Below are 57,378 nucleotides of genomic sequence, written 5' to 3' on the forward strand. Positions count from 1 at the left end.
TGTAGAGCAAGACAAGCCTGATCTTGAGCCCGAAGCGGCACCGCCTTCTCAAGACCAATAATTGACCGTGTCCCACAGCGCTATCCTTGGTATCATTTGCCCATCATGGAGTAACTGACCAAGTCAATGTCTGAACTACAACATCCAACAGCCACGTCCTCTTTAACGACGTGGCTGTCTTATCTCGAAAGTATCCATACCAGTGCCATCGATCTTGGCCTTGAACGCGTCGCCGCTGTGGCTGACCGCGCGAAACTGACTAAGCCTGCGCCGACAGTGATTACCGTCGCGGGAACCAATGGTAAGGGCACAACCTGTGCGCTGCTGGAATCAATTTTGCAGCATGCGGGTTATCGCACGGGTGTCTATAGCTCCCCGCATCTCATTCACTATAATGAGCGAGTACGCATTAATGGCAAATGGCTAGACGATGCTGCGCACAGTAAAGCGTTCGCGACGATTGAAAAAGTGCGTGGTGAGACCAGCCTGAGCTTTTTCGAGTTCGGCACTTTGGCTGCATTGCAGCTGTTCAAGCAGCACGCACTGGACGTCGTGATTTTAGAAGTTGGCCTTGGTGGACGCCTTGATGCCACCAATGTGGTTGAGCATGACGTATCGGTGATCACCAGCCTTGCGCTCGATCACTGTGATTGGTTAGGTGATGATATTAACCAAATCGGCTACGAAAAAGCAGGTATCTTCCGAGCGGATAAACCTGCTGTTTGCGGTCAGCCTTCCCCACCGGCGAGTGTGGCTGCACACGCTGACAGTATTGGCGCCGAGCTACACCAGCTGGGTTATCAATATCACTATACGCTCACTGATGATACCTGGTGTTGGGCGGCAGGGGCGTTTGAACTGACTGCGTTGCCTATCCCTGCAATACCATTACAAAATGCCGCCACTGCATTGATGGCTTTGGGCGTTGCCGATTTGGAGATTGCAGACACGCACATCTCTGACGGGTTAGCCTCGGTGTCGGTACCGGGGCGAATGCAGGTTGTCGCCAAGGCGCCTTACACTGTGTTTGACGTTGCTCATAATCCGCACGCGGCCGCTTATTTGGCAGAGAAGTTGGCTGAGTGCAAAGCTGAACGCGGCGGGCACGTGCATGCGGTGGTGGCCATGTTATCCGATAAAGACATGGCGGGTACCTTAGCCTGCTTGGATGGTATCGTGGATCACTGGTATCCCGCATCGTTATCTGTGCCCCGAGGCGCCCCCGCCGACAGCTTGCCTGTATCGGCATCACAACAGTTTGCGTCACCCAGCGAGGCCTATCGGCATGCGTTAAAACACGCTGAACCTGCGCGAGACTGTGTGGTCGTATTTGGGTCGTTTCATACCGTTGGACAGGTAATGAGCGAGCTTAACTAAAACGGAGTCATTGTGGCCAGTAAGTTACAAAAAAGAATCGTTGGTACCTTGGTGTTGGTGTCTATCGGTGTGATAGTGCTGCCAGATGTGCTTGATGGCAAAAAAGAGCATTATCAAGAGAGCTATGAGAGTATTCCGCTACGGGATGATTTTGATAGTGAGGTGAGCCAAACACCGATTCAAGCACCACAAGTGGTTGAGGTGGAGGCGCCAGACACCAAGGTTAAAGAGCGTCAAACAAACGCAACGGACAGCGAGCCTGCGTCTAAACCGGTGTCTAGTGAAACAGCGTCTTCGTCAGTCAGTGACCAAAAAGGGGCGTGGATGATCCGGCTCGGTACCTTTCGTAACCAAGACAACGCACGACGTTTGGTCAAACAATTACGCGAAAAAGGTTACCAAGCACATATCTTACCCAAAGACATTCAGCCAGATGACTTAGCCAAGGTGGTCGTAGGGCCTCACGTCTCCAAATCGGCGCTAGAATCGCAACTGACTGATTTGCAATCTTTGACAGGATTGAAGGGTCAATTGCGTAAATTTGACCCACTCACCCAATAAGAAAACGTTTGCGTGAGCATTTTTTCTGTTAGAATGCGCACGTCTCGAGCAAGTGAATACGATGAATTGGATTGATTACCTCATTATTGGCGTCATTGGTTTTTCGGCGCTAGTTAGTGTGATTCGAGGCTTTGTTAAAGAAGCATTGTCATTAGTGATATGGTTTGGTGCGTTTTTTATCGCCAGTCAGTTTTATACGCAACTGGCGGTTTACCTGACCAATATCGAAGATGCCGTTATTCGTAATGGTAGCGCAATAGCCTTGTTGTTCATTGCCACCTTAATTGTGGGGGCGGTGGTCAATTATGTGATTGCTCAGTTGGTAGAGAAAACCGGGTTGTCTGGTACCGATAGGGTGCTGGGTATGGTGTTTGGGAGTGTGCGTGGTGTACTCATTATTGCCGCGATGCTCTTCTTTCTGGATGCCTTTACGTCGGTGGCTCACACCCAAGCATGGGGGCGGTCGCAACTTATTCCTAACTTTGCGGTAGTGATTGAATGGTTTTTCCACTATCTCGAGAACAGTTCCAGTTTCTTACCTGAGATCGCCGGATCTTAGGATGATATTCGCGTAACAAGGAATCGCTGACATGTGTGGTATTGTTGGAATCGTTGGTAACACCCCGGTCAATCAGTCCATTTATGATGCACTGACGGTGCTACAACACCGGGGACAGGATGCAGCCGGGATTGTCACTATTGACGACAATCGTTTCCGGCTTAGAAAAGCCAATGGCCTCGTAAAGGATGTGTTTCAACTTAAGCATATGCAGCGCTTACAAGGCCAAGTTGGCATTGGGCATGTGCGTTATCCAACCGCGGGGAGTTCGAGTGCGTCAGAAGCGCAGCCTTTTTATGTGAATTCTCCTTACGGTATTACCCTGGCGCACAATGGCAACCTCACCAACGCGCAAGACTTGCGTCAGTCGCTATTCGAGAAAGATCGTCGCCACCTTAATACCACCTCTGATTCTGAAATCCTTCTTAACGTCCTTGCCCACCAGTTATCAACCGCGACATCGCACCCATTAACGGTTGACGATATGTTTGCCGCGGTAGCGTCGGTGCATCGACAAGTGTCGGGGGCTTATGCGGTCGTGGCCATGGTCATTGGTCACGGTGTGATAGCGTTTCGTGATCCTAAGGGCATTCGGCCACTCTGTTTAGGTAAACGCGATACGGAGGCCGGCACTGAATACATGGTGGCGTCGGAGACAGTGGCGTTGGATGCGGTCGGGTTTGATTTTGTCCGTGATGTGGCACCCGGTGAAGCTATCTATATCACGCTGGATGGACAACTGCATACCAGTCAATGTGCGGATGCGCCGAGTTTAAACCCCTGCATCTTTGAATTTGTCTACTTCTCTCGCCCTGACTCCTTTATAGATAAGGTTTCCGTATACGGTGCACGCATCCGTATGGGACAAAAACTGGGGGCTAAAATCCAACGAGAGTGGGATGATGTTGATATTGATGTAGTGATCCCCATTCCAGAGACCTCCTGTGACATCGCCTTGGAGATTGCCCAAGTGCTCGGTAAGCCTTACCGCCAAGGCTTTGTCAAAAACCGTTATGTCGGGCGGACCTTTATTATGCCCGGGCAACAAATGCGTCGGAAATCGGTGCGCCGTAAACTCAATGCTATTCGTTCTGAATTTAAAGACAAACGCGTTCTGCTAGTCGATGATTCGATAGTTCGCGGCACCACCTCGGAGCAAATTATCGAAATGGCGCGCGAGGCCGGGGCAAAAGAAGTGTATATGGCATCAGCCGCCCCCGAAGTGCGTTTTCCTAACGTCTATGGCATCGACATGCCCAGCGTTAACGAGCTGATCGCCCATGGTCGTGAAGTCGATGAAATTGGTCAATTGATTGGTGCGGATGGCTTGGTCTACCAAGATCTTTCTGACTTGGTGGCAGCGGTTGGCGAAGCGAACCCGGCTATTGAGCGCTTTGAGACGTCCGTATTCAGCGGTGAATACGTCACTCAGGATGTCGATCAAGCTTACCTCGAGTATATACAAAGCTTGCGGAACGACGATGCGAAAACGGTACGCGAGCAGCAGCAAGAGCTGGCTAACTTAGAGATTCATAACGAGGATTAATTGAAAACGCCGCGATATCTATCGCGGCGTTTTTCAGTGTTAGCTCGTTGAGTGTATGTCGATTAATGGGTAAAGACTGGGCCCATGCCGACATTCCAAAGGATGACAGAGGCAGCAAGGATCGCGACCAGCAGTACTAACCCGCAAGTGACGACAGAGCTCGCATAGATAAACCCTCGCTCTTCAGGGATCTCCATCAATATCGGTACCCCCGTGTAGAGGAGGTAGACAGAGTAGGCAATGCCAATCAAGCCGACGATCATCACAAACCACACCACCGGGTAGAGCGTGGCCAGTCCTACCATAAAAATGGGCGTCGCGGTATAGGCGGCCAGTTCAAGACACTGAGTGTAAGTTGGGGCAGAGCCAAACGTGCGACTCATCCACAATGTGAGATAGGCCAACGCGGCCACACCACCCAATAATGCGAGATACATGGCACTGGCGATGAACAGTGCGCTTTGTGGGGTCATAAAGATGGGATCCCCTGCGCCGATCTGCCAGCCAATATGGACGCTCGCGTAATAGGCACAAACAGGCGGGATTAACGCAAGTAACAACGCGTGACCAATGCTGTTTGAGGCGGCCTCGTGGCGCTCGCCAATCGCTTTCCATTCCTTTTTGGGATGGGTATATAACCCCAATAAATGACTTAATATCATAGTAACCCCGCTCGTTATTCCCTCAGTGAAGTCAGGTGCAACGGTCGGCGCACGACGCCTCAAGTAAAACGTCTTCTCTGCTGGCGTGCGGAGACAGATGCCGTATACACTCTCCTTTAATAAGGAATAGTTGTTGGTGTCTCAATTGGCAAGTTTTCCTCCCGACAAAAAATCGCCTTGCTGCGCTTTTCTGACTGGCTCGATATTTAGACAATACCGATATACATTCTTGTGATAGACATCATGTATTAATTGTTATAAGTCTTACTTTTAATACAGAGTAGCGTACTCTTATAGTGTCATTGATTTTCAAGCCTTTTTTATGCTGCCGATAAATGGCTTTGACGATTCACCTGCTTGAATGCTAAGAAAATTATTATTTTAAACAGCTGTTTATAGAGCGCTACTGAATTAAATCTCATTAGCGGTCACAGGTGTGTCTGAATTCAACTACGATTAGTGCAGTGAGAATGAAAACAGCCGCTGCTTTGCAGTCCTGGAGGAGAGCGTCGTGTTGCATAATAAAGAGATCTTAATCGTTGAAGATGATCCCGTCTTCAGTCGGATGATTGCGTCTTTTCTCGAAAGAGAGGGAGCGGCAGTACGTGAGGTTGAAAATGGTTTAGAAGGGTTGCAAGCGCTAAGACAGTCGATTCCTGACCTATTGATCAGTGACCTGTCGATGCCAGTGATGACAGGCTTAGAATTCGTTGAGGAGGTGAGCCTTGAATATCCAATGCTACCTATGATCGTGATCTCTGGCACTGGGGGGATGGCTGACGTCGCCCAAGCGCTTCGCTTTGGGGTGAAAGACTTTCTGATCAAACCGATTGAAGATATTAATGTGGTTAAAAAAGCTATCGAGGCGGTGGTTGATGATGCGAACGACGACGTTCACGCCAGCGATGATTTTAGTCAGCAATGGTTTAAAGTGAACGAAGATACGGATCGCGGGGCATCAGAGACAGAGCTCAAGTGGCACCTTGATGCCTTACGCCATAACCCAGGCAGCGCACGTGAGTTATTAATGGGGCTGATGCCAGAGCCCGATTCGCAACAAGGTGCTTGGCGTCTTTCTTACCATTCACTGCAATCGGCAGATGCCAACCCCATTGTATTGGATTATGCGTGGTTGATGGGCGGGAAAATGGCCTTTTATGTGGTCGACTCTGCCTCCGCAGAGGAAGACGGCACCGCGACCACCTTGATGATCCGTGCGTTTTTTAATGATTTTGTCCGCTCAGGTGATGTCAATGAAAGGGGATTTCTCACCTTGGTAAAACGGATCGAGGATGCGATTCGAGCCTCAGCCTACACATCGCCGGTTCGTGCGATGTTCGGTGTATTAAACACCACCGATAATCAGCTTGATATTTTACCGGCGGGGATAAAAGCCACGGTCGATAGCTGTGGAGCGACAAGCCTTGTTCACAGTGATCATTGGTTGGGGCGCGATGCGTTCTCGAGCCAATTTCAAAGCGTCGATCTTCAATCAGGTGATGCGCGTGTGTCGCTGAATGAAGTTGGCTTGAACAGTTTTAGCGTCGATATTCAAAAAATCGCCTAACGATTCAGCGGTACCATGTCGAATCGTTAACCCTAAGCAAAGGTGAGTGGCTTTGATTAGCGCTCGCCTTTGTTGCTGTGTGGGCCTAACATCCGTATACTCTCGTCGCTCTGGACAGGCTGCCACTGTCGATAGACATCAGGGACAGAACGACATGAAACATTGGTATTTACTTTATTGTAAGCGCGCGGAACAGCAACGCGCAGAGCAAAATTTGAAGCGCCAAGGCGTTGATTGTTACTACCCGACTGTGACGGTGGAAAAGTTGCGTCGAGGCAAGTGTCAGCAAGTTGAAGAGCCACTCTTCCCCAACTATGTGTTTGCCTGCTTTGATCCCGACCTTGTGCAGTATACAAGTGTTCGCTCCACGCGTGGTGTGGTTGATTTCGTTCGCCAAGGTGCGTACCCGGTCAAGGTCGACTTGGCGTTGATCCAACAGCTGATGATGATGGAAGACTGTGACGAACAACGTGACGCACTCTACCAAGGCTTCAAGCCCGGACAGTCGGTGATGATTGAGCAGGGGCAGTTTGCTGGAACGGAAGCGATCTTCAAAGAAAAGGACGGCGAGAAACGCTGCATTTTGCTGATAAATATACTTAGCAAGCAAACTGAACTTTGTATCAATAACTCCGATATCAGCGCCTCCAGTTAACACGCTCTCCCGGTTTGGCTGCTACACTCATCAAGGTATAGCTTTGAATGAGGGAGGCAGTCGTTGGAGTCGGTGCTTATCGTTGAAGACAGCCGGTCGTTTCGCATGCTGGCTGAACAACAGGTGAGAAAAGCGGGTTTTGCCACTGTGACCTGTACCTGCCTAGCAGAAACGAGGGATGTGCTAGATCACCACACAACCTTTCTCTGTGCGATCCTCGACTATAATTTGCCGGATGCTCACCACGGCGAAGTCATCGATCTCTGTTTAGCCGTCGGGCTTAAAGTGGTTGTCCTCACCGCCTCGCAAACAGAGAAAACGCGTGATGAGATACTATCAAAGCCCGTTATCGATTATATCCCCAAAAACAGCAGTCATTGTATTGATGCGGTTTGCCGACTCGTTAAGCGATTGGCTGACAATCAAGGGCACCGTGTGCTGGTGGTTGATGACTCTGCCTCGATACGTAAACGCATCTCTGCGTTGTTAGCGCGTCAGTATCTAACCGTATTGGAAGCTGAAAATGGTGAGCAGGCACTTGACGTGCTGGAAAAAACGCCAGATATATCGCTGATTATCACTGATTATGAAATGCCGAAAATGGATGGCCTTCAGCTTGTGTATGCGCTTCGTAAGAAAGATACCGAGTGCTCACAGGCGATCATAGGGTTGTCTGGACATAATGATAGTGCGCTAACGGCACGTTTTCTCAAAGCAGGGGCGAACGATTATCTGCCCAAACCGTTTAATCAGGAAGAGTTCTTCTGCCGCGTGCATAGCTGTTTGAATGCGATTGATACCGAATGGCGGTTATTTCTCTTGGCGAATACAGATTTTCTCACGCAGCTTTGGAATCGACGCTATTTTTTTGAGCGGGGTGACCAGCTTGCAAATGAAGCGCGTAAGCATTTGGCGATTATTGATATTGATTACTTTAAACGTATCAATGATGACTTTGGTCATCATATCGGTGACGATGTGTTGGTTGAGGTCGCGCAAATGCTGGCAGACGCCTTTCCGGAAGACACGGTCGCCCGATTGGGAGGAGAAGAGTTTTGTGTATTATCGCTTCGTGATTTGACGGTATTTCAGCAATCGCTAGACTCTTATCGCCAATCAGTCGCCGAACGCCCCGTACGGGTGTCAGATCAGACGCTGAAAGTAACGGTGAGCATTGGCGTGGACTCTCAAGCGGCCTCGCTCTCACGCCTTTTACATATGGCAGATCAAGCCTTGTATCAGGCAAAAGCATCTGGCCGGAATCAAATGGTGGTGCATCAAGGGTAAATGTCTATTTTGTCTAAAAAGTGACACGAAATAACGCATAAAGTGTGCGTTCGGTTGTTGGTGTTGCGTCAAATATCTGCGAGATGTGTGTCATTGTTGAGAAATTTGCGCAATTTCTGTCTACACGCACTCAATTGCCCTTACCCTGTACCGCTTCTTGCCCCGTTGCGTGCATTGTCGCGCAAAATTAACGTGAAGACGTGGTGCGTTGCAGATGGAATATAAAGTGTTGGTTGTGGAAGATAGTCGACCTTTCAGGCGGTTACTTGAAGCCGAGATACGAAAGGCCGGATACATCCCATGTATAGCAAACTCAATCGAACAAGCAGAGACGATCCTCAACCAAGAGACCGACTTTCTTTGTGCTATCCTCGACTACTGCCTGCCTGATGGGCAGGACGGTGAAATCATTGACGTATGTTTGTCGTTGGACATAAAAGTGATTGTACTCACTGCGATGATGGATGCTCGGACTCGGGAGCGTGTGCTAGCCAAAACCGTGATTGATTACATCCCCAAAGATAGTCCCTCGTGCGTGTCATCGATAGCGCCGTTACTCAACCGCCTGGAAAAGAACCATCAGCACCATGTGCTAGTTGTGGATGATTCGCTGACAGCCCGTCGTTACGTGCGCAGCTTATTAGAGCGGCAATACCTCAATGTCCTTGAGGCCCAAAATGGCCAAGAGGCATTGGCTATGGTGCGGCGCGATAAGCGAATTTCTTTGGTGATTACCGATTACACCATGCCAGAAATGGATGGAGTGAGTGTGGTTAAGGCATTACGCAAACTGAAAACAGACGGCCAGTTGGCGATTATAGGCTTATCGGGTGAGGAAGATCCCAGCTTAACGGCGCGGTTTTTAAAAGCGGGTGCGAATGACTTTTTGGCCAAACCGTTTAACCAAGAGGAATTTTATTGTCGCTTGCACAGCACACTGAATGCGCTCGATACCGAGCGTCGCCTATTCAATATGGCCAATACGGATTATTTAACCCAAGTGTGGAATCGACGTTACTTTTTCGAGCACCCTCACACACGCTCACACAAGGGGCCGCGGAGTTTGGCACTGGTCGACGTCGATCATTTTAAAAAGATCAATGATCAATTTGGTCATCATATCGGCGATATTACGCTGATTGAGCTGGCAAAGATGATGAAACGCTATTTTCCGGAGGACATGGTCGCTCGCTTCGGTGGGGAGGAATTCTGTATCCTCTACGGCAATGACGAACAGAGCTTTGTGCGCCGGCTTGAGGCGATGCGAGAAGAATTGGAAAAGACCGTTTGGTCACCCTATGATAAGGCGTTTTCAATCACCATCAGTATAGGGATGGTCCATGCCGATGCCCGTATTGATGAACTTGTTCAGCGCGCAGATAGGTGTTTGTACCAAGCCAAGGCAGGGGGACGAAATCAGCTCATCCAAGATGGACAAACGGATTTAGTATCCTGAAAAAAAAGAGGGCCAGTTTGACCCTCTCTCATGCTAGTGACCATCGTGGTATTGCTCACAGGCCATGAGCGTATTTTCAATCAAGGTCGCGACAGTCATGGGGCCCACGCCACCTGGGACAGGGGTAATATGGCTAGCCTTTTCATAGGCGAGCTCATATTCGATGTCGCCGATAAGCTTGCCGTTTTCCATGCGGTTAATGCCCACATCAATCACAATGGCGCCGGGCTTGATCCAATCGCCAGGAATAAATTTAGGCTTACCGACCGCCACAACCAGCACATCGGCTTGTCGAACATGGGCTTCTAAATCCTGGGTAAACCGGTGGCACGTTGTGGTTGTACAGCCCGCCAATAGCAGTTCTAACGTCATCGGGCGGCCAACAATATTGGAGGCACCCACGATCACCGCATGTTTACCACGAAGAGGGACATTGTAGCGGTCTAGGAGGGTAATAATCCCTTTTGGTGTGCAAGAACGCAGGGTTGGCATGCGTTGACACAAGCGACCGACATTGTAGGGATGAAACCCATCGACATCTTTGTCTGGGCGGATGCGCTCCAATACGGACGTGGCATCAATCCCTGCAGGTAAGGGCAGTTGGACGAGAATGCCATCAATGCTGTCATCCGCATTTAAGGTGTCAATGAGTGAGAGTAACTCTTGTTGAGAGCACGAAGCCGGGAGGTCGTAAGACCTTGACACAAAACCGACTTCATCGCAGACACGACGTTTACTGCCAACATAAACCTGGGAGGCAGGATCGTCTCCGACCAGAATTACCGCCAATCCGGGGGCTCTACGTCCCGCTTGAGTGCGAGCGGAAACGCGGGCGGCAACCTCTCGACGCACGGTTTGCGCGATCAGCTTTCCATCAATGAGTTGTGCGGCCATAACTATCCTTCGGCTAAAGCAATGTTGGCAATAGTGTGACAAAAAACGCACCTAAAAGCTATTACGCAAACGTTTGCTAATGCAGTTTAATGAGGGGGAATGCAAAAAAAAGCACTCAGCCGATCATGCTCGCATGATGCTTGACGAGACTGAAACACGAAAAGCATCAATTTCGCGTTCTCGGCTCACCGCGTCGCATGAATACATAGCCAGTAAATGATGTGGTTTTGAGCAACCACGTCAATATTTTAGGGAAAAGCGTTGACGACGCCTAACGTCGCTTTATAATCCACGCTGCGTAAAGACAGTGCGCCCTTAGCTCAGTTGGATAGAGCAACGGCCTTCTAAGCCGTGGGTCACAGGTTCGAATCCTGTAGGGCGCGCCATTCTGCTTTCTTTCCTGTTTGTCTCACCGAACTGCTCTGAAAATAACCAAACACACATAAAACCGTAAAAAGTGTGATCCTACGCGGTTGAATTGTGAGATATCACCCCAATTTTGATATTGAAACGCCATCGGTCGCCCCTTGTCTCGACTCAGTTGACGGGTGCCGCTATAATAGCGCGTCTTAATTTTCAGTCTCGGATGAGATAGCTCGATACGCCATTTGCGTGTATCCGGATTCGCAGGGGCTATGACGGATTCATAGCTCAGATGATGCCACCAGTAAAACTGGTAAACATCACTCAGTACCCCTGAGTAAATTTGAGGTTAAATTTATAATGCAAGTTACCGTTGAAACCACCGAAGGCCTTAAGCGCCAAATGACCATCACAGTGCCTGCTGCCAACATTGATGACGCAGTCACTAAAGAGCTACGCAATATCGCTAAGAATCGTCGTTTTGATGGTTTCCGTAAAGGTAAAGTTCCATTGAAGATGGTGTCACGCATGTACGGTGACACAGTACGCCAAGACGTGCTGGGCGAAGTGATGCAGCGTCACTTCATCGAAGCCATGATTCAAGAAAAAGTGAACCCAGCAGGGGCGCCAAGCTTTACACCCGTTGAAAACGAAGCGGGTAAAGATTTGGTCTTTAAAGCTGACTTTGAAGTGTACCCAGAAGTGGAGCTGCAAGGTCTAGACGCGATTAGCGTTGAGAAGCCAAAAGCAGACGTTCAAGAAAGTGATGTGGATGAAATGCTTGATACCCTGCGCAAGCAACAAGCAAGCTGGGTAGAAGCAGAGGGTGAAGCGAAAGACAACAGCCGTGTCACCTTAGACTTTGTGGGTACCATCGACGGTGAAGAGTTTGAAGGCGGTAAAGCTGAAGGCTTCCAACTAGAAATGGGCCAAGGTCGTATGATCCCAGGCTTTGAAGACGGCCTAGTGGGTAAAAAAGCGGGTGAAGAATTCACTATCGATGTGAACTTCCCAGACGACTACCACGCTGAGAACCTAAAAGGTAAAGCGGCGCAGTTTGCGATTAAACTGCACAAGGTGGAAGAGCAAGAGCTGCCTGAGCTGACTGAAGAGTTTGTACAGCGCTTTGGTATTGCCGATGGCAGCGTAGAAGGCCTGAAAGCGGAAGTGCGTAAAAACATGGATCGCGAGCTCAAGCAAGCGATCAAGAACAAGGTGAAAGAGCAGGTACTTGACGGCTTGGTTGAGCAAAACCAAATCGACGTACCGTCTGCGCTGATTGAGCAAGAAATTGGCACCTTGCGCCAGCAAGCGGCACAACGCTTTGGCGGCAACATGGATAGCGCTTCTCAGCTACCACGTGAGCTGTTCGAAGAGCAAGCTAAACGCCGTGTAAGCGTCGGTCTTCTGCTTGGGGAAGTGATCAAGTCAGAAGAGCTTGAAGCGGATGATGAGCGTGTTAAAGCACTGATCGAAGAAATGGCATCGGCGTATGAAGATCCATCAGAAGTTGTCGCTTACTACGAGAAAGACGAGAAGCTGATGGAAAACATGCGCAACGTCGCGCTAGAAGAGCAAGCGATTGATGCGCTACTGGCAAAAGCCACTGTCACCGAAGCTGAAGTCGGCTTTAGTGACTTGATGAACGCTTCTCAGCAAGCTTAATCAAGGTTAAAAAACGTTTGTGTCGCATTGACACTGCGTAAATGGATTTGCTTACAATGGCCCTAATGACTTGTCATTTGGGCCATTTTTTCCATCTACTGAGTCGCTATATTGGCCGCTTAACCGTCAAGAGTGCGAGACGTTTTAGCCATAAAAAACCTCGCTGGATCATTAAGCTGCGTGCATCGATTTAAGATTTTAGTGACCTGTTACAGCGTTTTGTGCTAAACCTTGGTTAAGGCAAGAGTTATAACGAATTCGATTAGGGATATTACGCTATGAGCCAACAACACAATAATGCCATGCCGCCAATTATGGACGCCCTTGTTCCTATGGTGGTGGAACAAACCTCGCGCGGCGAGCGCTCTTACGATATATACTCTCGCCTGCTAAAAGAACGCATCATCTTCCTCACTGGGCAAGTGGAAGATCAAATGGCAAATTTGATTGTGGCGCAGATGCTGTTCTTAGAGTCAGAAAACCCAGAAAAAGACATTTATTTGTACATCAACTCGCCAGGTGGCGTGGTCACGGCAGGTATGGCGATTTATGACACCATGCAGTTTATCAAGCCTGATGTCAGCACCCTGTGTACGGGCCAAGCGTGCTCAATGGGATCGTTCCTGTTGGCGGGTGGTGCCAAAGGCAAACGTTATTGCCTACCGAATTCACGGGTGATGATTCACCAGCCGCTGGGGGGCTTCCAAGGCCAGGCGTCTGATATTGAAATTCATGCCCAAGAAATGATCAAAACCAAGCACCGCCTCAACACCTTGTTAGCTGAGCATACAGGCCAGCCGATGGAAGTGATTGAACGTGACACCGACCGTGATAACTTCATGGCGGCACAGGAAGCGGTGGACTATGGCTTGGTTGACGCCGTATTAAGTCAACGAGACTAAACCCAACATGCCTTAGGGCGTTGAAATCAAGCAAGCTGCGTGAACAAGCGCAAAGCTTGTCAGTGGTTGGGTCGGAAAAAGTGGCCGATTTGTTGTAAACTCAACATAAGGCAACGACGGGCAAAGGCCCCAAAGAGGTTAGCGAATGACAGACAAGCGAAAAGACGGTGGAAGCGGAAAGCTGCTTTACTGCTCATTCTGTGGTAAGAGCCAACACGAAGTTCGTAAGTTAATTGCCGGGCCATCGGTCTACATTTGTGATGAGTGTGTTGACCTGTGTAATGACATTATCCGTGAAGAAATTAAAGAAGTGATGCCAAAGCGCGAGGGAGATAGCTTACCCGCGCCGAGTGAAATTCGTGCACACCTTGACGATTATGTCATTGGCCAAGAGCAAGCGAAAAAAGTGCTCTCGGTTGCAGTCTACAACCACTACAAACGCTTGCGAAACGGTGACAAAAGCGCAGATGGCGTGGAGCTGGGCAAGAGTAACATCTTGCTGATCGGCCCTACCGGTAGTGGTAAAACATTACTGGCCGAAACGCTTGCGCGCTTTTTGGATGTGCCATTTACCATGGCAGACGCCACCACATTGACCGAGGCCGGTTATGTCGGTGAAGACGTGGAAAACATTATCCAGAAGCTGTTGCAAAAGTGCGATTATGATGTCGCCAAAGCGGAGCGTGGTATCGTCTATATCGATGAGATTGACAAGGTCTCTCGTAAATCCGACAACCCATCTATTACCCGAGACGTTTCTGGGGAAGGGGTGCAACAAGCACTGCTTAAATTGGTAGAAGGGACAGTCGCGTCGATTCCTCCTCAGGGAGGACGTAAGCATCCACAGCAGGAATTTTTGCAAGTGGACACGTCGAAAATCCTGTTTATCTGTGGCGGTGCGTTTGCGGGGCTCGATAAAGTGGTTGAGCAGCGTGTCGATACAGGCTCTGGCATTGGCTTTGGTGCGCAGGTCAAAGGCGCCACGGACCGTTCAGCCGATGAGTTCTTTGGCAAAGTTGAGCCCGAGGACATGGTGAAGTATGGCCTGATCCCTGAATTTATCGGCCGCCTCCCCGTCACCGCGGTGTTGAGAGAGCTTGACGAAGATGCCTTGGTGCAAATTCTGCGCGAGCCGAAAAACGCGTTGACCAAGCAGTATGGCGCGTTGCTTGAACTCGACGGGGTGGAGCTGGAGTTTCGAGACGACGCACTGCGTGCTATCGCCAAAAAAGCGATGGAGCGTAAAACGGGTGCACGTGGCCTACGCTCGATTGTCGAAGCTGTCTTGTTGGATACCATGTACGACTTACCGTCAATGAAAGACGTGAGCAAAGTGGTGATTGACGATTCAGTGATCCGAGGCGAATCTGCACCTCTACTGATGTATGAACACACGGATAACCAAGCGGCGGGTGGCGAGTAATATCGTTACACAAGGTTATCAGTGATATAGAAAAAGGGAGTGACAACTCCCTTTTTTATTTTCTGACGGTTGAGCCGTTGAAACCTGTCCAACAGACCCCATATACTCATAATCAGATTGAACGGAAGAGAGAAGCATATGAACTTGGAGCGTTCCGAGCGCATTGACATTCCGGTGCTGCCACTTCGGGATGTGGTGGTTTATCCTCACATGGTGATCCCGCTTTTTGTGGGAAGGGAAAAGTCGATACGCTGCCTTGAAGCGGCGATGGACAACGACAAACAGATTCTGCTGGTTGCGCAAAAAGATGCCGCCACTGATGATCCAAGTATCTCAGATTTATACACCGTTGGTACGGTGGCAACCATTCTCCAGCTTCTTAAACTTCCAGATGGCACGGTGAAAGTGCTGGTTGAAGGGATGCAGCGTGCGCGCATCGATCAGTTTAGTGAAGATGATTTCTTCACTGCGCAGGCCGAGTATTTGACCACGCCAAGCTTGGATGAGCGTGAGCAGGAAGTGTTGGTTCGCACGGCGATCAGCCAGTTTGAAGGCTTTATCAAGCTCAACAAAAAGATCCCGCCAGAAGTACTGACATCCTTAAATGGTATTGAAGAGGCGGCGCGTCTTGCTGATACCATTGCTGCCCACATGCCGCTTAAGCTTGAAGACAAGCAAAACGTGTTGGAAATCGTTGATATTTCCGAGCGTCTCGAATACCTGATGACCATGATGGAGTCTGAGATTGACTTGCTTCAGGTTGAGAAGCGCATTCGTGGACGCGTTAAAAAGCAAATGGAAAAGAGCCAGCGCGAGTACTACCTCAATGAGCAAATGAAAGCCATTCAGAAAGAGCTGGGTGAGCTGGATGATGCGCCGGACGAGTTTGAAGCGCTGAAGCAGAAAATCGAAGAATCAAAAATGCCGCAGGAGGCGCGGGAAAAAACCGAGCAAGAACTGCAAAAGCTGAAAATGATGTCTCCGATGTCGGCGGAAGCCACCGTGGTACGCAGCTATATCGATTGGATGATTAGTGTGCCATGGGCAAAACGCTCAAAAGTGAAAAAGAATTTAGCCCGCGCGGAAGAAGTGCTCAATGCCGACCACTATGGCCTTGAGCGCGTCAAAGACCGTATTTTGGAATACCTCGCGGTACAAAATCGGATGAAGAAGCTGAAAGGCCCGATTCTTTGCTTAGTGGGACCGCCAGGGGTGGGTAAAACCTCGCTAGGGCAGTCTATTGCTCGCGCCACTGGGCGTAAATATACCCGTATGGCGTTGGGTGGCGTACGTGATGAAGCGGAAATCCGTGGCCATCGTCGCACCTATATCGGCTCATTGCCCGGCAAGCTTATCCAGAAGATGTCGAAAGTGGGCGTCCGTAACCCGCTGTTCCTGCTCGATGAAATTGATAAGGTGTCGTCTGACATGCGTGGCGATCCCTCATCGGCGCTGCTTGAGGTGCTTGATCCTGAGCAAAACAATGCGTTTAACGATCATTATCTAGAGGTTGACTACGATCTCTCGGATGTGATGTTCGTGGCCACATCTAACTCGATGAATATCCCCGGCCCACTGCTGGATCGGATGGAAGTGATCCGCCTGTCTGGTTACACCGAGGACGAGAAGCTCAACATTGCTAAGCAGCATTTGATTGACAAGCAAGTGGCTCGTAATGGCTTGAAACCGCATGAGATCACGATTGAAGACTCGGCCATTGTCGGCATTATTCGTTACTACACACGCGAAGCGGGCGTGCGTAACCTTGAGCGCGAGATTTCTAAACTTTGTCGCAAGACGGTCAAAGAAATTCTGCTTAATAGCGAGCTCAAGCAAGTGACGGTGACGGATGAGAACTTGCAAGATTACTTAGGCGTCCGCCGCTTTGATTATGGTAAAGCGGATGAGCAAAACCGGGTGGGCCAAGTGACTGGGCTTGCTTGGACCGAAGTGGGTGGTGACTTGCTCACTATTGAGACGGAAGCGATGCCAGGTAAAGGCAAACTGACGCACACAGGCTCGCTGGGCGATGTGATGCAAGAATCAGTGCAAGCGGCGATGACCGTGGTGCGCAGCCGTGCTGAGAAGCTGGGTATCAACAGCGACTTTTACGAGAAGCGTGATATTCATGTCCACGTCCCAGAAGGCGCAACGCCCAAAGATGGCCCAAGTGCGGGCATCGCGATGTGTACTGCCTTGGTTTCAAGCTTAACCGGTAACTCAGTGCGGTCCGATGTCGCGATGACGGGAGAAATCACCTTACGCGGTGAAGTGCTCCCGATTGGTGGCTTGAAAGAAAAGCTACTCGCGGCACGTCGCGGCGGCATAAAAACGGTGGTTATCCCAAAAGAAAACGAGCGTGATTTAGAGGATATTCCTGCCAACGTCAAAGAGGACTTATCTATTCACCCTGTGCGTTGGATTGATGATGTTTTGACCATTGCGCTAGAGAATAATCCGCTCGGAATTGAGCTGGTTAACGCCGAAAAGAGTGACATGCAGCAAAATTAAGCAACGTAAAACGCTGACAGGCAGTAAAAGGCTTGTCAGCGTTTTTTTTGCTCGCTAACGTTGCTTTGACGCATTGCCTGCATGGGGCGGGCAAGCGCGCTTTCAACGTCTTTCGTCGACAAAGCGTCTGTTATTGAATACCGCAACATTGATAGGTTTGCGGAGATGTAATCTAAGGGGATGAAAAAGTGAATAAGTCGGAACTGATTGATCATATTGCAGAAGGTGCGGATATTTCTAAGGCCTCAGCGAACCGTGCATTGGATGCCTTCGTAGAGGCGGTGTCTGACACGTTGAAGTCAGGCGATCAGGTCGCGCTAGTGGGCTTTGGCACCTTCTCTGTACGCGAACGCGCTGCACGCAAGGGCCGTAACCCACAAACGGGCGCTGAAATTGATATCGCGGCGGCCAAAGTACCAGGCTTTAAAGCGGGTAAAGCGTTAAAAGACGCCGTTAACGAGTAATCCTCGTGACTCGCTGCCGAATTATTCGCGTTTGACGGGGCGCTAGAGCTGCAAAGCCACTAACAACCGCGTATAATTCGGCGCACAAGAGCGTAAAGGCGCATCACATGATGCGCCTTTTTAGTTGAAAGACAACCAGCCCAAACCAGTTGGAGTACCGGCCAGTTATGATGGAACGTATACGCGAAGGCACCAATAGTCTTGCGGTGAAGATCATTTTAAGCCTTATCATCTTTTCCTTTGCTTTTGCCGGTGTCGGCAGCTATCTGGCAGGCGGTTCCAACCCGCCCGCTGCAACCGTCGGTGATAAAGAAATCAGCCGTGCAGAGCTCGATCGAGCTTATCAAAACGAACGTGCTCGTATGCAGCAACAAGCCGGAGAGCAGTTTAACCAACTGCTGGGCAACCCAGAGTATGTGAAGCGTTTTCGTCAAAATATCCTAGATCGAATGATCAATGACTTGCTGTTAGAGCAGGCGGCTAGCGAACTCGGTTTGCGTGTGAGTGATGCGCAAGTCAAAGCGGCGATTAGAGCGATGCCACAGTTCCGTCAAGGCGGACAGTTTAATAACGATCGTTATCAGGCCGCTCTGCGCCAAACGGGCATGAGTGCCGATGAATTTGCCAACTATATGCGCACAGACTTAATGCGTCAGCAGCTGGTTAATGGCCTACAAGGCTCAGGCTTTGTCTTGCCCAGTGAGTTAGAGAATCTGTATCGCTTAGAGGCGCAAAGCCGCCAAGTGCGCACCATCACGCTCCCAGTGGCTGATTTTGCAGAGCAGGTATCGCTAACGGACGACGAGCTGGAAGCATACTATCAAGCTAACCGAGACGATTATATCCAGCCTCGCATGGTCAAAGTCGCTTATGTAGAGCTCACGGGAGAGGGACTGGCTAATGAGGTTCAGATCTCGGATGAAGCCATCGCGACTTATTACCAAGAGAATCAGTCTCAGTATGGCTCACAAGAACGTCGTAAAGTGAGCCACATCCTGATTGAAGGGACAGGTGATGAGGCTAAAGCCAAAGCCCAGCAAGCGCTAGAGCGCCTGAGTCAAGGCGCCGCATTTGCTGCTTTAGCGAAGGAAATGTCTGATGACACCTTCAGTGCTGAGCAGGGTGGGTCGCTGGACTGGATTGAACCTGATGTGATGGATCCGGCGTTCGAGAAAGCGGCGTATGCGCTGTCAGAGAAAGGCGATGTCTCTGGGCTCGTTCAATCTGACTTTGGCTATCATATTATCCGTTTAGACGATATTGATCCGGCGGATGTGACACCGCTTGCAGAGGTAAAAGACGATATCCGTACCGAATTGCAACAAGCGCGCGCGGCGGATCGTTTCTACGCGCAGTCTACCACACTGGCTGAAGTCGCTTTTGAAGAGGCGAATGGTTTGGAGCCTGCGGCTGATGCGGTGAACAGCAAGGTGCAGTATACCGATTATTTTGCGTTAGACGCGGCGACTGGCTTGATGGCTCGTCCTCAGATCCAGCAAGCACTTGACAGCTATGACGTACGTGAAAACGGGCTTAACTCAGAGTTGATTGAGTTGTCTGGTGAGCATGCGATTGTTGTGCGCCTTGATGATGTGAAGCCGGAAAAACAGCTTAGTTTTGCGGAAGTGAAAGACCAAGTTCGCGAAACGCTCGCCGCCGAGAAAGGCCAAGAGCAAGCAAAAGAAACCGCCGGTGACTTGATTGCCCAACTCGAAGAAAGCGGTGAGGTAACGGGGAGCGATTACACCTTCAGTGCCCCCATCACACTCAACCGTGTTTCTCAGCAACAAGCTATCGCTGAGCTGGCGTTTTCTCTGCCACAGCCAGCATCTGACAACGCCAGCTATGGCGTGACGCAAAACCGTCAAGGTGATGTGGTGGTTGTCGCACTGGATAAGGTGATGGTGCCTGAGGTGCCAGATATCAGCCCGCAAAGCCAAATGGCGGCGCGTGTTCAACGCGCGATGAGTAACATGTCACTGTCTGCGACCTTACAAGCGTTGCGCGAAGAGGTGGATGTGACTTACGCGGAGTCAGATACCCAGTAAGCGAGTGGGCAGCAGGAGTTCGATCTCTCTCGCACCCTCTTTGCTTGAGTAAGAAAAACGGCGCTAGGACTTTGTCCTGCGTCGTTTTTCTTTTATCGCTCACATGCAAATAGGCGAGCGCGGACTTAGGGTAAGGCTGACATTTCTACAAGGAGTGAAATCATGAAACACCTTTTATCCTGTCTGTTCTTTGCCCTTGCGTTGGTGACGGCGCCGGTGAGTTGGAGTGCTGATGAAAACGCCGTTCAAGCGACTGAGCAAGTTGAACGTCTTTCCGTTAACATCAATACCGCGAGTGAGCAGCAGTTATCAGAGCAACTCAAGGGGATTGGTCCGGCGAAGGCCAAGGCCATTATTGAGTATCGCCAAGCCCACGGTGAATTTAGCTCGCCAGACGCACTGATGGAGGTCAAAGGCATTGGTCCCTCAACATTGGATAAAAACCGAGACCTCATAAAGGTGTAACCACGCTCGCGCAAAGTGGTGTTTGGCGCTTTGCGCGAATAATACTTGTGTCTGCTGGCTTGAATGCACACAATGACAGCGATGTGTAGCATGGTAGCAGGATGCGATGACTCAAAAACAAAGCCACTTTTTTGCCCACCTTGCGCGAATGAAGCTGATTTATCGTTGGCCACTGATGCGCAATGTTTCCGCCGAAAATATCTCTGAACATAGTTTACAGGTTGCCTTTGTGGCGCATGCGTTAGCGTTAATCAATAACAAACGCTTCAATGGTCACTATCAACCCGAGCGTATCGCAGTATTAGCGATGTTCCATGATTGCAGCGAAGTGATCACGGGTGACTTGCCTACCCCAGTAAAGTACTTCAATCCATCCATTGCGGGGGAGTATAAAAAAATAGAGAAAATGGCCGAGAAAAAGCTTATCGCGATGCTGCCGCCTGAGTTACAAGAGGAATATAGCGGGCTAATAGACTCAGACCACATCGCGCCGGATGATTACCAACTGGTGAAACAGGCCGACACCTTATGTGCTTATTTAAAATGCCTGGAAGAGATTGCAGCAGGGAACCATGAGTTTGAGCAAGCGAAGAAGCGGCTGGAAGCCTCGTTAGAGAAAAGGCGCTCCCCGGCGAGCGATTACTTTATGGCTACTTTTGTGGATAGTTTTACACTGTCGTTGGATGAGATCAGTGATGATGGATTTTGACCTATCTGACGCCTGGCAAATTCGCCAGATGACAAATGAGCAGAAAAAGCGTCGTCATGATAAACGCACGGCGTACCAACGCGATCGTGCGCGGATTCTGCACTCAGCTGCCTTTCGACGCTTGCAAGCAAAAACCCAGGTGCTCGGTGCCGAGCACAGCGACTTTTATCGGACTCGGTTAACCCATTCACTTGAGGTCTCGCAAATTGGTACCGGCATCGTCGCGCAGCTCAAAGAGAAACAACCAGCATTTCGCCCACTACTTCCGTCGACCGGTTTGATGGAAAGCCTCTGTTTGGCTCACGATATCGGTCATCCTCCTTACGGCCATGGCGGCGAAATCGCATTGAATTACATGATGCGCAATGACGGAGGGTTTGAGGGCAATGCGCAAACCTTTCGCATTGTCACGCTGCTTGAGCCTTATACACAAGAGCATGGGATGAACTTGGCACGTCGCACCTTGCTTGGTGTGATGAAGTACCCCGCATTGATCAGTGCCGCTCACAATGGCAATCAGCCTGCGCCCGTTAACGACTTTCGCCATCTCAAAGCGCGGGAGTGGCAACCCGCCAAGGGCATTTATGATGATGATAAAGCGCGGCGAGATTGGGTGCTCGCGCCATTAAATGAGGCGGATCGCGCGTTATTTTTAGCGTTTCGCGATCACACGGCCACGGATCAACACCGAAAAACTCGTTATAAATCAATAGATTGCTCCATCATGGAGCTGGCCGATGATATCGCTTATGGCGTCCATGACTTGGAAGATGCCATCGTGATGGGCCTAGTGACGAGGGAGCAATGGCAAGAGTCAGTAGCAAGCCATTTGGCAGAGTGTGGTGACCCATGGCTCGAGGCCAACATTGGTGAGCTAAGTGAGCAAATGTTTGGTCCTCCGTACGAGCGTAAGGACGCGATTGGCGCCCTGGTCAATACGTTATTGACCTCAGTGGAGATCGCGCCGACCAATCAAGATGGCACCCACAGTTTTACCTCTCCGCTATTGGCGTGGAATGCCTATTTGACTGAGGTCATGGCCGGTGTTTTGGAGGTGCTAAAGCGCTTTGTCAGTGAGTTTGTGGTTAAACAGCCAGAGCTTCAGGTGGTGGAGTACAAGGGCCAGCAGTTGGTCATGGAGTTGTTTGATGCCTTTGCGTCTGATCCCGAGCGTTTGTTGCCGACGGATTATCGACGCGACTGGCTGGCCGCTCGAGCGAACGGCCAATCAGGGATGCGAGTGATTGCCGATTACCTGTCGTCGATGACTGACAGCTTTGCGCAAAAGCTCCACAGCACCATGTTTACCGCCGCCAGTAATGGTCCGCTGTACGCGATTCGCTAGCGATCGGGGACGAGCGTGGGTGATGACGCCTCAGTGTGCGGGACAATAAGCAAGTCGCTCGTTCAGTCGTGGCGCTTGCTCGCATTGGGTATAAAGGCGAGCTGGCGCTGAACGAGAAGGTCAAAACTGTCGAGCAACGGCTGATACGGTGTGGGGTCGCCACTGAGTTGACTCAGCGCCATATAGCCGGCCTCGAGGGTGGACAGGGCACCCGGCTTCCGACTCTTACGAATCTGATATTGGCTTGGCGCACAGGCGTCAATACGGATACTCGGAAGTGCCTGTAAATTGGTCGACAACTGATACATTTTGTAGGCTTTTTTCCAGGTCCCATCCAGCAAAATAACCCCTTGTTTGGCACTCGCACCTTGGGCCGTCATCTCACTGAGTGCCATCGCGTTTTCACCGGGGTAGAGCACGGCATAAGTAATGTCCGGGTCCGCCAATAACGCATTCAGTGGGGAATGCTGGCTAAAATCTTCTCCGACGAAGGTCACGCTATGTTGTAGCGAAAGGCTCAGCAGGCAGGCACTGTTCTTTGGGTGCGAGACTTCATCAGGGTGCTGAAGCAGGATCACGGGATTGGGATTATCAATCTTGGTGATGGCATCGCAAATGCAGATGGCGTGGGCTTTATGGCAGCGAGAGCAGTATCGAGACATACGAATAAGGGCGTTATAAACGGAATACGGTGATCAATAACATAACGCAAGCCGTGTCGCACGTGCTTGCGTTATCGACAGGTAACACCCACTAGCTCTCTTGGCTGTACCCGCTGAGAAAGCGTTCAAAGCGACTGATAGCCATCTCCAAGTCATCGACGCGCGGCAAGGTGACAAGCCGGAAATGGTCGGGTTGATGCCAATTAAAGCCCGTTCCATGCACCATGAGCACTTTCTCTTGCAATAAAAAGTCGAGCATTAACTTTTCATCGTTATGAATGTTATACCGCTTGGTGTCGATTTTCGGGAAGAGATAGAGCGCGCCTTTCGGCTTTTTACAGCTCACCCCTGGAATTTGGTTGATAAGCTCATAGGCTTTGTCGCGCTGCTCCAGCAACCGACCGCCGGGTAAGATAAGCTCGTTGATGCTCTGGTATCCCCCCAACGCCGTTTGAATCGCATGCTGCATCGGGACATTGGCACAAAGCCGCATCGATGCCAGCATCTCAAGGCCTTCTATGTAACCGCGTGCATGTTGTTTTGGCCCTGTGACCAGCATCCAGCCGGCGCGAAAGCCACAGACTCGGTAGGCCTTGGATAAGCCATTAAAGGTCAAGCACAGTACATCCGGTGCTAAGGTGGCGATAGAGTAGTGCTGCGCCCCGTCGTAGAGAATTTTATCGTAGATTTCGTCCGCAAAAATGATCAGATTATGCTGGCGCGCGATCTCCACCACTTGCAACAAAAAGTCGCGGCTATAGACAGCCCCTGTCGGGTTATTGGGATTAATCAGGACAATCCCCCGGGTGCTGGGCGTGATTTTACGTTTGATATCGTCTAAGTCTGGATACCAGTCCGACTCTTCATCGCAAAGGTAATGGACAGGCTTGCCCCCTGATAAAGATGCCGCCGCCGTCCAAAGTGGATAGTCAGGTGAGGGCACCAGTAACTCGTCACCATTATTAAGCAGGGCTTGCATGGCCATCACGATAAGCTCGGAGGCACCGTTGCCCAAATAGACGTCTTCAACGTCTAAGTCCATCAAGCCGCGCTTTTGGTAGTGTTGCACCACGGCTTTACGGGCGGAGTAGAGCCCTTTTGAATCGCAATATCCTTGCGAGGTGGGGAGGTTGCGGATCACATCCACCAAGATTTCATCGGGGGCATCAAAGCCGAACGGGGCGGGATTACCGATATTCAGCTTAAGAATGCGGTGGCCCTCTTCTTCGAGGCGTTTCGCTTCTTTCATCACTGGACCGCGAATGTCGTAGCAGACATCATCCAGCTTGGCGGACATTCCAATAGGTTGCATTAACGTTCCTGTTAATAAAAAGGTGAAAATTGTTATTAGGCTTTTTTGGTAACTTACACTATTTGTTTGCCAATTCGAAAGACTTGGGCAGATAAAGTTTCACTGCCAGGAATGGCGCAAAAAAATCGACCAAGTTTGACAGATAACTGATCTAGCGCATATTTGTAAAAGACGCTCACAGGTAGACTGATAAGCAAGAATAACGTGCTACATAAAAGAGTACGGATTGACTTGCAAAGAGCACTGCCGCCTAGGCGGTTGGAGGATGTCGTGACTACCTTGATTCAAGCGGCTAATCATTTACAAAGCCAAGTAGCGATCAGTCAAGCACCTGCACAATTGACCATGGCGTTTACTTGGCCAGGTGATTTGTCGCCCGTTGCTTGGTTGGATGCACAGCCTATTTACCCGAAAACCTACTGGCAATCACGCGATGGTCGTGAAGAGGTATTGGCACTGGGCGCTAGCCATCAGTTTTCTCAGCTTCAAGCGGCCCAAGCCAGTCTGTTGCCTGACCAGCGCATTTGGGGCTGTGTGGCCTTTGATGATGCACCCGGCTGTGGTGATTTTTTCTTGCCAGTGGTTGAGCTCGTCAGGCGTGACCAGCAATGGCAGCTGAGTATTAATCTCACCACGGCGTGTGACAGCCAAGCGGTACTTAATCAGGTGATTTGGCAAGGCCGTCCTTTGGCAGCAGGGCAAGCGGTTGTCCGTGAAGAGACACATACCCCCAACCACGCTCAGTGGTGTCAATCTGTCCGTTGTGCGTTGACACACATGGAGCAGACCGCACTACAAAAAGTGGTGCTGGCACGTCAAACGCGTCTGTCGCTCAATGCGCCGATCAGTGCCGGCCAGCTGTTACAGCATAGCCAACAGCACAATGTCGAGAGTTTTCACTTCCTTTTTGCAACCGGCCCTGATGACGCTTTTGTTGGCTCAACCCCAGAGCGGCTATACCGCCGTCGCGATTGTCGTGTGACCACAGAAGCGGTGGCAGGGACGGTGCGTCGTGGCGCAAGCTTTAGTGAAGATCACCATCTTGGCGAGTGGCTATTAAGTGACACGAAAAACGTGCACGAGAATCAGCTGGTGGTGGACGATATTTTCGCCGGACTTCGCCGTCATGCGTTAACCATGACGGTTGACCCTGAACCGCATCTGATTGTGCTTCGCCATCTTCAGCATTTACGTCGTCGAATCAGTGCCATCATCGGGCCTGGTGTTGATGATACTGTGCTGCTCAGTGCCTTACAGCCCACCGCCGCGGTGGCCGGGTTGCCCCGTGAAAATGCGCGTACCTTTTTAGCCGAGCAAGGCATTGCACGTGGCCGTTATAGCGGTGCGGTCGGTTATCTTTCTCAGCGTGAAAGCCAGTTTTGTGTAGCAATACGCAGTGCACAAGTGACAGAGAATACCGTGGACTTATATGCCGGCGCCGGTATTGTCCCTGGCTCGGATCCGGATGCTGAGTGGCAAGAGCTGAACAATAAGCTCACGACTCTCCGTCAGTGTTTGCCTGCTTGCACGGTGCCTGAAAAAGACGCCATCAGACTCGGAGCCTGCTAATGTCGCTTTCTCTCACACACACCTGGGCAGAGGTTGTGATAGAAGAGCTATCGCGCCTAGGCATCAGGCATATTTGTGTCGCGCCCGGTTCACGCTCCACACCCTTGACGCTGGCCGCGGTGAAACAAAGTCAGCATCCCCAGCGTCCGGTGACAATCCACCGTCACTTTGATGAGCGCGGGCTGGGTTACCTTGCCCTTGGTTTGGCCAAGAGTATCTGTGAGCCTGTCGCGGTGATTGTGACCTCAGGCACTGCGGTGGCAAATTTGCTGCCTGCCGTGGTAGAGAGTGGCTTAACCGGTGAACCGTTAGTGATTCTTTCTGCTGACCGCCCGTTTGAATTAATGGATTGTGGCGCGAACCAAGCGATTACCCAATCAGGCCTGTTTTCTTCTCATGTGACCGCTGAATTGGCGCTTCCGGCGCCGACCGCTGAGATCCCTTTGCCGGCGTTACTCACCAAAGTGGATCAGCTACTTGCACGTCAGGCTGAGCAAGGGGGGAGCGTCCACATTAACTGTCCGTTTCGTGAGCCTTTTTATGGCAATCGCGATGAGACAGAGGAGGAAAAGCTTCGCGAGTCTGTTGCCCACTGGTGGCAAAGCGGCCAGCGTTATACCCGCCACCATCAAGCTCGCTGTTCTGCGATGCCTGAATGGCCGCCTTGGTGGACGCCGACTGATGGAGGACCACGAACGGTAATTGTACTTGGTGCCGTGCCAGAGGGGCTGTCCGAGGCCGTGGAGCGGTTAGCGAATTCGCTTCATGCCATTATCTTGGCCGATCCGCAGGCAGGGGTGGCGAGCAGTGCACCTGGCTACGATCTGTGGCTTAACCATCCCGATCTTTTCCAGCAATTGAATCAAGCCCAATGGGTGATTCAGCTCGGTGGGCGGTTGGTGTCTAAACGCCTTGGCCAATGGCTGGCGCAAACGCAAGCTCACTACTGGCTGATCAGCGAACACACACAGTCACTTGCCCCTCATCATTTGTCTGTCGAACAGTTTGTCGTGCCGCCGTCCCAGTGGCGGTTGTGGTTAAACGCACTGACTGATGCCGTCGACAGTGCACATTCTGACGCGATAGCTGACTCGAAGCATGTGAGCGCGTGGCAATGCGCCCTGGTCAACGGTGCCAAGTATCAGATGCAACTGGCGGCCGCCGCCATACCGACTTCCCCTTTGTCGGAACACAATGTCTTTCAAACTCTGCCGGCGATGTTGCCTCACCACGCGGATGTTTTTATCGGTAATAGCTTGGCGATCCGCTTAGCGGATATTTGGTCTCACCTTGCTCACCATCGGGTGTTTGCCAACCGTGGCGCCTCGGGCATTGATGGTTTACTTGCCTGTGCCGCTGGGGTGCAGCGATACCGCGCTCAGCCTATGTTAGTGGTGTTGGGTGATACCAGTGCACTTTACGATCTTAATAGCCTTGCATTATGGCGGGAGACGTGTGCGCCGGCCGCCATCCTTATCTTGAATAACAATGGCGGTGGCATTTTTGATGCGCTGCCGGTTGATCAAACCCTTTGTGATACCTACTACCGAATGCCGCATAATCTTGGTTTTGAACACATCGCGGCGCAATTCTCTTTGGGTTTCCATCAACCCGCGACCCCAGATGATCTCGTGCGAAGCGTGAATCAGGCACTCACCACCCCTGGGGCTGATGTGATTGAAGTGGTGACACCGGCCGGAGAAGCGGGACAGGTACTCAGCGAGTGCTTAGCTGCCATGGCAGCCAGGGGGACACATGCTTAGTTACCAACAAGGCGGCGATCGGCATGGAAAGAAAGTGGTGTTTCTCCATGGTTTTTTAGGTAGCGGAGAAGATTGGCGTACGGTGACCGATAAAATGCACCATTGTCATTGGCTGTGCATTGATTTGCCTGGTCATGGTAGCAGTGTGAGCTATCAAGCCGTTGACTTTGCCACGACGGTCGCAGCAATACGACAAACGTGTTACCAGGTGTGGGGGCATCAAAGGGCATGTTTAGTCGGATACTCGCTCGGCGCGCGCCTTGCCATGCATCTTGTCTGCACTCACCCCAGTCTTTGGCGCGCGGTCTTCTTGGAAGCGGGTCACCCAGGTTTGGCGGATAGCCACCAACGACGCAAGCGGCTGGCACAGGATAGCCAGTGGGCGGCGCGCTTTGCGCATCAAACCCTGTCAGAGGTGTTAAACGATTGGTACCAGCAAACCGTCTTCCAGTCACTCACGTCTGACCAGCGTACCGCTTTAGTGCTTGAGCGGGGAAATAATCACGGCCCCGCCGTGGCGAAAATGCTATTGGCGACCTCTTTGGGCCGCCAGGCGAATTTACGCGCGGGGCTGGGTGAAGCCTTTCGACAAGGCGTCACGATTGACTACCTTTGTGGAGAGCACGACAACAAATTTACCTCACTTGCACATTCACTATGGCAACACACCGGGATCCCCGCCACGCCGATAGAAGGGGCAGGGCACAACAGCCATGTTGAAAATCCAGATAGGTTTGTGCAGGTACTCACGCAAAGTCACGCACTCGCTTGACTTTTTATCTTTATGACGGGCTTTGTCCCAAGCAACCGAGGAAGGGGAGACACTATGGCTGTCACGCCGGGAATGACAGAAAAAGAGCTTTACGCGCCGATTGAGTGGGAACCGACTGAGCATGCGTTTAGCGATATTCTATACCATAAATCCGCCGACGGTATCGCTCGGATCACCATTAACCGCCCTCAGGTACGCAATGCATTCCGGCCACAAACGGTAAAAGAAATGATGCAAGCGTTGGCTGATGCGCGCTATGACAGCCGAGTGGGCGTGATTATCCTCACTGGGCTGGGAGAGAAGGCGTTTTGTTCCGGCGGCGATCAGTCCGTGCGGGGCGACTACGGCGGGTATCAAGATGATGAAGGCACGCACCATTTGAACGTGCTGGACTTTCAGCGTCAGATCCGCACCTGCCCCAAACCCGTCATTGCCGCTGTTGCAGGCTATGCCGTCGGTGGTGGCCACGTATTGCATATGATGTGTGATTTAACCATCGCCGCCGACAACGCCCAGTTTGGGCAAACGGGTCCCAAGGTCGGCAGCTTTGACGGTGGCTGGGGTGCGTCTTATATGGCACGGATTGTGGGTCAGAAAAAAGCCCGTGAAATCTGGTTCTTGTGTCGTTTCTACAATGCGCAAGAAGCCGTAGACATGGGATTGGTGAACACCGTTGTGCCACTGGATGAGCTTGAGCGAGAGACAGTGCGTTGGTGCCGGGAAGTGCTCCAACACAGCCCCATGGCGTTGCGCTGCTTAAAAGCGGCGTTGAATGCAGACTGCGATGGGCAGGCAGGTCTACAAGAACTGGCCGGTAACGCCACCATGATGTTTTACATGACCGATGAGGGGCAAGAAGGGCGCAATGCCTTTAATGAAAAACGCCGCCCTGAATTTGATCGTTTCCCACGTAATCCATAGAGGTCACTATGAGACAGGCACGGATTTATCACTACACCTTGCCAGTCAATGCCGGTTTATTTGTCCGTGATCAGCCGTTAACGGAGAGAGAGGGCTTGGTGGTTGAATTAAGCGAGGGAGCACAACGTGGTTGGGGCGAAGTAGCGCCGCTCCCCGGTTTTAGCCAAGAAACCTTTGCTGAGGCACGTCATGCGTTAATTGCTGCCACCGCGGTTTGGTGTGATCATCGTAATATTGCCATGCCACAACTGCCTCCTTCTGTGGCATGGGGGCTAAGTATCGCGCAAGCCGAGTTAGACAAGCATTTGCCCACTCAGTCAGGCTTTCGTCATGTGCCCGTGTGTACGGGGGATCCTGATGCCTTGTTGGTGACGCTGGGGCAACAACCGGCGGGCCAGCCTTATGAGGCAAAAATTAAAGTGGGGGAGTATGAGGTCGCCCGCGATCGGTTAATGATAGCGACCATGTTAGAGGCGTTGCCGGATTTGAGGCTGCGCCTTGACGCGAACCGTCGTTGGCAACCTGAGCAACTTGCCAGCTTTTGGAATGGGCTCAGTGAAGCCCACCAAGCGCGAATTCACTGGATTGAAGAGCCTTGTCGCGATCCTAACCAATCGCTCGTACAGGCACAGGCATTAGGCTACCCCCTGGCGTGGGACGAGAGCTTAATCGATAGCCAAGATATGGCGTTGCTTGAAAACGATCGGGTCTCGACCTGGGTGATTAAGCCCAGTTTACTCGGCGATCTGGCCACCATTGAGCAATGGGTGAGCCGGGCGCATGCGTTGGGCAAAACGGCAGTGATTAGCTCGGCATTAGAAACCAGTTTGGGCTTAACGCAATTATCACGATTGGCCGATTGGTTGACCCCAGGTGTCGTGCCAGGACTTGATACATTGGGGATTTATCAGCATCAACTCGATCGCACTTGGCCAGGGGCGTCGCAGCCCTTGATCCCGCTCCACGACCAGCCACTCGTGTGGATAAACACCTTGTGAGTCAACGCATGTTTGGGTTTGATAAATGGCCATGGCGCCATTGGGCGGCTGTAGCACCGAACGCGAAAGCGATTGATAGCGAGATGCCGCTCACATGGGGTGCACTCAGTACGCTCGTGGATGGCCAGCAAGCTCGACTGGGTGAGGCGCCCATTGTGGTGCTCGACAGCGCATTGTCACTAAGGGAACTGATTGTGGGGATGCTCGCGGCTTGGCAGGCGGGGAAAAAAACGCTGGTATTGAATCAAGCTTTAAGTGACGAGGTGCAAGCCTCCGTGCTGAGTCAACTTGGCGTCTATCAATTTTTGCCTGACCGCTCGTGCCAACCGCGTGTCAATGTGCTGCCCATTGCAACCCATTGGCAACCCGATAAGCCTCTGACGTTAACCTTAACTTCCGGGTCAACCGGTACGCCTAAGGTGATTGCTCACGCGGCTCATCAGCATCTCGCCAGTGCTGCCGGTTTAACCCAAATGCTGCCTTTTTTGGGCTTGGCGGATAAGACGACCTCTCTAGAAAACCGCGTCGATCGTTGGCTCTTATCGTTGCCACTGTTTCATATATCCGGCTTAGCCATTGTATGGCGTTGGTTGTATAAAGGCGCACAGCTGGCTATCTATCCATGTCGTGGGGAAAGCATGGCATCGGCGCTCACACATGTTAGCCACGCCTCGTTAGTGCCCACGCAGCTCTATCGCGTGTTGCCTGCACTGAGAAAATGCCCAGATACTTCCACCTTATCTCACGTGTTACTCGGTGGCGCTGCGATTTCAAGTGCACTGACGGAGCAGGCAGAACAACAAGGGATAAGCTGTTGGTGTGGGTATGGGATGACGGAAACGGCATCGACGGTCACCTTAAAACGAGCCGATGGACAGGATGATGTGGGCACCACCTTGCCGTATCGCGATGTGATGGTGGCGGATGACGGTGAGGTAATCCACCGCGGGGAGACGTTAGCCCTAGGGGTTTGGCAAGCGGGCGTATTGCAACCGCTTGATGCGTCCAAAGGACTGGCCTCGCGCGATTTAGCGAGTTGGTGTACAGACGTTCACCCGCCGACGCTACGTATCATCGGGCGTAAGGATAATCAATTTATCTGCGGTGGGGAGAACGTTCAGCCCGAGGTGATTGAGGCACACTTGCAACAGTGTGCTGAGATCCGTCAGGCCATGGTCGTTCCGGTTAACGATCGCGAATTCGGGGCGCGTCCGTTGGCGATTATCCAGAGTCGGTGCCATCTCAACGCCCAGCAGCTGGCTGACTATTGTCGGCGCTTGCCCGCTTATCAACGCCCGGTCGCGTTTTTACCTTGGCCATCGTTATCGCCCGAGGTGGGGATTAAACCGTCTCGAGCGCAATTAACCCAATGGGCTCAACGCCAAGCGATTGACTAAGGTCGGTCGGCGCGCAGGCGAATGACTTCATTGCGCATATGCTCTGAGGTCGCTTGCTCAGGCTCAACGGCTGGACCGGCGACGACGGTGACTTTAGACCAAAACCGCTTGGGCAGTTTTAACATGGCTTTCCCGCCATGACGGCTAAAATAGCTGCCCCAAAGGCCCTGTAACGCCATCGGTACCACAGGCACCGGAGAGCGTTGCAAAATCATATCCATCCCGCGGCGGAATTGGTCGATTTCGCCGTCATAACTAAGATGCCCTTCTGGGAAAATCAGTACCACTTCGCCATTATCAAGCGCCTTTTGAATCTCGTTCATGGCGGCCCGGATCGTGCGGCCCCGATGGCTAATGGGGATCACTTTTGAGGTACGGGAGAACCAATGTAGCACGGGTAATTGATATAAATCTTCAAACATTACAAAGCGGATAGGGCGATGACACGCGCCAGCTAACAAGAGCGCGTCCATATAGCTGACATGGTTACAAATCAGCAAGGCACCGCCTTTTTCAGGAATATGGTGTAAGTCTTGGTGTTTTACTCGATACAGGGTATGGGTGACCATCCAGGTAAAAAAGCGCAAGGCGAAAATCGGTACCAGCTTGCTGACATAGATAGCCACCAAGAAGTTGAGCACCGCCAATACTAAGAAGAATTCCGCGATAGATAACTCAACCACGACCAAGAGCGTGATACCGAGTATCGCACTGGCCACCATAAACAAGGCATTGAAAATATTGTTGGCGGCAATCACACGCGCACGCGCCGCTTTATCGGCGCGTTGTTGCATCAGACTGTACAGTGGCACAATAAAAATCCCGCCACACACGCCAATCATCAATAGGTCGATAAACACCCAGGTCAGGGCTGGATCAGTGATAAAAGCAAGCAGGTTGCTATGAAGTGTCGGGGCCGCCGGCGTGGCAAAAAACAAATGTAAGCCAAAGCCGGTTAATCCTAAACTGCCCAAGGGAACAATGCCGGGCTCGATACGATGACCAGAAAGCTTATCGCACAGCAATGCGCCCACAGCGATACCAACAGAAAACAAGGTGAGCAGAAATGATACGCCAATTTCACCGCCACCGATCGAGGCGGTGAATTTGGGAAACTGGGTTAAATAGCTGGCACCTAGAAACCAAAACCAGCTGATCCCGAGAATCGCTTGTAAGGTGACCTTGTCTTTACGCGCGAAACGCAGCGTTTGTCGCATTAAAGCAACGGGTCGGTAACGTAAATTGAGTCCAGGGTTACCCGCGGGGGCGGGAGGGATGGCATGGGCAGACATGACGCCGAGCAACGCAAAACTAAATACGGCTATCCCAGATATCAGGTTAGAGTCAGGGTGATGGGCAATAAAGCCCGCCAGCAAGGTACCGAGCAGAATCGATAAGAAAGTGCCGGTTTCCACCAAGGCATTGCCTGAAACAAGCTCTTTGTCATTGAGCGTTTGTGGTAGTAATGCGTATTTCACCGGGCCAAAAAAAGCCGATTGGGTGCCCATCAAAAAAAGTAAGCCGAGTAACACATTCCAAGCGTGAAAATACAGCGCGACAGCGGCACTCGACATGATCACCACTTCTAACCATTTCACCCGTCGCATAATAAGGGCTTTGTCGTATTTGTCTGCAAGCTCGCCAGCAAAGGCAGAAAACAAGAAAAAAGGCAGAATAAACAGCCCAGCAGCGGCGTTGATAAACAGCGTGGCATCCATCGGCAGTTGATCGGCTGAGGCGAACGCGACCATGATCACCAACACATTCTTATAGACGTTATCGTTAAACGCGCCCAATGCCTGGGTAATGAAATAAGGCAAAAAACGTCGCTCGCGTAAAAGCTGAAACTGTTGGCTCATTTAGGCAGATCCATTTCGCGTTGCAATAAGCGACTTATACTAGCAGCGAGCGAGGTATGCGCAACCTTGAATACGTTGCGCATCATTCAGTTAGTTGTCAAACAAGGAGGACTAAGAGAATTTTTGCATGTTTTTAATCGACACTTGCTCATTGAGTGTCCAAAAATCATACAGCACACCAATTAAGAAAAAGCCACCGGTAAATAGGTAAATAAAGCCAGTGATCCATTTACCCATGTACATACGGTGAATGCCAAACAGACCCAGAAAGGTCAGTAATAGCCAGGCAATGGTAAAATCCGTGGGGCCACTGCGAAAACGGAGATCGGCTTCTTTATCCATGGAAGGAATCAAGAACAAATCCACAATCCAGCCAACGAAGAACAGACCTAGGGTGAAAAACCAGAGGGTGCCAGTTACTGGTTTTCCATAGTAAAACCGGTGGGATCCGAGAAAACCAAAGATCCAGAGTAAGTAACCAACAAATTTACTGTGGGTATCATTCATGGCTTGGTCCTATTGCAGTGAAAAGAATACTAATGGCTTGGAGTGCCTGCGTGGCAAATGGTTCCTACTGACGCCAAAACAGTGGTGTTTGGATGACGTTTGGTAACAATTATTCCCGCTCTGCCAATTGACTTCACCACCAGAGACTCTAGCATGATAACGGTCTTAAACCACAGATGATGCGATGATGAAAAAATTACTCTCTGTTGCAGCCTTGATGGTTGTCTTTGTTGTGACAGCGCCTTACGCAGAAGCGAAACGCTTCGGCGGCGGCAAGTCTTTTGGTAAAAGCTTTAAAACCGCGCCTGCGCCAAAAAATACCACCACTAATACCAACACCCTCAAACAGAATACCTCGAAAACAAGTAAAAAAGGGCTCGCCGGTGGTTTACTCGGCGGTTTGCTCGCCGGTGGTTTGTTGGCCGCATTCTTCGGCGGGGCGTTTGAGGGTATCCAATTTATGGATATCTTGATTCTAGGCCTGATCGCCTACTTCGCCATGAAGTTTCTCCGCGGGCTCACCCAAGCCAAAGCAGGGGCTCAGGCGCAAGGGCCGGCCTACGCGGGGCAACACAAAGGTTATTACCATGAAAAGCCTCATGCATTTCGACAAAACGCGGCAGGCACAGGCGCGACGTCAGGTGGGTTTGGGGGCATGCAAAACGATGTGCCATTTAACTTTCCGCCTCAGTTCGACATGCAAAGTTTCTTGAGCGGAGCCCGTGAGCATTATCGGATTTTGCAAGGCGCATGGAACCATAACGAGCTTGAGAAAATTCAAGAGTATGTGACGCCTGAGCTTTATAACGATCTCGCGGCCGAGCGTGCACGATTGGGCAGTGAACAACACACTGAAGTCATGTATGTGGATGCCGAGATTGTTCGCGCCGATTATGACAGCCGCAGGGCACAATTGAGCTTAAAATTCACCGGTCGTTATTGTGACCGCGTGGAGGGGGTCGAAGAAGACATTACGGATATTTGGCACTTAGAACGTGACTTAAGCCAGCCCAATGCACCTTGGCTAATCGTAGGCATTCAAAGCTAACAAGCTCGCGGTGAAAACACGCTGATAGATAAAGCGCTGGCTAAGATAAGCCAGCGTTTTTTATGTCGCCGCTTCCAGATAAATAAGGTTATCGAGCGCTTGCTGGTACGTATCACCACATACCTCGGGATCCGCATCGAATGCGGCACACACCTCGGGGCGGGCGTCGGATCCAAACAGCTGACAGAGGTTGCGTTCATCCAGCTGTACACAACGGGTGTTAGCAGGTTTACCGTTTGGCATACCGGGGATCGGTGACGAAATGCTAGGCGCGATACAGCAAGCGCCGCAGCCAAGACGGCACGAAAATGGCGATGAAGTTGGCATCATCATAGCCTCCGTCAACGTGTAAAGTCGGGCACTCTACCACTCACTTTTGGACTATCCAACCCACACAAAGGCTTGCTTGCACTTTACGGCTATGATGGTTATAACAAGCGCGCAATGTCGTTGCCGTGAAAAGGCGGCAATAAAAAAAGAGATTAAACACCATGAGCACGCCTTTTTGGCAACAAAAGACCCTGGCACAAATGAGTGATGAGGAGTGGGAATCACTCTGTGACGGCTGTGGCCGCTGCTGCCTACACAAATTGATTGATGAAGAGACAGACGAGCTTTACTACACCAATGTCGCCTGTAGTTTGCTCGATGATAAAACCTGCTCGTGCAAAGATTATCCCAACCGCTTTTCGTATAAAGAGTCATGTTTGAAGCTTACCCGCGATAAGATTGATGAGTTTTATTGGTTGCCGGAAACCTGTGCCTATCGCTTGCTGGCTGAACATAAACCCTTACCCGAGTGGCATCCGCTGATCACAGGATCAAAGGCGGCGATGCATAAAGCGGGGATCTCGGTAAAAGACAGCGTAGTGTATGAAATCGATGTGATTGATTGGGAAGATCATATCCAGCTGACTCAGCAACTGCGATAACCCCAGCACATTGTCGCCCTATGGCGCAGACTCCCCCATTGTTTAATTTCTGTTGTTGGGCATAATGATGGCCAACTCGACAGGAGGTGACATGCAAAGGTACACGCGTCGTTCAAAAGCTGGCTGGGCCCTCGCCATTGCGCTTTGGGTACTGGCGGTGTGTGCTTTGCAAAATCAACTGAGTTGGCAATCAGGGGTACAAGCGACTTGCCAAGCAGTCAATATTGGTGGCGTAGAGGGAGCAAAAAGCGCACTGGATAAAAAATGTGCGCTTTCCGAGCAATTAATGCATCCTTCTGCGTTGGCGTTAGACTGGCTACCATCACCGCTTTGGTGGCTGATTGTGTTACTTGCGGTGATGGCAACGTTCCGTCTCTTGGTGGTGTTACCCACCCATGACCCGCCTACCTATCGACGACGGCACCTTTGCTTATGTGTGTTCCGAGAATAAAGCGCCTTTTTCTCAATGGCGTCTTTATTTTTAACAAGGAACAGACTTATGAATCGACTCAATGACTATTGGCACGCTTTTAAACACGGTCATGTTTGGCAAGGCGTTGCTTTACTGCCGCTTTTGTTTTTGTGCTTACTGCTACTCAGCCCGGCGGTACGGGCCACTGCGCCTGATACAGGTTGGCTCAGTAACCCCGACCATCCGCCCGTTAAGGCGCGCCTCGCCTTAACCGGACAAGGTCATCCACAGACTGAGCACCTCGATGGGTTGCTCTCTATCCGTTTACAAGGCGACTGGAAAACCTATTGGCGCTCGCCAGGTGAGGGCGGAGTCGCACCGGAACTTATCATCAACGACAGCCAAAACCTGGGTGATATTACCTGGCACTGGCCGGCCCCTAGTCGCCATGAGCTACTTGGCCTGACCATGCTGGGCTACAAAGGGCAGGTGACTTTCCCGCTGACCTTTGAGGTTGAAACCTGGCAACAGCCGGTTTCGCTCGATGCCACCTTGCGCTTGTCCTCGTGCACCAGTGTGTGTGTGATCACTGATTACCCTATCTCGCTCGACTTTACCCCGAGCACGCTTGAGGCGGATGGCGAGCGGATGTATCAGTTCAACCAAGCGATGAGTCAGGTACCTAAGCCACTTCCCAGTGTGCAGATTGAATCCGCGGTGTGGGATGCCAACCAGCAACAGCTCGCGGTCACTGTGACTGGGAGCCAAGCTTGGCAGCAACCCGACATGCTGGTGGATGGTGATGCCGTTATCGATGATACCTTTGGCGTGCCCAGTATCCACCGTGATGGCGATACCTTGACCGCGACCTTTGATGTCACCAATTGGATTGAGCCCCCCAACCTTACCGATAAACCCATTCAAGTGACTGTCATGGATAAGCAGCTGCTGGCTGAGCACAGCACTACCGTGCGGGCGGGGAGTGTGGTTTCGCAAACCGGATTCTCGATCTGGATGATTGGCGGTATCGCGCTGTTAGGGGGATTGATCCTTAACGTGATGCCCTGTGTGCTCCCGGTGCTGGGCCTTAAGCTCAACAGTATCGTTGCCAACCCAGATGCGACACGTGGCACCATTCGTGGTCAGTTTTTGGCGTCAGCCGCTGGGATTCTGGTGTCCTTTTGGGCGATTGCTGGGTTGTTAATGATCTTAAAACTGACGGGTCAAGCCGTGGGTTGGGGGATCCAGTTCCAAAGCCCGATATTTATTGGGGTGATGACGCTGGTGATTTGGCTGTTCGCCCTGAGCTTATTTGATGTGCTGCGTATTGATTTACCGCCCAGTTGGCAGACGTGGCTAGCGACACGTGGTGGTCACACCCGTAGCGGGCATTTTGTTCAAGGCGTGTTTGCCACATTACTGGCCACACCGTGTTCGGCCCCTTTCCTCGGCACGGCCGTGGCGTACGCGCTGGGTGGGTCGTTGACGGCGCTTTGGCTGATCTTTACCGCGCTCGCGGTTGGTATGGCGCTACCGTGGCTGCTGGTCGCCGCTTTTCCAGGGCTGACGCGCGCATTACCCAAGCCTGGCCCGTGGATGAATCATGTCAAACGGGTCTTTGCGCTGTTGCTGGCCGGCACCACGGTGTGGCTATTCTGGCTGTGGATGCCGTACCTCGGTGTGTTAGGCGCAATCGTAATGGGGACGCTGTTGCTGGCTGCCAGTATCTGGCTGACGTATCGTGCCCTCGGCAAGATGGCTGCGATTAAAGGCGCGGCAGGACTGCTGCTGGTTATCGTGCTGGGGCTTATCGGCGCATCATTGACAGCACAGCGGTGGGCAACGCCGCTCAATCCTGACCCGGATTGGGTGAGTCTGGATGAAGCCGCGATCGACCAAGCGGTGGATCAGGGTAAGTTGGTGTTTGTTGATGTCACTGCGGATTGGTGCATTACCTGTCATGCCAATAAGGTGGGGGTGATTTTACAATCGCCCGTGTATGACACCATTACCGGAACGAATGTGGTGACGATGCAAGGAGATTGGACCCGTCCGAGTGATAGCGTGACTCAGTATTTGCAAAAGCACCAGCGTTATGGCGTACCGTTTAACATTGTCTATGGTCCCGGTGCACCAGAGGGGATCCCCTTACCTGTCATTTTGACTGACAAGGCGGTGATGGCGGCCATTGAGCAGGCGAAAACGCCATGACGGCCAAGCAAACAAAACGGTCTTGGCGTATGCGGGTCAAACGCGGTGCGCGTGACCTGTGCTGGCTCACCGTGTTTGTACTGATATCTAGCACCACAGTGGATTGGTGGCGAAGCCGCGATATCGATACCAGTGAGGTCCCCGTCGCGTCAATGCGTCTGCTGGATGGCCGCCAACAGGATTTGGTGGCGATGTCGCAAGACGAACCCGTGCTTGTCTATGTATGGGCAACCTGGTGCGGGGTATGCCGTTTTGTGACCCCCTCGGTAGATTGGTTAAGTGGTCATGCGCAGGTGGTCTCGATCGCGTTACGCTCAGGCTCAAACAAACACATTGCCGGATACCTTGCGCATCATGGTTATGATTTTCCTGTAGTGAACGATCAAAGCGGGGCGCTTTCTAAAGCATTTGCGGTGAAAGTGACGCCTACCGTGATGGTGGTCGAGCAAGGAGAAATCACATCAATAACAACAGGCTTCACAACACCGTTTGGCCTATGGTTAAGGCTGGTGTTATGAATTTACATTTATCAAAAGGAAACCCAATGTCCTTATCTCGCTATATCGCCCCAATGTGGGCTCTACTGCTTTTAGCGCTGCCGGTCAGTGCCCACGCGTTGTCGGATACGGAGCAAGCACAACTGGATGAGATTGTCAGCTTGTTAGAAGAGAACCCCAAACTGATCGCCAACCTCAACCAGAGTTTGCAAAAGTTTGTTGAACAGCAAAAAACGTTAAAGGAAAACCTTGCCGCACGTCGTGACTGGTTTGAATCGGACACCCACAGCTGGATTGGTGCTGAGAACCCTGAGGTCACCGTGGTGAACTTTATGGATTACAACTGCCCATACTGTAAAAAACTGGAAGAAGAATTGCAGAAACTGGTGGCCGCGCATGACGATGTCAAGGTGATTAATATTGCTGTACCACTCAAACAGCAGAGTATCGAATCGCTCGGCACTAATTCCGCGGTGTATGCGATGAACGTGTGGCTAGAACAGCCACAGACATTTGCGCAGGTCCATGAATTATTGATGAAAAAGCGCGGTATGCATGATGCGCGCTCGTTAGAGAAAATCGCGCAGAAAACCGGTACCGAAGCATTGCTTGCCGGCAAAGAAATGACCGGAAAAGCGGTCGCAGAGAACTATCGCGCGTTTGTTGAGCTAGGGCTAAGAGGTACGCCCGCGATGATCATTGGCGATCAGGTCGCGCCCGGCTATTTGCCGTACCCACAGCTCGAAGCCATGGTTGAAGCGGCGAGAGCTGAAGGCTAAGCCCTTATCGGCGTCGCTAATGCGTTGAAAGCCAGTCCTATTGCGACTGGCTTTTTTTGTTAGCTGCGCTTTGGTGGAAAAGCTGGCAAAATAGCGCGCCTTAACGGTAAAGGTACGGCATGAGTCACACGAATTATCAATCCCCACGCATTGTATTAGGCCCGATGGAAGGTGTCCTGGACCCCTTGATGCGCAAGCTGCTCACGGAGATTAATCACTACAGCCTCTGTGTCACTGAGTTTGTGCGCGTGGTTGACCAACGCTTGCCGGAAAAAGTCTTTCATCGCTTTTGTCCTGAGTTAGCGCATGGGGGCACCACGACGGCGGGGACCCCGGTTCGTGTACAGCTATTGGGCCAAGATCCAACGGCGATGGCGAGCAATGCCGTCCGCGCGATCCAACTGGGCTCGCAAGGCATTGATATCAATTTTGGTTGTCCGTCGAAAACGGTGAATGGCAACCGTGGGGGCGCGGCGTTGCTCAAAACCCCGGAGCACATGTTTGATGTGGTTAAAGCGGTGCGCGATACGGTGGATCCTGCCTATACGGTGAGCGCCAAAATACGTCTTGGCTTTAATGATCTTGATGATTACTTGTTCATTGCCGAGGCCGTGGCAAAGGCAGGCGCTGATGAGTTAGTGGTTCACGGACGTACCAAGCGCGATGGCTACAAAGCGGGTACCATTCGTTGGGATTTAATTGCTGACATTAATCAACACGTGCCCATCCCAGTCACGGCCAATGGCGATATTTGGCACCGTGAGGATGCACTGCGCTGCCAAGCAATGACCGGCTGCGACACCTTAATGGTGTGCCGTGGGGCGTTAAACATGCCCAATTTGGGCCAGCACATCCGTGATGGCGTTGCACCGATGCCTTGGCCTGCGGTGCTAGCATTGCTGGTTCGCTATACCGAGCAAGAACGCCAAGGTGATAAGGCGCAGTATTTCCCCAACCGCATCAAGCAATGGTTCAAGTATTTGCGCCAATATTATCCCCAGGCGGATGCCTACTTTAAGGTGATTCGCGTTCTTAATCGCGCCGATGAGATAGTGCGTGCACTCGATAAAGCACGTGAACATACAGAATTGATGACACAGGAAAGTTTATGTCAACACTAATGACGCTCTCTGAGCACTGGGACGGTATGCCTGCCAGCTTTGTAGAAGGTGCACTGCTGGCTGCGAACATTTGTCCTGCCCCGCTGGATCCTGACACTTGGCTGTCGGTGTTAGTGACCGCTGGCGTAGAAGACGACGAGGAGGCGGCCGGTCTCCATCCAGACGATAAACAGTCAGTGCTGGCGCACCTCGAGCAGCAATATCACGCCTTGATGCGTAATGATTATGTATTGCCGGATAGCTTGATGTTGTCGATGCGCGGTGAGCACGCCCAAGCTTTCGCCGAGGGTTTTTTAGCGGTGTGGCCCTATGTTGAGCCGCATTGGCACGATGTGAGCATGAATGATGGCAGTCGCCGGATGTTATCCGCCTTAGTCACTAGCATGCTGCTGCTGCACGATGAAGCAGGCACGTTAGCGCAGATGAAAGAGGTTGGCATTGATGTTGAGCCGGGCCAATATATGGATCAACTGGATTTAATGATCCAAGACGTGGCGAAAGCGGCGGATGAAGCGCAACAAGGCACGCATGGTGCGCACCAGGTTAACCCATTTAAGTCGATAGGTCGCAACGATCCTTGCCCATGTGGCAGTGGTGCCAAGTTCAAAAAGTGCTGTGGGCGTTAATGACATGAAATCGTTAAAACAATCCTCGCCAATACGTGTTGTGGCCGGCGTTGCCATGCGCGACAAGCAAGTGCTGGTGGCCCAACGGCAGCCAGATGCGCAGTTTATTAGTTGGTGGGAATTTCCCGGCGGCAAAGTCGAGCAAGGCGAGACTGACCAGCAGGCTCTCAAACGCGAGTGGCGTGAAGAATTTGGGGTAGAGATCCATGTCGGGGCACCGATTGTGGAAACCGAATTCAACTACGGCGACAAGGTGATCTTATTGTGCAGTTTTTGGTGTGACATCCTTGATGGACCGCCCGTGCTACACCAACATCAGGCCATCTATTGGAGTGAGCCTCATCGCCTTGATGCTGGGGTTTTTAGTGGCGCAGATCGCCCCTTAATCAAGTTGCTTTGTGAGCGGTTCAACCGCGTCGCAAGGAGCGAAAGCGCCGATGAAGCCGACGCTATCTTGCACGATCCGTCACCCGCCATTATGAAAAAATGCGGCGTGGAGGACGGCCAATAAACTGGGCAATTACCACTAGCGCCCAGACAACTAACATCGCGGAAAAGATCCCCACTAGCCATTGGGGCATCGACCAGCCTAGCCACTGCCACACCACTTTGCTGCAATCACCGTATGCTTCAAAGACGGATGGCAGCCATTGGTTGAGTGGCGCCCAAGTAGGGAAGTTCACCGCCACATCGCAGGTGGCACCGAACAGTTGGTTCGGATCAGGAAATTGATAACTGACGTGCTCTAATGAGAGCTTGAGCGCCCACCCAGCTGTGACGCCATAGCCAAGCAAGCCGAGAGTACGCCAAAAAGGGTCGTTGGGCGCGATTAAACCCAGCAAGGCAGCCACGCCAATTCCAAATAGGGCAACGCGTTCATAGATACACATCACACAAGGTGCCAGCCCTTGATAATGTTGAAAGTAAAGCGCGGTGGCTTCCAGCCCCACAACGCATAGAAGCAACAACAGCCAGGACGCTCGGCTGCGAGAAAACTGGTTTAAGGCGCGCCACATAACTCACTCCTGATAAAAAACAAGGCCCTATATTGAGAGCCTTGCTATTCAATCGTTTGTTGAGACGAAGGTCAATGATAGAAGTGCGTTAGTGAGTGCTCGGTATGGCTTGCTGGCCCATGTGGATGGTTTCGGAAATCCAACCTTGGTGTAGCATCCACTCGGTAGCGGGCACCAAGAAAAACTCAATGCCAATCACGCCCAATACGCCCATGACAATGGTATAAGGCAAAGCCATATATACCATGCGCCCGTAAGAAAGGCGTAGCAGCGGCGCGAGGGTTGAGGTGAGTAAGAATAAGAAAGCCGCTTGGCCATTGGGCGTGGCGACCGAGGGTAAGTTGGTGCCTGTGTTAATCGCAACGGCTAACATATCGAACTGCTCGCGGCCAATCACGCCATTGAGCAGGGCGGTTTTCACCTCGTTGATATACACGGTGCCGACAAACACGTTATCTGACACCATAGAAAGCAGGCCATTGGCGATATAAAACATGGTCAATTGCAAATGCCCGTCCAGTGACAACACGAGATCAATCACCGGTGTAAATAAGTGCTGGTCAATGATTACTGCGACCACAGAGAAAAAGACCGCCAATAGCGCGGTGAATGGCAGCGCTTCTTCAAAGGCTTTACCGATATGGTGCTCATCGACGACGCCCGTAAACGCCGTGGCAAGGATAATGATACTTAAGCCAATTAAACCGACGGCGGCCAAATGTAAAGCCAATGCGGTGATCAGCCAAACAGCAATGAGTGCTTGTACCACTAACTTGGCGACATCCTGTGGTGTGCGCTTGGCCCGCTGTGCGTTATCGTATCCCACCAAAATTTTTAATACGTTTTGCGGTAGGTGTGCGCCATAGCCAAACCAGCCAAACTTTTCGACAAGGGCACAGGTCAGCAAGCCGGCAAAGAAAACCGGTAGCGTGACCGGAGACATGCGTAAAATAAACTCGCCAAAATGCCAGCCGGCTTGGTCAGCTATGATCAGGTTTTGCGGCTCGCCGACCATGGTCATCACCCCGCCTAGTGCGGTACCCACGCCGGCATGCATTAGTAGGCTGCGCAAAAACGCTCGATAGTTTTCCAAATCGTTGCGACTAAGCTCGTCGCTTAAGCTTTCATCCGAGGTATGATCATGGTTAGCGCCGAACTCTTTTCCGGACGCGACGCGGTGGTAAATGGAGTAAAAGCCCACGGCGACACTGATCACCACGGCAATTACGGTTAAGGCATCCAAAAAGGCAGAGAGCGCCGCCGCCGCGCCACAAAAGGCCAATGATAAGGCGATTTTCGATCGGATGCCCAACAGGATTTTGGTGAAAATAAACAGCAGTAACTGTTTCATAAAATAGATCCCGGCCACCATAAAGACGAGGAGTAGCAGAACCTCAACGTTGGCCACTAATTCATGTTTGACTTGTGCGGGACTGGTCATGCCGATGGCGACCGCTTCAATCGCCAATAAGCCACCGGGTTGCAGCGGGTAGCATTTCAGAGCCATCGCGAGGGTGAAAATAAACTCGACCACCAGTAGCCAGCCAGCGATAAAAGGGTCGATCGCGAAAACAATTGGGTTAAGGATCAAAAAGCCAACAATGGCTAGTTTGTACCAATCAGGTGCTTTGCCGAGAAAATTCTTAAGAAACGCAGTTCTGAGTGTCATGGTCTTCGCCATAGTGAAAGTCTCATTGTTATCTATGCCTACCTAGCGCGCGGATGGGCGAGTAACGTGCACCGACACAAACGCCCAATCGGCGAATGGATGCATGGGCACAGTAAGAGGGTGACAGATATCAGTGACGAAGGGTTATCGGGACGCGTGGTTTAACCACAATACGTAGATGGATAGCTTCGTCACGCATAAGTGTGCGCTAGTTTGCCTCAGACATATTTTGTTACATCTTGTGTGGATCAGTTTTGCGATTTATGCCCAGTTTTTCATTGATCTGGTACAAAAAGATAGCAGATGTCACGCGATATCCGGTGATCTCACTCAGCGGTTTCTGCCGGTGGCGTCTAGTGGTATGATGAGTTATTAATCAAAGCAAGAAGCAAATTGGAATTTAGATTCAATGGTTATAAAGGCGGATAGCCCAGCAACATTTGCTGAAAAATATATAATTGAAAGTATTTGGAATAATCACTTTCCTAAAGGGTCCATTTTACCTGCAGAGCGTGAACTGTCTGAACTGATTGGGGTCACTCGCACCACCTTACGTGAAGTGTTGCAGCGCCTGGCGCGTGATGGCTGGTTAACCATTCAACATGGCAAACCAACACGCGTAAATGATTATATGCGTACGTCAGGACTGAGCATTCTTGATACGCTAGTCACCCTAGAGGGGCAAGATGTGCATGGTGTGCTTGAGGACTTACTCGCGGCGCGCACCGACATCAGTGGCGTGTACATGCGTTATGCAGCGAAAAACCGAGCTGATGACTGCTTAAACCTTATTGACCATGTGATTAAACGTTGTGAGCAAGTGCTTGAGTGCGAAAGCTTTGAGCAGTTCTTGGGACTTATCGATGAACAAGGTGAAGTCTTAAAAGACGTTAAAAAGATCCAGGACAAATACGGTAAGCAAGATCCCGCCTTGTGCGAGCGCATTTGTATGGGGCGCGCGTTTAATCACTTTGACTATCGTTTGTTCCAAGGGATGGCGCATTTTTCTGGCAACAAGGTGTATGTGTTAACCATTAATGGCATGCGTCAGATTTATTCGCGTGTGGGCGGATATTACTTTATGGATCGCCGCGCCTGTGAAAATGCATTGAGCTTTTACAATGACTTACGTGATATGATAGCCAATAATCAGCACCCAATGATTGGTGATCGAGTCAAACAATACGGACGTGAGTGCGGTGGCTTGTGGTTTAGTAACCGTGAAACGATTGCGGCACATATGGCTGAAGAAGAAGCCTAACGCGATCCAATGAGTGAAACCATGTGTATCAAGAAAAGCCGCCATGCTAATGACCATGGCGGCTTTTTTATGGATGGCTCGACAAGGTTAGTGGCTGCCCATCAAGATGTCAGGATCAAACTGCGGCCGCTTGGGGCAGCTACTCAGTATTTTTCCGCGTCCTTCACTGGTTTCCTCTTCGAGGATCACTTCAAACCCCCACAGCCGATGGACGTGCTTGAGCACCTCTTCATAAGACTTCGCGAGTGGGATCCGGTTATGAGGGACATAGCGAAGCGTGAGTGAACGGTTGCCACGTAAATCGACATCGAAGACTTGAATATTCGGTTCGCGATTACTGAGATTGTACTGCGCGGAGAGATCTTCACGTAATTGGCGATAACCTTGTTCATTATGAATACTGGTCACTTCAATGTAGCTTTGCCGGTCATCGTCATTGACGGCAAAAAACTTCATATCCCGCATTACTTTAGGCGAGAGAAACTGACTGATGAAACTTTCATCTTTAAAGTTGGCCATCGCAAAATGAACGGTGTCGAGCCAGTCTTTCCCGGCGATATCGGGAAACCAGTACTTATCCTCCTCAGTGGGATTTTCGCAAATGCGACGAATATCTTGGAACATGGCAAACCCGAGTGCGTAGGGGTTAATGCCGGAATAGAACTGACTGTTGTAAGGCGGTTGTGCCACCACATTGGTGTGGCTATGTAAAAACTCCATAATAAAGCTATCAGTCACCAGCCCCTCATCATAAAGGTGATTCAGGATGGTGTAGTGCCAAAATGTCGCCCAGCCTTCGTTCATCACCTGAGTTTGCTTTTGCGGGTAAAAATACTGGCTGACCTTGCGCACTATCCGCACGATTTCTCGCTGCCATGGCTCAAGCAGTGGAGAGTGCTTTTCAAAAAAATACAACAGGTTCTCTTGTGGCTCGGCAGGGAAACGGCGTTTTTCTTCTTCTTGCTCTTTTTGGCCACTCGGGATGGTACGCCAGAGTTCATTGACTTGCGTTTGCAGGTAGTCTTCTCGGGCTTTTTGGCGTGCTTTTTCTTCGGCAAGAGAGATCTTTTGTGGCCGCTTATAGCGATCGACCCCATAGTTCATCAGGGCATGGCAGGAATCGATCAGGTTTTCTACTTCTGCTAGGCCGTACTTTTCTTCACATTCACTGATGTAATTTTTTGCAAACAGCAAGTAATCAATAATGGAGCCTGCGTCTGTCCAAGTTTGAAACAGGTAATTGCCTTTGAAAAAGGAATTGTGGCCATAACAGGCGTGTGCCATCACCAGCGCTTGCATGGTGATGGTGTTTTCTTCCATCAAATAAGAAATACACGGATTGGAGTTAATCACTATCTCGTACGCGAGCCCCATGTACCCGTGTTTGTAGTTGCGTTCGGTCTCGATAAATTTTTTACCAAACGACCAATGATTGTAATTGATGGGCATCCCGACGCTTGAGTAAGCATCCATCATTTGCTCAGCGGCAATGATTTCGATTTGGTTTGGATAAGTATCCAGCTTGTAGTGTTCAGCGACGCGTTTGATTTCCTTGTGATACTGCTCGAGCAGGTCAAAGGTCCAATCGGGTCCATCATGAAGTGGAGTGTTACGTTTACCTTTGGTGACAGCCATACCATGTCTCCCTGATAAAATACGTCTATGCCGGTATGGCGTCAGGCTTCGACCTGACGCTTAAACAATTCGCGGAACACGGGGAAAATTTCCTCCGCTGAGCGAATGTTTTGCATTGCAAAGTTGTCATGGCTTTGCGCCAACGCCTCATATTCACGCCACAGTGTTTGATGCGCGCGGCGGGTGATTTCGATATAGGCGTAATAACGGCTGACCGGCAACAGAGTGTTTTGCAGTAGTTCTCGGCAACCGGGTGAGTCATCGGCCCAATTATCGCCATCCGAGGCTTGTGCCGCATAGACGTTCCATTCTGTCGGGTCATACCTATCTTTGATGATTTCATCCATCAGCCGCAGGGCACTGGATACAATTGTGCCGCCGGTCTCCTGTGAGTAAAAAAACTCGTGCTCATCGACTTCTTTCGCCTGCGTGTGGTGGCGAATAAAGACCACTTCCACGTTTTTATAGGTGCGTGTAAGGAAAAGATAAAGCAGGATATAAAACCGTTTCGCGATATCTTTGGTCGCTTGATCCATCGAGCCGGACACATCCATTAAGCAAAACATCACGGCTTGGCTACTTGGCTGTGGCCGCTTTTCGTAGTTTTTATACCGTAAGTCAAAGGTATCGATGAACGGAACCGCGGCGATTTTGCGCTTCAATGCCGTGATTTCTTCTTCGAGTCGTTTCACTTCAAGCGGTTGTGCAGGCTCGGCCTCGCGCACGCGCTCAAGCGCCTCTTCAAGCTCTGCCAGCTCTCGGCGTTTGCCGGCTGACATCGCCGTGCGTCGTGCCAGTGAGTTTTGTAGTGAACGTACAATGGCAATATTCGAGGGCACCCCATTTGAGGTGTACCCCGCGCGATGCGTTTTGTACTCCACCATTTTATTCATTTGGTTTTTCTTCAGGTTCGGAAGCTCAAGATCCTCGAACAAGAGATCCAAATATTCGTCTTTTGATATTTGAAAGACGAACTCATCTTGACCTTCGCCATCAGGACTGGCTTGTCCTTCTCCGGCACCGCCCCCTTCGCCACCAGGGGGACGAGCGATACGATCCCCTGGGCTAAACTGATCATTACCAGGGTGGACAGCATCACGCTGTCCCCCTTTGCCTTGGTGGAAAGTCGGTTCACGAATGTCACGAGAAGGGATAGAAATATCCTCTCCACTTTCAACATCCGTGATCGAGCGGTTGTTGACGGCGTCAGCAATGGACTCTTTAATTTGCCGCTTGTGTCGGCGTAAAAAGCGTTGTCGATTGACAGTGCTTTTATTTTTGCCATTGAGACGACGATCAATAAAATGCGCCATATCTCTCTCCCGTCATCTGCGTCAGCCCGAGGGCTACGATGATTTACGCACGCGCAAATACCACTCTGCGAGCAAGCGAACTTGCTTGCGGGTATAGCCTTTTTCCATCATACGAGCGACAAAGTCGTCGTGTTTCTTCTGCTCTTCGCTCGACGTTTTGGTATTGAAGGAAATCACTGGAAGCAAATCTTCGGTATTGGAGAACATCTTCTTCTCAATGACGGTTTTCAACTTCTCATAGCTGGTCCAAGCTGGGTTTTTGCCTTCGTTATTGGCGCGCGCGCGGAGGACAAAGTTGACGATTTCGTTGCGGAAATCTTTTGGATTACTGATACCAGCGGGCTTCTCGATTTTTTCCAGTTCCGCATTGAGCGCTGAGCGATCAAACAATTGACCTGTGTCTGGATCGCGAAACTCTTGGTCTTGAATCCAGAAATCAGCATAGGTGACATAGCGGTCAAAAATATTTTGCCCGTACTCTGAGTAGGACTCGAGATACGCGGTTTGAATTTCTTTGCCGATAAACTCGATATATTTGGGGATCAAGTAGCCTTTGAGGTGCTCAAGATAGCGTTCAGCGATCTCTTGCGGAAACTGCTCACGTTCAATTTGCTGTTCCAGCACATAAAAAAGATGCACGGGGTTTGCGGCGACTTCTGCGTGGTCAAAGTTAAAGACTCGCGACAAGATCTTGAACGCAAAGCGTGTCGAGAGCCCGTCCATCCCTTCATCGACCCCAGCAAAATCGCGATACTCCTGATAGGACTTGGCTTTGGGATCCGTATCTTTCAAGGTTTCGCCATCATACACGCGCATTTTTGAATAAATGCTAGAGTTTTCAGGATCTTTTAGCCGTGAAAGCACAGAGAAGCGCGCCAATATATCCAGTGTGCTGGGTGAGCAAGGCGCATGGCGTAGCTCACTGGAAGACAGCAGCTTATTGTAGATTCGAATTTCGTCTGACACGCGCAAGCAATAGGGCACTTTGACGATATAGACACGGTCGAGGAAGGCTTCGTTGTTTTTGTTGTTGCGGAACGATTGCCACTCGGACTCGTTTGAGTGTGCGAGAATGATGCCATCAAATGGCAGAGCCGATAGGCCTTCTGTCCCGTTATAGTTGCCTTCTTGGGTGGCGGTCAATAACGGGTGGAGCACCTTTATAGGCGCCTTGAACATTTCGACGAATTCCATCATCCCTTGGTTGGCGCGACACAGCGCACCAGAGTAGGAGTAGGCATCAGGATCGTCTTGTGAATAGTGTTCAAGCTGACGGATATCAACTTTACCCACCAGTGAAGAAATATCTTGGTTGTTTTCATCCCCAGGTTCTGTTTTGGCCACCCCGACTTGGTTGAGAATCGATGGGCGCAGTTTCACCACTTTAAACTGGCTAATGTCCCCACCAAACTCTTTCAACCGCTTCGCCGCCCAAGGTGACATAATATGGCGAATATAACGATGGGGAATATCGTACTCTTTCTCGAGTAGATGGCCGTCTTCTTCGGCATCAAACAGACAAAATGGGTGATCGTTCACTGGACTACGTTCGCCGTTCGCCGTCAGCACGTAGATAGGCATTTGCTGCATCAAGCTCTTTAGTTTCTCGGCCAAGGATGATTTACCCCCGCCGACAGGCCCGAGTAAATAGAGAATTTGTTTACGCTCTTCCAACCCTTGGGCGGCGTGCTTGAGGTAAGAGACGATTTGCTCAATCGAGTCTTCCATGCCATAAAAGTCTTCAAAGGTTTTATAGCGGGAAATCACTCGGTTGGAAAAAATACGGCTGAGTCGAGGATCAAGCGAGGTATCAATCTTTTCTGGCTCGCCAATTGCCATCAGCAAACGCTCTGCCGCGTTGGCATACGCGCCGCGATCCTCTCGGCAAAGATCCAAGAATTCCTGAAGGCTCATTTCCTCGTCTTTCGCTTCTTCGTAACGCTGACGATAGTGATCGAAAATAGTCATGGTCCTGCCCCCTAAATCGTCTAATAACTCAAAAAGAAAAGGTGCAAAATTGGCTGAATGGTCCCTTTCCTTTTAATAAGGTTAGACCTGATTTGCCGATTTTGCGTGAAAGAATTGTTTGTTTTTTCGATAATTTTTGTTGCCGTATCCGTACACTTGTCTTGTCAAGATATTGACAGCTGGCGTTCAAGCGAGTGAGGTATGCTAACGGTGATAGTTTTATCCGTTAGGGCGATTAGGCTGACGGTTGCCAGCCGTCAAACAAGAAGGGAATAGATGATGAACATAGCGAGAGAAACGGCTTGGGTCGCTTGCGCCTTTATGCTAGCCACCGGCAGTGCTTACGCGGAGACGCGTGTTTCTGCTGGTGTGATAGGCGCATTTTCACCTCAGGTCTATAAAGATACGGATACCGACCCGCTTGTGGTCCCCACGGTCAATGTTGATACCGACCATTTTTATTTTCGCGGGCTGACGGCAGGTGCAAGGCTAGCCCCGAAAGATTCAACACACAATCTTGTTTTATCAGCGACCTATGATCCACGCCGTTTTGACCCCGCCGATACCGATGATCCGCAACTGAGCCAGCTCGACAAACGTGATACGTCGATTGTGGCGGCGTTAGCTTATCAGTACCACTCGCCGATAGGTCGTTTCCAGGTGCTGGCTGGGGAAGGCGTCACGCATGACAGAGACGGGGTGTATGGCGAAGTAAGCTGGAAATATGGCTTTAATCACGCTCGTTGGGGCGTATCACCGGAAGTGGGTTACTCCTATAACAGCCATGAGCTCAATCAGCACCTGTATGGGATCAGCGAAGACGAAGCGGCACGGTCGGGGTTATCTGCTTATGAGCCGGGCTCGGCTGGCCATTATTTTATTGGTGCCAGTGGTTATTTTATGCTGACCGAGCGTATTCAGCTAATGGGTGGTGTGCGCTACACCAATTTGGATGATGATATTGCCGATAGCCCAATGGTGGATCAATCTACCGCCGCGTCGGGTTACTTGGGGGTAAACTATATTTTTATGTAGTTTTACCCATTAAAACAGGCCGCTTGGGTGTGAAGCGGCCTGTGACGCGCGCTTAGCTTGAGTGGCGCTCATCCATTAACCGGGTTGCTAACGTGTAGCTTTGTCCTGGATGGACAACTTGTGTGGGCTGCTCAATCGCCGCTTCAACACAGACAAATTTAAGGTATCCGTTATCGTCCATATCCGCCATCTGAATGGACGCCGCTTGGCCTGGATTCCAGACGACGGCGCTGGTTGCCCCTTGGTTGTTGACCTTGAGACGGCGGTTTCCCACTGGATCGGTTAGGGTGAGGGTGTTGTTAGCCCCCGTATAAATCCTATCAACTGGCTCCTCGAAGGTCACTTTCCCCGTCGCTGGCACGGCGTTGCCTGCCGCAAAGTTATCAAGATACTGACAACCGAGCCCTTCCACGCTGGCTTGCTCGCTATCTTCTACCGCAAGGTAGCTGTGCAAGGCGCCACCCATGGTCCAAGGGTGTTGGTCTGTATTGGTCACGGTTAGGGCGATGTCGGCGTGATGAGTGAGCGTAAAGGTCACTGTCGCCTGAAAACAATGTGGCCATAGTGCTCGCGAAGCGTCTGAGTCGGATAACTGCAGTTGAATGGTGACGCCTTTCGCTGTTTCTTCAATGTTCGCTAACTGCCACATTTGACGACGAGCAAAGCCATGAGAAGGTTGCCCGGTGTGACCAAACCATGGCCAGCAAATGGGGACGCCACCTCGTAAGGGGGTGTTGGCATCGTAGATAGCGTTATCACTCATCCAAGTCAGTGACTTTTCACCTGCAGGAGCAAACGTGATGAGGTGTCCGCCGAATAGGCTAATAGTGGCTGAACACGCAGGGTGAATAACACGAAGAATCGGAACGGACTGGCGATAGCACAGATCGACAGATGCAGAAAGTTGACGCTCAACATGCAGAGTGGGAGAAGTCATAGCCTGATCCTCTTGGGTAAGTGTTCCTTAATCAGTTATCGAAGACACGTTCACAGAAAGCGTGGTCCCGAGTCATGGGGCCTGATAAACAAAAGGCGGCCAATGGCCGCCTTTACGTTGGATAGGGTTACATGCGCATTACTTAGCGATGTGTGCAACCAGATCCAATACTTTGTTTGAGTAGCCGATTTCGTTGTCGTACCAAGAAACCACTTTCACGAAGTTGTCAGTCAGTGCGATACCTGCTTTGGCATCAAATACTGATGTTTGTACTTCGCCGATGAAGTCTTGAGAAACCACGGCATCTTCGGTGTAACCTAGAACACCTTTCAGCTCACCTTCAGACGCTTCTTTCATCGCCGCACAGATCTGGTCGTAAGACGCTGCTTTGTCAAGGTTTACAGTCAGGTCAACAACAGACACGTTGGCAGTTGGTACGCGGAACGCCATACCAGTCAGTTTGCCGTCTAGTACTGGCAATACTTTACCAACCGCTTTTGCAGCACCGGTTGAAGATGGGATGATGTTCTGAGAAGCACCACGGCCGCCGCGCCAGTCTTTCGCAGACGGACCATCAACGGTTTTTTGCGTCGCAGTCGTGGCGTGAACGGTGGTCATCAGGCCAGATACGATACCGAACTTGTCGTTCAGTACTTTCGCGACAGGTGCTAGGCAGTTGGTGGTGCAAGAAGCGTTAGAAACGATGTCTTGACCCGCGTAGTCGTTGTGGTTAACACCCATAACGAACATTGGCGTCGCATCTTTAGATGGGCCGGTTAGAACCACTTTCTTCGCACCCGCTTGGATGTGTTGACGCGCGGTTTCGTCAGTTAGGAAGATACCGGTTGCTTCAGCAACAACGTCAACACCCACTTCATCCCACTTAAGGTCTGCTGGGTTGCGCTCTGCAGTGACGCGTACGGTTTTACCGTTAACGATAAGGTTACCACCTTCTACTTCAACTGTGCCGTTGAAGCGACCGTGGGTTGAATCGTACTTCAGCATATAAGCCATGTACTCAACGTCGATAAGATCGTTGATTGCTACCACGTCGATGTCGTTACGCTCGACAGATGCACGGAATACGAAACGGCCGATACGGCCAAAACCGTTAATACCTACTTTGATAGTCATTATGTTGCTCCACAACTTAATTTCTAGTGAGATGAAACTGGTAGTAAAATTACAGAATAGGACCCCGCCATGCAAGGGTAATCGCAGCCAAAATTGTTTAAAGTCAAAAAAAAGTACGGATTTTTTTTACATCGCCTAAACATTTGACGCCCTTGCGGCCATGTCTGTATGCGCTTTAACCGCGAGCGATTAACGCATCGGCTGCAGACACGGAGCGACTGCTGGTAATTGTTAGCGTAGAAGTAGAACCGCGATCGTGAAAGTTAAACTGGTATGACAAGCGATAGTCGGGAACAGAGGCGGCCTCATCCGTGCAGCATGCGGGTACAAGGGCTGCACGGAAGTGGTGAGGCTAGTTGTCTACGAGGATGCTTGAGTCTCTTTGTCGATCGCTTGTAGCAAGGTTGCTTCAAACTCACCGTCTTCGATGGCGGCCGCGATCTCGAACGCCAGACGTTGTAGCGATTTTTGCTGCTGCTCTGTCAATGGATAGAGCCGAGCGAGGCGATCACCGCGCGCAATCGGAAGATTGTAACTTTCCCCCACTTTTGCCCACAAGTAAGCATGTTCAAAGCGTTTTAGCGCATGATTAGTGGTCGCCAGTGACTTAATTGCTTCTGGGATCACCTCTTTGCGAACCGTGTCATTCTCACCGTCATAAAGCGACAATGCATGGAGTAGGATCTCTACCGTTTTCGCTTTGTTGCGTGACACATAATAGGTGGCAAGTCCGAGCTGCAATTGTGGCGTTTCGAGGTGGCGTGTTCCCTCTAGCTTTAAAAACTGTGGTAACGCACTGTTATCGCCTTGAGACCAGCGATAGTAAATCACGGGCGGTTGGTAAGATTCTTTCAGTTCGTTCTCTAGTCGCTCAATGGCGTCGTAAGCATGATATACCGCCTCGGTACGCTTAGTTTTGCGTTCTTTTAAGGTGGTGGGCTCAATTTCTGCCACCAGTTCCATGCAGCGCAGGTAGACTTTGGTTTGTTTAAGCTCGGCCAGCTTGTTCATATCGGTGGGGTTTTGATAGACAGATAAGCGATCGAAAATCAAATCAGAGCGCTCAAATCGGCATTGCCCATCACCGGTGTTCAGTCCTGCACATAGCTCTGGGTGGGTTTCGCAGACTTGATTCGTGGTCGGTTCACCTTCACAGCCGGCGAGTAGCAGTAAACTCGCAATCAGACCCAATGGGTAAAAACAACGCGTGAGTAATCGTAAATCCATGGTTTATCGTATCCTGAGTCAGTTGCGATGAGTATACGTGATCTTTGAGTGTAGTTGATGGTCTAAAGCGTGATAAAGCGCACTGAACCAAGCATGCCGTCCACCCACCAAGTTCAGGCATAATAGTCTAATGAGGATCGCCAAGAGGTAATCATGGATATTGAACAAGTGTTAAAGGCAATGACGCCTGAAGTATATGATCGGTTGTGCTATGCCGTGGAGACGGGCAAATGGCCAGACGGTACCAGCTTGAACCAAGCGCAACGCGACCAAGCCTTGCAAGCCGTTATGTTGTATCAATCACGTCACAACAGCCAGCCCCAACACATGACCGTCGCGAAAGGGGGCAATGTGACGTGGAAATCGAAAGCGGAACTGAAGCGTGAATTCGCTCGTCCAGACGAAGCTCGAATTGAGGTTACGACTCAGGACAGTCACACAAAGCACTAGCGATCAGCGATCACGGCGATGGCCGCATCTATCATTGAATCGGCCATTAGCATGCTGATACCTAGATTGTCGCTAGGCTAATCGGGCTGGCGAAAAACGGCGTCAATTGATGATTTTCTTCCTGCGCATAGGCATCGAACAAAGGGTGTTGGTCGAGGGCCGAGAGGTAATCACTCAGTGCGGCGAATCGGTCGTCCAGCACCAATCCTGCCATTTTTGCGCAACGAAACAGACTCCACACACTGATACTCGCCATCGTCACTGTCTGGGTGGGCATTGCCTTTACCTGCTCACCTAAATATTGGCAGCATGCGGGTAATGTTTGCAGGGCTTGGTTCACCGCTTGGTGATCCACCGTTTTGTCTAAAATATGCCCGCGTACTACCCGCTGATAAAACAAGGTATCTGTGATTAAGGGATCAAGCTGATAGCGACAAAACCATTCAATCCAGCGAATCTCGGCTCGATGGGTGGGGTTACCGGGATAAAGCAGCGGATCAGGATAGGCATCATCTAGGTAGGCCGTAATCACTGTGTCTTGGTAAATGGTATGTGATGCTTCGGCGAGCGCGACCACCGTTTGCATCGGTGGGTGATGAATGACACGTTCATGCGCCTCAAAGGGCGAGGTAGGCGCGAGTTGATAGGTGAGATGTTTCAATCTCAATGCGAGTGCGATCTTCCTTGTATGCGGCGACAATGAGTCACCATGTAATACCCTCATTTTGCGCTCCTTTGAGTGGCAACCAATATAAAATGATTGGCTCTGTCTATACGTTAGCAAATAAAAACGCCGGCAACCTTGCCGGCGTCACACACTGAGTGATTTGCTTGGATAGCAACGCATCAGTAATAGCTGAGTTCACCGCGGAGATCTTTTTGTACCAAGGTACGTAGGGTCTCAAACGGCAAGGACTGACTAAGCAGGAAATGAAGCTTAGCCAACGCCGCTTCTGGCGTCATGTCGTAGCCGCTCAATACGCCAGCGTCAGCCAATGCACAGCCTGTGGCATAACCGCCCATATTCACGCGTCCCGCCAAACACTGGGTCAAGTTAAGCACCAAGACGCCACGATCGGTGGCTTGTTTGAGCAAGTCCAGTAGTTCGGGCTGCTGGGGCGCATTGCCCACCCCAAAGGTTAACAAAATCATGGCATTGACCGGCTGCTTGAGTGCGTTTTTCACCACATCGGGAGAGATACCGGGGTACATCATGATCACCGCAACCGGTTGCTCATTGATGGTATGCACTTTAAACGGGCCGACGGATGGCTGGTTAAGCTTATCTGCTTTTACCTCGATATGAATGCCGGCTTCAAGCAGCGCGGGTAGGTTGGGCGAGGTAAAGGCATTAAAGCCATCGGCATGGGACTTGGTACTGCGATTGCCACGTAATAACTGGTTATTGAAAAACAAGGTCACTTCATTGACCGGATAATTGGCCGCAATATGAAGTGCATTTAATAGATTGGCTTGCCCGTCTGAGCGTAACTCTGCGATCGGAATTTGCGAGCCGGTCACGATCACTGGCTTTTCTAGGTTTTCAAGCATGAACGACAGGGCTGACGCGGTGTAAGCCATGGTGTCGGTACCATGTAAGATCACAAAGCCATCGTACTGATGATAATTCTCGCCAATATCGTCCGCAATCCGTTGCCAATCCGTTGGCGTCATATCCGATGAATCAATGAGTGGTTCGTACTCATGAATAGTAAAAAGCGGCATTTCTGGACGATGGAATTCGGGCATTTTCTCCAATTGTTGTTGAAGAAAACCTGACACAGGGACATACCCATGATCGGATTTTTGCATACCGATCGTGCCACCTGTGTAAGCGATATAAATGTGTTTACGTTCCATCATGTCAAATCTGCATTAAATGAGCGTG

The 57,378-nt window shown here is 50.9% G+C and carries 53 protein-coding genes and 1 tRNA gene (1 of these 54 running past the window's edge); 37 read left to right on the top strand and 17 right to left on the bottom strand.

Annotated elements, in window-relative coordinates; genetic code table 11:
* The 5 genes from accD to purF all read left to right on the top strand — a co-directional run.
* Positions 1–61, top strand: partial view of an acetyl-CoA carboxylase, carboxyltransferase subunit beta gene (gene accD / locus BZG20_RS02580; protein WP_046075243.1) — the 3' end only. Its footprint begins 866 nt before the window's first position; 61 of the gene's 927 nt are visible here — the last part of the coding sequence; its start codon lies off the left edge, out of view; it ends in the stop codon at positions 59–61.
* Between the two features lie 65 nt (positions 62–126).
* Positions 127–1,377: a bifunctional tetrahydrofolate synthase/dihydrofolate synthase gene (gene folC, locus BZG20_RS02585; RefSeq protein ID WP_077578035.1), complete on the top strand. Its 1,251-nt coding sequence runs from the start codon at positions 127–129 to the stop codon at positions 1,375–1,377.
* A 12-nt stretch (positions 1,378–1,389) separates the two neighbouring features.
* Positions 1,390–1,938 (top strand): SPOR domain-containing protein, encoded by a 549-nt coding sequence (locus tag BZG20_RS02590; RefSeq protein ID WP_077578036.1) that lies wholly within the window; start codon positions 1,390–1,392, stop codon positions 1,936–1,938.
* A gap of 61 nt (positions 1,939–1,999) precedes the next feature.
* Entirely contained in the window at positions 2,000–2,497 is a 498-nt protein-coding gene (locus BZG20_RS02595; protein WP_046075246.1) for a CvpA family protein, read from the top strand.
* A gap of 31 nt (positions 2,498–2,528) precedes the next feature.
* Entirely contained in the window at positions 2,529–4,043 is a 1,515-nt protein-coding gene (purF, locus tag BZG20_RS02600; protein WP_046075247.1) for an amidophosphoribosyltransferase, read from the top strand.
* Positions 4,044–4,105: 62 nt separating this feature from the next.
* On the opposite strand, the gene BZG20_RS02605 is transcribed toward purF, so the two are convergent.
* Positions 4,106–4,705 (bottom strand): Yip1 family protein, encoded by a 600-nt coding sequence (locus BZG20_RS02605; protein WP_046075248.1) that lies wholly within the window; start codon positions 4,703–4,705, stop codon positions 4,106–4,108.
* Positions 4,706–5,216: 511 nt separating this feature from the next.
* Between BZG20_RS02605 and BZG20_RS02610 the strand changes: the two genes are divergently transcribed.
* The 4 genes from BZG20_RS02610 (at position 5,217) to BZG20_RS02625 (ending at position 9,670) form a co-directional block, all read left to right on the top strand.
* Positions 5,217–6,272 (top strand): response regulator, encoded by a 1,056-nt coding sequence (locus BZG20_RS02610; RefSeq protein WP_077578037.1) that lies wholly within the window; start codon positions 5,217–5,219, stop codon positions 6,270–6,272.
* Between the two features lie 154 nt (positions 6,273–6,426).
* The gene (rfaH, locus tag BZG20_RS02615; RefSeq protein WP_077578038.1) at positions 6,427–6,927 is read left to right on the top strand and encodes a transcription/translation regulatory transformer protein RfaH; all 501 of its coding nucleotides are present in this window, start codon (positions 6,427–6,429) and stop codon (positions 6,925–6,927) included.
* A gap of 72 nt (positions 6,928–6,999) precedes the next feature.
* Positions 7,000–8,214, top strand: coding sequence for a response regulator (locus tag BZG20_RS02620; RefSeq protein WP_241829515.1), 1,215 nt, complete (start codon positions 7,000–7,002; stop codon positions 8,212–8,214).
* A 214-nt stretch (positions 8,215–8,428) separates the two neighbouring features.
* The gene (locus BZG20_RS02625; protein ID WP_046075251.1) at positions 8,429–9,670 is read left to right on the top strand and encodes a response regulator; all 1,242 of its coding nucleotides are present in this window, start codon (positions 8,429–8,431) and stop codon (positions 9,668–9,670) included.
* A gap of 33 nt (positions 9,671–9,703) precedes the next feature.
* Here BZG20_RS02625 and folD read toward each other — a convergent pair whose 3' ends face one another.
* Positions 9,704–10,564 (bottom strand): bifunctional methylenetetrahydrofolate dehydrogenase/methenyltetrahydrofolate cyclohydrolase FolD, encoded by an 861-nt coding sequence (gene folD, locus BZG20_RS02630; RefSeq protein ID WP_046075252.1) that lies wholly within the window; start codon positions 10,562–10,564, stop codon positions 9,704–9,706.
* A gap of 309 nt (positions 10,565–10,873) precedes the next feature.
* Here folD and BZG20_RS02635 point away from each other — a divergent pair.
* The 10 genes from BZG20_RS02635 (at position 10,874) to BZG20_RS02680 (ending at position 22,459) form a co-directional block, all read left to right on the top strand.
* Positions 10,874–10,950 (top strand) — tRNA-Arg (locus tag BZG20_RS02635).
* 337 nt (positions 10,951–11,287) lie between these two features.
* Complete coding sequence (gene tig, locus BZG20_RS02640) at positions 11,288–12,592, top strand: trigger factor (protein WP_077578039.1); 1,305 nt, start codon at positions 11,288–11,290, stop codon at positions 12,590–12,592.
* A gap of 278 nt (positions 12,593–12,870) precedes the next feature.
* Complete coding sequence (gene clpP / locus BZG20_RS02645; RefSeq protein WP_046075254.1) at positions 12,871–13,494, top strand: ATP-dependent Clp endopeptidase proteolytic subunit ClpP; 624 nt, start codon at positions 12,871–12,873, stop codon at positions 13,492–13,494.
* Positions 13,495–13,639: 145 nt separating this feature from the next.
* The gene (clpX, locus tag BZG20_RS02650; RefSeq protein ID WP_046075255.1) at positions 13,640–14,917 is read left to right on the top strand and encodes an ATP-dependent protease ATP-binding subunit ClpX; all 1,278 of its coding nucleotides are present in this window, start codon (positions 13,640–13,642) and stop codon (positions 14,915–14,917) included.
* Positions 14,918–15,055: 138 nt separating this feature from the next.
* Entirely contained in the window at positions 15,056–17,428 is a 2,373-nt protein-coding gene (gene lon / locus BZG20_RS02655; protein WP_046075256.1) for an endopeptidase La, read from the top strand.
* Between the two features lie 188 nt (positions 17,429–17,616).
* Positions 17,617–17,892 carry an HU family DNA-binding protein gene (locus BZG20_RS02660; RefSeq protein WP_046075257.1) on the top strand — a complete coding sequence of 92 codons (276 nt, stop codon included), beginning with the start codon at positions 17,617–17,619 and terminating at the stop codon, positions 17,890–17,892.
* 167 nt (positions 17,893–18,059) lie between these two features.
* Positions 18,060–19,940, top strand: coding sequence for a peptidylprolyl isomerase (gene ppiD / locus BZG20_RS02665; protein WP_077578040.1), 1,881 nt, complete (start codon positions 18,060–18,062; stop codon positions 19,938–19,940).
* A 162-nt stretch (positions 19,941–20,102) separates the two neighbouring features.
* Positions 20,103–20,405 carry a helix-hairpin-helix domain-containing protein gene (locus BZG20_RS02670; protein ID WP_046075259.1) on the top strand — a complete coding sequence of 101 codons (303 nt, stop codon included), beginning with the start codon at positions 20,103–20,105 and terminating at the stop codon, positions 20,403–20,405.
* Between the two features lie 106 nt (positions 20,406–20,511).
* Positions 20,512–21,114 carry a 5'-deoxynucleotidase gene (yfbR, locus tag BZG20_RS02675; RefSeq protein ID WP_046075260.1) on the top strand — a complete coding sequence of 201 codons (603 nt, stop codon included), beginning with the start codon at positions 20,512–20,514 and terminating at the stop codon, positions 21,112–21,114.
* Positions 21,101–22,459: an anti-phage deoxyguanosine triphosphatase gene (locus BZG20_RS02680; protein WP_077578042.1), complete on the top strand. Its 1,359-nt coding sequence runs from the start codon at positions 21,101–21,103 to the stop codon at positions 22,457–22,459. The genes yfbR and BZG20_RS02680 overlap by 14 nt, the downstream gene beginning before the upstream one ends.
* A 62-nt stretch (positions 22,460–22,521) precedes the next feature.
* Here BZG20_RS02680 and BZG20_RS02685 read toward each other — a convergent pair whose 3' ends face one another.
* Both BZG20_RS02685 and BZG20_RS02690 read right to left on the bottom strand, forming a co-directional pair.
* A complete protein-coding gene (locus tag BZG20_RS02685; protein WP_077578043.1) occupies positions 22,522–23,121 on the bottom strand; it encodes a tRNA-uridine aminocarboxypropyltransferase in 600 nt (199 codons plus the stop codon).
* A 91-nt stretch (positions 23,122–23,212) separates the two neighbouring features.
* Positions 23,213–24,433 carry a pyridoxal phosphate-dependent aminotransferase gene (locus tag BZG20_RS02690; RefSeq protein WP_077578044.1) on the bottom strand — a complete coding sequence of 407 codons (1,221 nt, stop codon included), beginning with the start codon at positions 24,431–24,433 and terminating at the stop codon, positions 23,213–23,215.
* Positions 24,434–24,703: 270 nt separating this feature from the next.
* Here BZG20_RS02690 and BZG20_RS02695 point away from each other — a divergent pair, with 270 nt between their 5' ends.
* The 6 genes from BZG20_RS02695 to BZG20_RS02720 are packed head-to-tail and all read left to right on the top strand — an operon-like array spanning position 24,704 to position 31,853.
* Positions 24,704–26,002 (top strand): isochorismate synthase, encoded by a 1,299-nt coding sequence (locus tag BZG20_RS02695; protein WP_077578045.1) that lies wholly within the window; start codon positions 24,704–24,706, stop codon positions 26,000–26,002.
* Complete coding sequence (gene menD, locus BZG20_RS02700) at positions 26,002–27,765, top strand: 2-succinyl-5-enolpyruvyl-6-hydroxy-3-cyclohexene-1-carboxylic-acid synthase (protein WP_077578046.1); 1,764 nt, start codon at positions 26,002–26,004, stop codon at positions 27,763–27,765. Before BZG20_RS02695 ends, menD begins: the two co-directional genes overlap by 1 nt.
* Positions 27,758–28,537 carry a 2-succinyl-6-hydroxy-2,4-cyclohexadiene-1-carboxylate synthase gene (gene menH / locus BZG20_RS02705; protein ID WP_077578047.1) on the top strand — a complete coding sequence of 260 codons (780 nt, stop codon included), beginning with the start codon at positions 27,758–27,760 and terminating at the stop codon, positions 28,535–28,537. The genes menD and menH overlap by 8 nt, the downstream gene beginning before the upstream one ends.
* A gap of 54 nt (positions 28,538–28,591) precedes the next feature.
* The gene (gene menB, locus BZG20_RS02710; protein WP_046075267.1) at positions 28,592–29,458 is read left to right on the top strand and encodes a 1,4-dihydroxy-2-naphthoyl-CoA synthase; all 867 of its coding nucleotides are present in this window, start codon (positions 28,592–28,594) and stop codon (positions 29,456–29,458) included.
* A gap of 8 nt (positions 29,459–29,466) precedes the next feature.
* Complete coding sequence (gene menC, locus BZG20_RS02715; protein ID WP_077578048.1) at positions 29,467–30,456, top strand: o-succinylbenzoate synthase; 990 nt, start codon at positions 29,467–29,469, stop codon at positions 30,454–30,456.
* Positions 30,453–31,853 carry an AMP-binding protein gene (locus tag BZG20_RS02720; protein ID WP_131825339.1) on the top strand — a complete coding sequence of 467 codons (1,401 nt, stop codon included), beginning with the start codon at positions 30,453–30,455 and terminating at the stop codon, positions 31,851–31,853. Before menC ends, BZG20_RS02720 begins: the two co-directional genes overlap by 4 nt.
* Here BZG20_RS02720 and BZG20_RS02725 read toward each other — a convergent pair.
* Together BZG20_RS02725 and BZG20_RS02730 are read right to left on the bottom strand one after the other, a co-directional pair.
* Complete coding sequence (locus tag BZG20_RS02725) at positions 31,850–33,712, bottom strand: MFS transporter (RefSeq protein WP_077578050.1); 1,863 nt, start codon at positions 33,710–33,712, stop codon at positions 31,850–31,852. The genes BZG20_RS02720 and BZG20_RS02725 overlap by 4 nt on opposite strands.
* A gap of 111 nt (positions 33,713–33,823) precedes the next feature.
* Entirely contained in the window at positions 33,824–34,219 is a 396-nt protein-coding gene (locus BZG20_RS02730; protein WP_077578051.1) for a TM2 domain-containing protein, read from the bottom strand.
* A 187-nt stretch (positions 34,220–34,406) separates the two neighbouring features.
* Between BZG20_RS02730 and BZG20_RS02735 the strand changes: the two genes are divergently transcribed.
* Complete coding sequence (locus tag BZG20_RS02735) at positions 34,407–35,267, top strand: TIM44-like domain-containing protein (RefSeq protein WP_077578052.1); 861 nt, start codon at positions 34,407–34,409, stop codon at positions 35,265–35,267.
* A gap of 60 nt (positions 35,268–35,327) precedes the next feature.
* Here BZG20_RS02735 and BZG20_RS02740 read toward each other — a convergent pair whose 3' ends face one another.
* Positions 35,328–35,594 carry a YkgJ family cysteine cluster protein gene (locus BZG20_RS02740; protein ID WP_077578146.1) on the bottom strand — a complete coding sequence of 89 codons (267 nt, stop codon included), beginning with the start codon at positions 35,592–35,594 and terminating at the stop codon, positions 35,328–35,330.
* A 164-nt stretch (positions 35,595–35,758) separates the two neighbouring features.
* Here BZG20_RS02740 and BZG20_RS02745 point away from each other — a divergent pair, with 164 nt between their 5' ends.
* From BZG20_RS02745 to BZG20_RS02780, 8 genes are all read left to right on the top strand, one after another.
* Positions 35,759–36,199, top strand: coding sequence for a YcgN family cysteine cluster protein (locus BZG20_RS02745; RefSeq protein ID WP_077578053.1), 441 nt, complete (start codon positions 35,759–35,761; stop codon positions 36,197–36,199).
* A gap of 91 nt (positions 36,200–36,290) precedes the next feature.
* Complete coding sequence (locus tag BZG20_RS02750) at positions 36,291–36,650, top strand: hypothetical protein (protein WP_077578054.1); 360 nt, start codon at positions 36,291–36,293, stop codon at positions 36,648–36,650.
* Between the two features lie 48 nt (positions 36,651–36,698).
* On the top strand, positions 36,699–38,822 hold the full coding sequence (locus BZG20_RS02755) for a protein-disulfide reductase DsbD domain-containing protein (RefSeq protein ID WP_077578055.1): 2,124 nt from the start codon (positions 36,699–36,701) through the stop codon (positions 38,820–38,822).
* A gap of 29 nt (positions 38,823–38,851) precedes the next feature.
* Positions 38,852–39,340, top strand: a complete 489-nt coding sequence (locus BZG20_RS02760) for a protein disulfide oxidoreductase (RefSeq protein ID WP_158010010.1) — start codon at positions 38,852–38,854, stop codon at positions 39,338–39,340.
* A 26-nt stretch (positions 39,341–39,366) separates the two neighbouring features.
* Complete coding sequence (locus BZG20_RS02765) at positions 39,367–40,098, top strand: DsbA family protein (RefSeq protein WP_227486514.1); 732 nt, start codon at positions 39,367–39,369, stop codon at positions 40,096–40,098.
* A gap of 119 nt (positions 40,099–40,217) precedes the next feature.
* Positions 40,218–41,219, top strand: coding sequence for a tRNA dihydrouridine(16) synthase DusC (gene dusC, locus BZG20_RS02770; RefSeq protein ID WP_077578057.1), 1,002 nt, complete (start codon positions 40,218–40,220; stop codon positions 41,217–41,219).
* The gene (locus BZG20_RS02775; protein ID WP_077578058.1) at positions 41,207–41,845 is read left to right on the top strand and encodes an SEC-C metal-binding domain-containing protein; all 639 of its coding nucleotides are present in this window, start codon (positions 41,207–41,209) and stop codon (positions 41,843–41,845) included. The genes dusC and BZG20_RS02775 overlap by 13 nt, the downstream gene beginning before the upstream one ends.
* Before the next feature lie 4 nt (positions 41,846–41,849).
* Positions 41,850–42,356, top strand: coding sequence for a (deoxy)nucleoside triphosphate pyrophosphohydrolase (locus BZG20_RS02780; RefSeq protein ID WP_077578059.1), 507 nt, complete (start codon positions 41,850–41,852; stop codon positions 42,354–42,356).
* On the opposite strand, the gene dsbB is transcribed toward BZG20_RS02780, so the two are convergent.
* Entirely contained in the window at positions 42,322–42,861 is a 540-nt protein-coding gene (gene dsbB / locus BZG20_RS02785; protein ID WP_077578060.1) for a disulfide bond formation protein DsbB, read from the bottom strand. The two genes, BZG20_RS02780 and dsbB, sit on opposite strands and share 35 nt — an antisense overlap.
* Before the next feature lie 88 nt (positions 42,862–42,949).
* Positions 42,950–44,530 (bottom strand): Na(+)/H(+) antiporter NhaB, encoded by a 1,581-nt coding sequence (gene nhaB / locus BZG20_RS02790; RefSeq protein WP_077578148.1) that lies wholly within the window; start codon positions 44,528–44,530, stop codon positions 42,950–42,952.
* Positions 44,531–44,939: 409 nt separating this feature from the next.
* Between nhaB and fadR the strand changes: the two genes are divergently transcribed.
* Entirely contained in the window at positions 44,940–45,791 is an 852-nt protein-coding gene (gene fadR / locus BZG20_RS02795) for a fatty acid metabolism transcriptional regulator FadR (RefSeq protein ID WP_046075282.1), read from the top strand.
* Between the two features lie 87 nt (positions 45,792–45,878).
* On the opposite strand, the gene BZG20_RS02800 is transcribed toward fadR, so the two are convergent.
* From BZG20_RS02800 to BZG20_RS02810, 3 genes are read right to left on the bottom strand one after another with little or no spacing between them, the layout of a single operon-like run.
* Positions 45,879–47,426: a SpoVR family protein gene (locus BZG20_RS02800; protein WP_046075283.1), complete on the bottom strand. Its 1,548-nt coding sequence runs from the start codon at positions 47,424–47,426 to the stop codon at positions 45,879–45,881.
* A gap of 41 nt (positions 47,427–47,467) precedes the next feature.
* Positions 47,468–48,739: a YeaH/YhbH family protein gene (locus tag BZG20_RS02805; protein WP_046075284.1), complete on the bottom strand. Its 1,272-nt coding sequence runs from the start codon at positions 48,737–48,739 to the stop codon at positions 47,468–47,470.
* A 33-nt stretch (positions 48,740–48,772) separates the two neighbouring features.
* Positions 48,773–50,707 carry a PrkA family serine protein kinase gene (locus BZG20_RS02810; RefSeq protein WP_046075285.1) on the bottom strand — a complete coding sequence of 645 codons (1,935 nt, stop codon included), beginning with the start codon at positions 50,705–50,707 and terminating at the stop codon, positions 48,773–48,775.
* 276 nt (positions 50,708–50,983) lie between these two features.
* Here BZG20_RS02810 and BZG20_RS02815 point away from each other — a divergent pair, with 276 nt between their 5' ends.
* The gene (locus tag BZG20_RS02815; protein ID WP_046075286.1) at positions 50,984–51,742 is read left to right on the top strand and encodes a MipA/OmpV family protein; all 759 of its coding nucleotides are present in this window, start codon (positions 50,984–50,986) and stop codon (positions 51,740–51,742) included.
* Positions 51,743–51,794: 52 nt separating this feature from the next.
* Here the strand turns inward: BZG20_RS02815 and BZG20_RS02820 are convergent, their stop codons facing one another.
* The 3 genes from BZG20_RS02820 to BZG20_RS02830 form a co-directional block, all read right to left on the bottom strand.
* Entirely contained in the window at positions 51,795–52,679 is an 885-nt protein-coding gene (locus tag BZG20_RS02820; protein ID WP_077578061.1) for a D-hexose-6-phosphate mutarotase, read from the bottom strand.
* Positions 52,680–52,817: 138 nt separating this feature from the next.
* A complete protein-coding gene (gene gap / locus BZG20_RS02825) occupies positions 52,818–53,813 on the bottom strand; it encodes a type I glyceraldehyde-3-phosphate dehydrogenase (protein ID WP_046075288.1) in 996 nt (331 codons plus the stop codon).
* Positions 53,814–54,173: 360 nt separating this feature from the next.
* Positions 54,174–55,040: a DUF2989 domain-containing protein gene (locus BZG20_RS02830; protein WP_046075289.1), complete on the bottom strand. Its 867-nt coding sequence runs from the start codon at positions 55,038–55,040 to the stop codon at positions 54,174–54,176.
* A 153-nt stretch (positions 55,041–55,193) separates the two neighbouring features.
* On the opposite strand from BZG20_RS02830, the gene BZG20_RS02835 reads away from it, so the two are divergent.
* Positions 55,194–55,490 carry a DUF1315 family protein gene (locus tag BZG20_RS02835; RefSeq protein ID WP_046075290.1) on the top strand — a complete coding sequence of 99 codons (297 nt, stop codon included), beginning with the start codon at positions 55,194–55,196 and terminating at the stop codon, positions 55,488–55,490.
* Positions 55,491–55,551: 61 nt separating this feature from the next.
* Here BZG20_RS02835 and BZG20_RS02840 read toward each other — a convergent pair whose 3' ends face one another.
* On the bottom strand, positions 55,552–56,214 hold the full coding sequence (locus BZG20_RS02840) for a glutathione S-transferase family protein (protein WP_077578062.1): 663 nt from the start codon (positions 56,212–56,214) through the stop codon (positions 55,552–55,554).
* 122 nt (positions 56,215–56,336) lie between these two features.
* Complete coding sequence (ansA, locus tag BZG20_RS02845) at positions 56,337–57,350, bottom strand: asparaginase (RefSeq protein WP_077578149.1); 1,014 nt, start codon at positions 57,348–57,350, stop codon at positions 56,337–56,339.
* Positions 57,351–57,378: the final 28 nt, after the last annotated feature.

This window comes from Salinivibrio sp. IB868, from assembly GCF_001995655.1.
GTDB lineage: Bacteria > Pseudomonadota > Gammaproteobacteria > Enterobacterales > Vibrionaceae > Salinivibrio > Salinivibrio siamensis.

What these genes read in the sequence shown, in the direction of transcription:
- BZG20_RS02595 (WP_046075246.1), top strand. Translation starts at nt 2,000, where the DNA reads ATGAATTGGATTGATTACCTCATTATTGGCGTCATTGGTTTTTCGGCG.
- BZG20_RS02605 (WP_046075248.1), bottom strand. Translation starts at nt 4,705, where the DNA reads ATGATATTAAGTCATTTATTGGGGTTATATACCCATCCCAAAAAGGAA.
- clpP (WP_046075254.1), top strand. Translation starts at nt 12,871, where the DNA reads ATGAGCCAACAACACAATAATGCCATGCCGCCAATTATGGACGCCCTT.
- lon (WP_046075256.1), top strand. Translation starts at nt 15,056, where the DNA reads ATGAACTTGGAGCGTTCCGAGCGCATTGACATTCCGGTGCTGCCACTT.
- menC (WP_077578048.1), top strand. Translation starts at nt 29,467, where the DNA reads ATGAGACAGGCACGGATTTATCACTACACCTTGCCAGTCAATGCCGGT.
- BZG20_RS02840 (WP_077578062.1), bottom strand. Translation starts at nt 56,214, where the DNA reads ATGAGGGTATTACATGGTGACTCATTGTCGCCGCATACAAGGAAGATC.
- BZG20_RS02725 (WP_077578050.1), bottom strand. Translation starts at nt 33,712, where the DNA reads ATGAGCCAACAGTTTCAGCTTTTACGCGAGCGACGTTTTTTGCCTTAT.
- menD (WP_077578046.1), top strand. Translation starts at nt 26,002, where the DNA reads ATGTCGCTTTCTCTCACACACACCTGGGCAGAGGTTGTGATAGAAGAG.
- purF (WP_046075247.1), top strand. Translation starts at nt 2,529, where the DNA reads ATGTGTGGTATTGTTGGAATCGTTGGTAACACCCCGGTCAATCAGTCC.
- dusC (WP_077578057.1), top strand. Translation starts at nt 40,218, where the DNA reads ATGAGTCACACGAATTATCAATCCCCACGCATTGTATTAGGCCCGATG.
- BZG20_RS02670 (WP_046075259.1), top strand. Translation starts at nt 20,103, where the DNA reads ATGAAACACCTTTTATCCTGTCTGTTCTTTGCCCTTGCGTTGGTGACG.
- BZG20_RS02740 (WP_077578146.1), bottom strand. Translation starts at nt 35,594, where the DNA reads ATGCCAACTTCATCGCCATTTTCGTGCCGTCTTGGCTGCGGCGCTTGC.
- menB (WP_046075267.1), top strand. Translation starts at nt 28,592, where the DNA reads ATGGCTGTCACGCCGGGAATGACAGAAAAAGAGCTTTACGCGCCGATT.
- BZG20_RS02765 (WP_227486514.1), top strand. Translation starts at nt 39,367, where the DNA reads ATGTCCTTATCTCGCTATATCGCCCCAATGTGGGCTCTACTGCTTTTA.
- BZG20_RS02835 (WP_046075290.1), top strand. Translation starts at nt 55,194, where the DNA reads ATGGATATTGAACAAGTGTTAAAGGCAATGACGCCTGAAGTATATGAT.
- BZG20_RS02830 (WP_046075289.1), bottom strand. Translation starts at nt 55,040, where the DNA reads ATGGATTTACGATTACTCACGCGTTGTTTTTACCCATTGGGTCTGATT.
- BZG20_RS02730 (WP_077578051.1), bottom strand. Translation starts at nt 34,219, where the DNA reads ATGAATGATACCCACAGTAAATTTGTTGGTTACTTACTCTGGATCTTT.
- nhaB (WP_077578148.1), bottom strand. Translation starts at nt 44,530, where the DNA reads ATGACACTCAGAACTGCGTTTCTTAAGAATTTTCTCGGCAAAGCACCT.
- folD (WP_046075252.1), bottom strand. Translation starts at nt 10,564, where the DNA reads ATGGCCGCACAACTCATTGATGGAAAGCTGATCGCGCAAACCGTGCGT.
- BZG20_RS02760 (WP_158010010.1), top strand. Translation starts at nt 38,852, where the DNA reads ATGCGGGTCAAACGCGGTGCGCGTGACCTGTGCTGGCTCACCGTGTTT.
- clpX (WP_046075255.1), top strand. Translation starts at nt 13,640, where the DNA reads ATGACAGACAAGCGAAAAGACGGTGGAAGCGGAAAGCTGCTTTACTGC.
- BZG20_RS02625 (WP_046075251.1), top strand. Translation starts at nt 8,429, where the DNA reads ATGGAATATAAAGTGTTGGTTGTGGAAGATAGTCGACCTTTCAGGCGG.
- fadR (WP_046075282.1), top strand. Translation starts at nt 44,940, where the DNA reads ATGGTTATAAAGGCGGATAGCCCAGCAACATTTGCTGAAAAATATATA.
- rfaH (WP_077578038.1), top strand. Translation starts at nt 6,427, where the DNA reads ATGAAACATTGGTATTTACTTTATTGTAAGCGCGCGGAACAGCAACGC.
- dsbB (WP_077578060.1), bottom strand. Translation starts at nt 42,861, where the DNA reads ATGTGGCGCGCCTTAAACCAGTTTTCTCGCAGCCGAGCGTCCTGGCTG.
- BZG20_RS02745 (WP_077578053.1), top strand. Translation starts at nt 35,759, where the DNA reads ATGAGCACGCCTTTTTGGCAACAAAAGACCCTGGCACAAATGAGTGAT.
- BZG20_RS02735 (WP_077578052.1), top strand. Translation starts at nt 34,407, where the DNA reads ATGAAAAAATTACTCTCTGTTGCAGCCTTGATGGTTGTCTTTGTTGTG.
- BZG20_RS02820 (WP_077578061.1), bottom strand. Translation starts at nt 52,679, where the DNA reads ATGACTTCTCCCACTCTGCATGTTGAGCGTCAACTTTCTGCATCTGTC.
- BZG20_RS02780 (WP_077578059.1), top strand. Translation starts at nt 41,850, where the DNA reads ATGAAATCGTTAAAACAATCCTCGCCAATACGTGTTGTGGCCGGCGTT.
- ansA (WP_077578149.1), bottom strand. Translation starts at nt 57,350, where the DNA reads ATGGAACGTAAACACATTTATATCGCTTACACAGGTGGCACGATCGGT.
- BZG20_RS02680 (WP_077578042.1), top strand. Translation starts at nt 21,101, where the DNA reads ATGATGGATTTTGACCTATCTGACGCCTGGCAAATTCGCCAGATGACA.
- BZG20_RS02810 (WP_046075285.1), bottom strand. Translation starts at nt 50,707, where the DNA reads ATGACTATTTTCGATCACTATCGTCAGCGTTACGAAGAAGCGAAAGAC.
- BZG20_RS02755 (WP_077578055.1), top strand. Translation starts at nt 36,699, where the DNA reads ATGAATCGACTCAATGACTATTGGCACGCTTTTAAACACGGTCATGTT.
- BZG20_RS02685 (WP_077578043.1), bottom strand. Translation starts at nt 23,121, where the DNA reads ATGTCTCGATACTGCTCTCGCTGCCATAAAGCCCACGCCATCTGCATT.
- BZG20_RS02750 (WP_077578054.1), top strand. Translation starts at nt 36,291, where the DNA reads ATGCAAAGGTACACGCGTCGTTCAAAAGCTGGCTGGGCCCTCGCCATT.
- BZG20_RS02805 (WP_046075284.1), bottom strand. Translation starts at nt 48,739, where the DNA reads ATGGCGCATTTTATTGATCGTCGTCTCAATGGCAAAAATAAAAGCACT.
- BZG20_RS02800 (WP_046075283.1), bottom strand. Translation starts at nt 47,426, where the DNA reads ATGGCTGTCACCAAAGGTAAACGTAACACTCCACTTCATGATGGACCC.
- BZG20_RS02815 (WP_046075286.1), top strand. Translation starts at nt 50,984, where the DNA reads ATGATGAACATAGCGAGAGAAACGGCTTGGGTCGCTTGCGCCTTTATG.
- menH (WP_077578047.1), top strand. Translation starts at nt 27,758, where the DNA reads ATGCTTAGTTACCAACAAGGCGGCGATCGGCATGGAAAGAAAGTGGTG.
- BZG20_RS02775 (WP_077578058.1), top strand. Translation starts at nt 41,207, where the DNA reads ATGTCAACACTAATGACGCTCTCTGAGCACTGGGACGGTATGCCTGCC.
- yfbR (WP_046075260.1), top strand. Translation starts at nt 20,512, where the DNA reads ATGACTCAAAAACAAAGCCACTTTTTTGCCCACCTTGCGCGAATGAAG.
- gap (WP_046075288.1), bottom strand. Translation starts at nt 53,813, where the DNA reads ATGACTATCAAAGTAGGTATTAACGGTTTTGGCCGTATCGGCCGTTTC.
- ppiD (WP_077578040.1), top strand. Translation starts at nt 18,060, where the DNA reads ATGATGGAACGTATACGCGAAGGCACCAATAGTCTTGCGGTGAAGATC.
- folC (WP_077578035.1), top strand. Translation starts at nt 127, where the DNA reads ATGTCTGAACTACAACATCCAACAGCCACGTCCTCTTTAACGACGTGG.
- tig (WP_077578039.1), top strand. Translation starts at nt 11,288, where the DNA reads ATGCAAGTTACCGTTGAAACCACCGAAGGCCTTAAGCGCCAAATGACC.
- BZG20_RS02690 (WP_077578044.1), bottom strand. Translation starts at nt 24,433, where the DNA reads ATGCAACCTATTGGAATGTCCGCCAAGCTGGATGATGTCTGCTACGAC.